Annotated in this window: 62 protein-coding genes (1 of these 62 running past the window's edge); 52 read left to right on the forward strand and 10 right to left on the reverse strand. The window is 64.0% G+C overall.

The genetic code is table 11. The features are described from left to right. The 5 genes from NTCA1_RS20195 to tuf form a co-directional block, all read left to right on the forward strand. Positions 1-889, forward strand: an 889-nt coding sequence (locus tag NTCA1_RS20195) for a hypothetical protein (protein ID WP_236549485.1), incomplete at its 5' end; no start/stop codon positions are given. A 658-nt stretch (positions 890-1,547) separates the two neighbouring features. Then, positions 1,548-1,919 (forward strand): 30S ribosomal protein S12, encoded by a 372-nt coding sequence (rpsL, locus tag NTCA1_RS20200; RefSeq protein ID WP_007011879.1) that lies wholly within the window; start codon positions 1,548-1,550, stop codon positions 1,917-1,919. A gap of 92 nt (positions 1,920-2,011) precedes the next feature. Then, complete coding sequence (gene rpsG, locus NTCA1_RS20205) at positions 2,012-2,482, forward strand: 30S ribosomal protein S7 (RefSeq protein ID WP_159831637.1); 471 nt, start codon at positions 2,012-2,014, stop codon at positions 2,480-2,482. Positions 2,483-2,628: 146 nt separating this feature from the next. Beyond that, the gene (gene fusA / locus NTCA1_RS20210; RefSeq protein WP_086490060.1) at positions 2,629-4,713 is read left to right on the forward strand and encodes an elongation factor G; all 2,085 of its coding nucleotides are present in this window, start codon (positions 2,629-2,631) and stop codon (positions 4,711-4,713) included. 90 nt (positions 4,714-4,803) lie between these two features. Next, positions 4,804-5,994, forward strand: a complete 1,191-nt coding sequence (gene tuf, locus NTCA1_RS20215; RefSeq protein ID WP_159831638.1) for an elongation factor Tu — start codon at positions 4,804-4,806, stop codon at positions 5,992-5,994. Positions 5,995-6,092: 98 nt separating this feature from the next. On the opposite strand, the gene NTCA1_RS20220 is transcribed toward tuf, so the two are convergent. Next, positions 6,093-6,581 carry a hypothetical protein gene (locus NTCA1_RS20220; protein ID WP_159831639.1) on the reverse strand — a complete coding sequence of 163 codons (489 nt, stop codon included), beginning with the start codon at positions 6,579-6,581 and terminating at the stop codon, positions 6,093-6,095. 213 nt (positions 6,582-6,794) lie between these two features. Here NTCA1_RS20220 and rpsJ point away from each other — a divergent pair, with 213 nt between their 5' ends. The 31 genes from rpsJ (at position 6,795) to NTCA1_RS20375 (ending at position 27,053) form a co-directional block, all read left to right on the forward strand. Continuing rightward, positions 6,795-7,106: a 30S ribosomal protein S10 gene (gene rpsJ / locus NTCA1_RS20225; protein WP_007011873.1), complete on the forward strand. Its 312-nt coding sequence runs from the start codon at positions 6,795-6,797 to the stop codon at positions 7,104-7,106. Between the two features lie 345 nt (positions 7,107-7,451). Then, positions 7,452-8,207, forward strand: a complete 756-nt coding sequence (gene rplC / locus NTCA1_RS20230) for a 50S ribosomal protein L3 (RefSeq protein ID WP_086490057.1) — start codon at positions 7,452-7,454, stop codon at positions 8,205-8,207. Positions 8,208-8,209: 2 nt separating this feature from the next. Further along, positions 8,210-8,836: a 50S ribosomal protein L4 gene (rplD, locus tag NTCA1_RS20235; RefSeq protein WP_086490056.1), complete on the forward strand. Its 627-nt coding sequence runs from the start codon at positions 8,210-8,212 to the stop codon at positions 8,834-8,836. Then, entirely contained in the window at positions 8,829-9,140 is a 312-nt protein-coding gene (locus NTCA1_RS20240; RefSeq protein ID WP_086490055.1) for a 50S ribosomal protein L23, read from the forward strand. Before rplD ends, NTCA1_RS20240 begins: the two co-directional genes overlap by 8 nt. A 5-nt stretch (positions 9,141-9,145) precedes the next feature. Next, positions 9,146-9,982 carry a 50S ribosomal protein L2 gene (gene rplB / locus NTCA1_RS20245; protein ID WP_086490054.1) on the forward strand — a complete coding sequence of 279 codons (837 nt, stop codon included), beginning with the start codon at positions 9,146-9,148 and terminating at the stop codon, positions 9,980-9,982. 6 nt (positions 9,983-9,988) lie between these two features. Further along, on the forward strand, positions 9,989-10,267 hold the full coding sequence (gene rpsS, locus NTCA1_RS20250; protein ID WP_086490053.1) for a 30S ribosomal protein S19: 279 nt from the start codon (positions 9,989-9,991) through the stop codon (positions 10,265-10,267). After that, a complete protein-coding gene (gene rplV, locus NTCA1_RS20255) occupies positions 10,267-10,644 on the forward strand; it encodes a 50S ribosomal protein L22 (protein ID WP_086490052.1) in 378 nt (125 codons plus the stop codon). Before rpsS ends, rplV begins: the two co-directional genes overlap by 1 nt. A 3-nt stretch (positions 10,645-10,647) precedes the next feature. Then, on the forward strand, positions 10,648-11,358 hold the full coding sequence (gene rpsC / locus NTCA1_RS20260; RefSeq protein WP_086490051.1) for a 30S ribosomal protein S3: 711 nt from the start codon (positions 10,648-10,650) through the stop codon (positions 11,356-11,358). A 5-nt stretch (positions 11,359-11,363) separates the two neighbouring features. Further along, the gene (gene rplP / locus NTCA1_RS20265) at positions 11,364-11,798 is read left to right on the forward strand and encodes a 50S ribosomal protein L16 (RefSeq protein ID WP_021233439.1); all 435 of its coding nucleotides are present in this window, start codon (positions 11,364-11,366) and stop codon (positions 11,796-11,798) included. Positions 11,799-11,810: 12 nt separating this feature from the next. Then, entirely contained in the window at positions 11,811-12,011 is a 201-nt protein-coding gene (gene rpmC / locus NTCA1_RS20270) for a 50S ribosomal protein L29 (RefSeq protein WP_021233438.1), read from the forward strand. Positions 12,012-12,023: 12 nt separating this feature from the next. Beyond that, entirely contained in the window at positions 12,024-12,293 is a 270-nt protein-coding gene (rpsQ, locus tag NTCA1_RS20275) for a 30S ribosomal protein S17 (RefSeq protein WP_054440320.1), read from the forward strand. A gap of 203 nt (positions 12,294-12,496) precedes the next feature. After that, the gene (rplN, locus tag NTCA1_RS20280; protein ID WP_086490050.1) at positions 12,497-12,865 is read left to right on the forward strand and encodes a 50S ribosomal protein L14; all 369 of its coding nucleotides are present in this window, start codon (positions 12,497-12,499) and stop codon (positions 12,863-12,865) included. Then, complete coding sequence (rplX, locus tag NTCA1_RS20285; protein ID WP_086490049.1) at positions 12,865-13,182, forward strand: 50S ribosomal protein L24; 318 nt, start codon at positions 12,865-12,867, stop codon at positions 13,180-13,182. The genes rplN and rplX overlap by 1 nt, the downstream gene beginning before the upstream one ends. After that, positions 13,175-13,756 carry a 50S ribosomal protein L5 gene (gene rplE / locus NTCA1_RS20290; RefSeq protein ID WP_086490048.1) on the forward strand — a complete coding sequence of 194 codons (582 nt, stop codon included), beginning with the start codon at positions 13,175-13,177 and terminating at the stop codon, positions 13,754-13,756. Before rplX ends, rplE begins: the two co-directional genes overlap by 8 nt. A gap of 26 nt (positions 13,757-13,782) precedes the next feature. Further along, on the forward strand, positions 13,783-14,088 hold the full coding sequence (gene rpsN / locus NTCA1_RS20295) for a 30S ribosomal protein S14 (RefSeq protein WP_086490047.1): 306 nt from the start codon (positions 13,783-13,785) through the stop codon (positions 14,086-14,088). A gap of 12 nt (positions 14,089-14,100) precedes the next feature. Beyond that, entirely contained in the window at positions 14,101-14,496 is a 396-nt protein-coding gene (gene rpsH, locus NTCA1_RS20300; RefSeq protein ID WP_021233432.1) for a 30S ribosomal protein S8, read from the forward strand. After that, a complete protein-coding gene (rplF, locus tag NTCA1_RS20305; protein ID WP_086490046.1) occupies positions 14,496-15,029 on the forward strand; it encodes a 50S ribosomal protein L6 in 534 nt (177 codons plus the stop codon). The genes rpsH and rplF overlap by 1 nt, the downstream gene beginning before the upstream one ends. Beyond that, entirely contained in the window at positions 15,029-15,367 is a 339-nt protein-coding gene (gene rplR / locus NTCA1_RS20310) for a 50S ribosomal protein L18 (protein WP_086490045.1), read from the forward strand. The genes rplF and rplR overlap by 1 nt, the downstream gene beginning before the upstream one ends. A 2-nt stretch (positions 15,368-15,369) precedes the next feature. After that, on the forward strand, positions 15,370-16,074 hold the full coding sequence (gene rpsE, locus NTCA1_RS20315; RefSeq protein WP_086490044.1) for a 30S ribosomal protein S5: 705 nt from the start codon (positions 15,370-15,372) through the stop codon (positions 16,072-16,074). A gap of 6 nt (positions 16,075-16,080) precedes the next feature. Then, a complete protein-coding gene (gene rpmD, locus NTCA1_RS20320; protein WP_021233428.1) occupies positions 16,081-16,257 on the forward strand; it encodes a 50S ribosomal protein L30 in 177 nt (58 codons plus the stop codon). A 172-nt stretch (positions 16,258-16,429) separates the two neighbouring features. Then, positions 16,430-17,722, forward strand: a complete 1,293-nt coding sequence (locus NTCA1_RS20325; protein ID WP_159831640.1) for a hypothetical protein — start codon at positions 16,430-16,432, stop codon at positions 17,720-17,722. A gap of 109 nt (positions 17,723-17,831) precedes the next feature. Then, positions 17,832-18,311, forward strand: a complete 480-nt coding sequence (rplO, locus tag NTCA1_RS20330) for a 50S ribosomal protein L15 (protein ID WP_086490042.1) — start codon at positions 17,832-17,834, stop codon at positions 18,309-18,311. Between the two features lie 207 nt (positions 18,312-18,518). Next, positions 18,519-19,886 carry a preprotein translocase subunit SecY gene (secY, locus tag NTCA1_RS20335; protein ID WP_159831641.1) on the forward strand — a complete coding sequence of 456 codons (1,368 nt, stop codon included), beginning with the start codon at positions 18,519-18,521 and terminating at the stop codon, positions 19,884-19,886. 32 nt (positions 19,887-19,918) lie between these two features. Further along, positions 19,919-20,566: an adenylate kinase gene (locus NTCA1_RS20340; RefSeq protein WP_086490040.1), complete on the forward strand. Its 648-nt coding sequence runs from the start codon at positions 19,919-19,921 to the stop codon at positions 20,564-20,566. A gap of 39 nt (positions 20,567-20,605) precedes the next feature. After that, positions 20,606-21,184, forward strand: coding sequence for an SRPBCC domain-containing protein (locus tag NTCA1_RS20345; protein WP_159831642.1), 579 nt, complete (start codon positions 20,606-20,608; stop codon positions 21,182-21,184). A gap of 328 nt (positions 21,185-21,512) precedes the next feature. After that, positions 21,513-21,881, forward strand: a complete 369-nt coding sequence (gene rpsM / locus NTCA1_RS20350; protein ID WP_086490038.1) for a 30S ribosomal protein S13 — start codon at positions 21,513-21,515, stop codon at positions 21,879-21,881. Between the two features lie 66 nt (positions 21,882-21,947). Further along, the gene (gene rpsK, locus NTCA1_RS20355) at positions 21,948-22,337 is read left to right on the forward strand and encodes a 30S ribosomal protein S11 (protein WP_007011846.1); all 390 of its coding nucleotides are present in this window, start codon (positions 21,948-21,950) and stop codon (positions 22,335-22,337) included. 105 nt (positions 22,338-22,442) lie between these two features. Then, positions 22,443-23,510 (forward strand): DNA-directed RNA polymerase subunit alpha, encoded by a 1,068-nt coding sequence (locus NTCA1_RS20360; protein ID WP_086490037.1) that lies wholly within the window; start codon positions 22,443-22,445, stop codon positions 23,508-23,510. A 311-nt stretch (positions 23,511-23,821) separates the two neighbouring features. After that, on the forward strand, positions 23,822-24,244 hold the full coding sequence (rplQ, locus tag NTCA1_RS20365) for a 50S ribosomal protein L17 (protein ID WP_086490253.1): 423 nt from the start codon (positions 23,822-23,824) through the stop codon (positions 24,242-24,244). A 158-nt stretch (positions 24,245-24,402) separates the two neighbouring features. Then, positions 24,403-26,553 carry a prolyl oligopeptidase family protein gene (locus NTCA1_RS20370; RefSeq protein ID WP_374705208.1) on the forward strand — a complete coding sequence of 717 codons (2,151 nt, stop codon included), beginning with the start codon at positions 24,403-24,405 and terminating at the stop codon, positions 26,551-26,553. Positions 26,554-26,657: 104 nt separating this feature from the next. Further along, positions 26,658-27,053 (forward strand): hypothetical protein, encoded by a 396-nt coding sequence (locus NTCA1_RS20375; RefSeq protein WP_159831644.1) that lies wholly within the window; start codon positions 26,658-26,660, stop codon positions 27,051-27,053. A 7-nt stretch (positions 27,054-27,060) separates the two neighbouring features. Here NTCA1_RS20375 and NTCA1_RS20380 read toward each other — a convergent pair whose 3' ends face one another. Next, positions 27,061-27,693, reverse strand: a complete 633-nt coding sequence (locus tag NTCA1_RS20380; RefSeq protein WP_086490034.1) for a trimeric intracellular cation channel family protein — start codon at positions 27,691-27,693, stop codon at positions 27,061-27,063. A 124-nt stretch (positions 27,694-27,817) separates the two neighbouring features. Here NTCA1_RS20380 and NTCA1_RS20385 point away from each other — a divergent pair, with 124 nt between their 5' ends. Together NTCA1_RS20385 and ligA are read left to right on the forward strand one after the other, a co-directional pair. Further along, positions 27,818-29,140 (forward strand): cytochrome P450, encoded by a 1,323-nt coding sequence (locus tag NTCA1_RS20385; RefSeq protein ID WP_236549487.1) that lies wholly within the window; start codon positions 27,818-27,820, stop codon positions 29,138-29,140. 66 nt (positions 29,141-29,206) lie between these two features. Further along, positions 29,207-31,342, forward strand: coding sequence for an NAD-dependent DNA ligase LigA (gene ligA, locus NTCA1_RS20390; RefSeq protein ID WP_159831646.1), 2,136 nt, complete (start codon positions 29,207-29,209; stop codon positions 31,340-31,342). A gap of 130 nt (positions 31,343-31,472) precedes the next feature. On the opposite strand, the gene NTCA1_RS20395 is transcribed toward ligA, so the two are convergent. The 3 genes from NTCA1_RS20395 to bla form a co-directional block, all read right to left on the reverse strand. Beyond that, positions 31,473-31,775: a DUF1153 domain-containing protein gene (locus NTCA1_RS20395; protein ID WP_086490031.1), complete on the reverse strand. Its 303-nt coding sequence runs from the start codon at positions 31,773-31,775 to the stop codon at positions 31,473-31,475. Between the two features lie 254 nt (positions 31,776-32,029). Further along, entirely contained in the window at positions 32,030-32,932 is a 903-nt protein-coding gene (locus NTCA1_RS20400) for a 50S ribosomal protein L11 methyltransferase (RefSeq protein WP_159831647.1), read from the reverse strand. Next, a complete protein-coding gene (gene bla, locus NTCA1_RS20405) occupies positions 32,929-33,894 on the reverse strand; it encodes a subclass B3 metallo-beta-lactamase (RefSeq protein ID WP_159831648.1) in 966 nt (321 codons plus the stop codon). The genes NTCA1_RS20400 and bla overlap by 4 nt, the downstream gene beginning before the upstream one ends. 222 nt (positions 33,895-34,116) lie before the next feature. Here bla and sdhC point away from each other — a divergent pair, with 222 nt between their 5' ends. The 6 genes from sdhC to NTCA1_RS20435 all read left to right on the forward strand — a co-directional run bounded on the left by sdhC (position 34,117) and on the right by NTCA1_RS20435 (position 39,656). Next, a complete protein-coding gene (gene sdhC / locus NTCA1_RS20410) occupies positions 34,117-34,512 on the forward strand; it encodes a succinate dehydrogenase, cytochrome b556 subunit (RefSeq protein WP_086490028.1) in 396 nt (131 codons plus the stop codon). 12 nt (positions 34,513-34,524) lie between these two features. Further along, on the forward strand, positions 34,525-34,908 hold the full coding sequence (gene sdhD / locus NTCA1_RS20415; RefSeq protein ID WP_086490027.1) for a succinate dehydrogenase, hydrophobic membrane anchor protein: 384 nt from the start codon (positions 34,525-34,527) through the stop codon (positions 34,906-34,908). Further along, positions 34,908-36,716, forward strand: a complete 1,809-nt coding sequence (gene sdhA / locus NTCA1_RS20420) for a succinate dehydrogenase flavoprotein subunit (protein WP_086490026.1) — start codon at positions 34,908-34,910, stop codon at positions 36,714-36,716. The genes sdhD and sdhA overlap by 1 nt, the downstream gene beginning before the upstream one ends. Before the next feature lie 164 nt (positions 36,717-36,880). Further along, positions 36,881-37,474, forward strand: a complete 594-nt coding sequence (locus NTCA1_RS20425; protein ID WP_086490025.1) for an HdeD family acid-resistance protein — start codon at positions 36,881-36,883, stop codon at positions 37,472-37,474. A 134-nt stretch (positions 37,475-37,608) separates the two neighbouring features. Next, entirely contained in the window at positions 37,609-37,965 is a 357-nt protein-coding gene (locus NTCA1_RS20430; RefSeq protein ID WP_255490557.1) for a BlaI/MecI/CopY family transcriptional regulator, read from the forward strand. Further along, the gene (locus tag NTCA1_RS20435; protein WP_159831649.1) at positions 37,962-39,656 is read left to right on the forward strand and encodes a M56 family metallopeptidase; all 1,695 of its coding nucleotides are present in this window, start codon (positions 37,962-37,964) and stop codon (positions 39,654-39,656) included. The genes NTCA1_RS20430 and NTCA1_RS20435 overlap by 4 nt, the downstream gene beginning before the upstream one ends. A gap of 87 nt (positions 39,657-39,743) precedes the next feature. On the opposite strand, the gene NTCA1_RS20440 is transcribed toward NTCA1_RS20435, so the two are convergent. After that, positions 39,744-40,406: a hypothetical protein gene (locus tag NTCA1_RS20440; RefSeq protein WP_236549488.1), complete on the reverse strand. Its 663-nt coding sequence runs from the start codon at positions 40,404-40,406 to the stop codon at positions 39,744-39,746. 71 nt (positions 40,407-40,477) lie between these two features. Continuing rightward, positions 40,478-41,341 (reverse strand): neutral zinc metallopeptidase, encoded by an 864-nt coding sequence (locus NTCA1_RS20445; RefSeq protein WP_159831650.1) that lies wholly within the window; start codon positions 41,339-41,341, stop codon positions 40,478-40,480. A gap of 203 nt (positions 41,342-41,544) precedes the next feature. Here NTCA1_RS20445 and NTCA1_RS20450 point away from each other — a divergent pair, with 203 nt between their 5' ends. The 4 genes from NTCA1_RS20450 to NTCA1_RS20465 all read left to right on the forward strand — a co-directional run bounded on the left by NTCA1_RS20450 (position 41,545) and on the right by NTCA1_RS20465 (position 46,431). Next, positions 41,545-43,104: a M28 family peptidase gene (locus tag NTCA1_RS20450; protein ID WP_159831651.1), complete on the forward strand. Its 1,560-nt coding sequence runs from the start codon at positions 41,545-41,547 to the stop codon at positions 43,102-43,104. A gap of 117 nt (positions 43,105-43,221) precedes the next feature. Continuing rightward, a complete protein-coding gene (gene guaB / locus NTCA1_RS20455) occupies positions 43,222-44,679 on the forward strand; it encodes an IMP dehydrogenase (protein ID WP_086493962.1) in 1,458 nt (485 codons plus the stop codon). 23 nt (positions 44,680-44,702) lie between these two features. Continuing rightward, positions 44,703-45,875 carry an RsmB/NOP family class I SAM-dependent RNA methyltransferase gene (locus NTCA1_RS20460; protein ID WP_159831652.1) on the forward strand — a complete coding sequence of 391 codons (1,173 nt, stop codon included), beginning with the start codon at positions 44,703-44,705 and terminating at the stop codon, positions 45,873-45,875. A gap of 13 nt (positions 45,876-45,888) precedes the next feature. Then, positions 45,889-46,431: a tetratricopeptide repeat protein gene (locus NTCA1_RS20465; RefSeq protein WP_086493961.1), complete on the forward strand. Its 543-nt coding sequence runs from the start codon at positions 45,889-45,891 to the stop codon at positions 46,429-46,431. A 122-nt stretch (positions 46,432-46,553) separates the two neighbouring features. Here the strand turns inward: NTCA1_RS20465 and NTCA1_RS20470 are convergent, their stop codons facing one another. Then, positions 46,554-47,036: an RNA pyrophosphohydrolase gene (locus NTCA1_RS20470; RefSeq protein WP_086493960.1), complete on the reverse strand. Its 483-nt coding sequence runs from the start codon at positions 47,034-47,036 to the stop codon at positions 46,554-46,556. A gap of 279 nt (positions 47,037-47,315) precedes the next feature. Between NTCA1_RS20470 and NTCA1_RS20475 the strand changes: the two genes are divergently transcribed. Continuing rightward, the gene (locus NTCA1_RS20475; protein ID WP_374705209.1) at positions 47,316-49,274 is read left to right on the forward strand and encodes a 2-oxoacid:acceptor oxidoreductase subunit alpha; all 1,959 of its coding nucleotides are present in this window, start codon (positions 47,316-47,318) and stop codon (positions 49,272-49,274) included. A gap of 22 nt (positions 49,275-49,296) precedes the next feature. Beyond that, entirely contained in the window at positions 49,297-50,310 is a 1,014-nt protein-coding gene (locus NTCA1_RS20480) for a 2-oxoacid:ferredoxin oxidoreductase subunit beta (protein WP_159831654.1), read from the forward strand. Between the two features lie 17 nt (positions 50,311-50,327). Here NTCA1_RS20480 and NTCA1_RS20485 read toward each other — a convergent pair whose 3' ends face one another. Beyond that, entirely contained in the window at positions 50,328-51,041 is a 714-nt protein-coding gene (locus NTCA1_RS20485; RefSeq protein ID WP_159831655.1) for a phosphatase PAP2 family protein, read from the reverse strand. A gap of 41 nt (positions 51,042-51,082) precedes the next feature. Between NTCA1_RS20485 and NTCA1_RS20490 the strand changes: the two genes are divergently transcribed. Both NTCA1_RS20490 and NTCA1_RS20495 read left to right on the forward strand, forming a co-directional pair. After that, positions 51,083-52,459, forward strand: a complete 1,377-nt coding sequence (locus NTCA1_RS20490; protein ID WP_159831683.1) for a deoxyribodipyrimidine photo-lyase — start codon at positions 51,083-51,085, stop codon at positions 52,457-52,459. 77 nt (positions 52,460-52,536) lie between these two features. After that, on the forward strand, positions 52,537-53,841 hold the full coding sequence (locus NTCA1_RS20495) for a cyclopropane-fatty-acyl-phospholipid synthase family protein (protein WP_086493951.1): 1,305 nt from the start codon (positions 52,537-52,539) through the stop codon (positions 53,839-53,841). Positions 53,842-53,857: 16 nt separating this feature from the next. On the opposite strand, the gene NTCA1_RS20500 is transcribed toward NTCA1_RS20495, so the two are convergent. Continuing rightward, positions 53,858-54,164, reverse strand: the 3' portion of a protein-coding gene (locus NTCA1_RS20500; RefSeq protein WP_159831656.1) for a PilZ domain-containing protein. 32 nt of this gene lie beyond the right edge of the window; only the last 307 of its 339 coding nucleotides appear in the window; its start codon lies off the right edge, out of view — the gene reads right to left on this strand; its stop codon occupies positions 53,858-53,860.

Below are 54,164 nucleotides of genomic sequence, written 5' to 3' on the forward strand. Positions count from 1 at the left end.
CGCAATCCTGGAATCAGCAATGCCTCTTCAGGGCAAGCTACTTTTTCCGCAGCCTGTTAAGGCCCAGGTTGCGCGCGAAGAGGCTGCGCTGAAGGCGGCTGTTAAGAGTTCTGATGGTGGAGGTGTGGAGGAAGTGGCATCTAGTGCAGGAGTGAGTGCAGCAAAGCCGACGATAGTTCCTGTGCCAAACCAAATCACTTCGTCTTCAGATTTGAGTGCTCTTACCAACGCTGTTGCATCCAATAACTCTCAGGTTAAAGTCACAGAGACTAAGGATGAAGCGGGGAAGCCGATGAAAATAACGGAGATTACTCCGGTATCGTTGGCTGAAAATAATTCAGGAAGGCAGAAATTCGGCGGGATAGATTTTGGTGTTGGAATGGCTTTCACTTATAATTTTGGTTACGATCGCCTAGAAGATGCATCGCTCGATGAAAATGGTGTCGTGAGGGTCAATAAGGAGTCGAACGCATCGGCTCGAATTTTCCTCGAGACACATTATCTCTTTACGCCTGATGGCGTTCCGTTAGGCGGGCTGCTTGGGGGTAACATCGAGAATATCCCAGATAAAAAGGATTTTTCAGGTCAAATATTGAGCGAGGGGCCAAAGCGATGGGGCTTCGGTCCATTCATAGCGGTGCAGCCAAGTTCTAATAACATAATTGATGCTATTGGAGCCGGTATTATGCTTGGACTACGTCGCCCAGTTAAAAGTAATCCAAGTAACGACAGTTTTAATATAGGTATTGGTGGATTGGTTGACATAAGTGCGAAAACGCTTGGAAATGGAATCAAAGAAGATCAGCTTCTCCCTGCTGGTGAAACGGCAATTAGGTATAAAACTCGTCCTATATTTAGTTTAATGTTACTTTCGTCTTATTCATTTTAAAATGAAGATAAATTTGCGTCGTGCCAGTCATTTGTAGCGGCGGGTGGCTCGATTGATCTTGATTTGGTTGAGCATGTGCTTGATGCGGTCTCTCGATAAACCCTGTTGGACTGATAGGGGTGAGGGACTTGTTGTCGACGTTCTCCGGCATTGTCTTGCGGCAGCGAGTTTGCGCAGCAATTCGGAAGCCGCATTTCTGCAGCCGACCGATGCCTCTCATTGCCGATTTCCTTGACCCCAACCCCCAAATCTCCTAAGAGCGCGCATCTCCTGCGGGTATTCCCGAAGGAAACGACATAGAGCTGAACATTGCCATGTCAGCATTTCCGGGCCTTTCGGAGCAGTCCTGCGGCGAAAGGCGGTGCCCCTTGCGAGTCGCATGAGGGTCCGTGACGGAAAGGGCGCATGGCAAAGTAATCCGGCATTTCGGCCGGGTGGAGTGTTTTTCGGCTCATGTGTGCGGCGGGCGTTGTGCTTCGCGGCCAGTGGTTCCGGTTTCGGCCGGGGTAACGGGCGCAGGCGGGCAGGCTCGGCGGCATGCATGACCTCTCACTCTCCCTTTCGAATGTGCCGGCCCGGAGGCCTCCGGGGTGCGACGGGTCGCTGCCGATCGTTTCGGCGCCGATCCATCGCACTCCCATTTGAAAGAAGAGTATAGATGCCCACTATCAACCAGCTGGTCCGCAAGGGCCGCGAGCCGCAGAAGGCCAAGTCGAAGGTTCCTGCCATGGAGCAGAACCCGCAGAAGCGCGGCGTCTGCACCCGCGTGTACACCACGACCCCGAAGAAGCCGAACTCGGCTCTCCGCAAGGTCGCCAAGGTGCGCCTGACCAACAGCCGCGAAGTCATTTCGTACATCCCGGGTGAAGGCCACAACCTGCAGGAGCACTCGGTCGTGCTCATCCGCGGCGGCCGCGTCCGCGACCTTCCCGGCGTGCGCTACCACATCCTGCGCGGCGTGCTCGACACGCAGGGCGTCAAGGACCGCAAGCAGTCGCGCTCGAAGTACGGCGCCAAGCGTCCGAAGTAAGCCGGCCCGCGGGGCCTCGCGCCTCGCACGGTACATGATTTACCGGCCGGTGATGCTCACGCTCCCGCCCGAAAGAACAAGGAATACCAACGATGTCACGTCGTCGTCGTCCCGAGAAGCGGGAAATCCTGCCTGATCCGAAGTTCGGTGATCAGGTCCTGTCGAAGTTCATGAACAACCTCATGCTCGACGGCAAGAAGTCGGTCGCCGAATCGATCGTCTACGGTGCCATGGAAACCATGGAAACCCGCGCCAAGTCGGACCCGGTCCAGCTGTTCCACGATGCCCTGAACAACGTGAAGCCGCAGATCGAAGTCCGCAGCCGCCGCGTCGGTGGTGCGACCTACCAGGTTCCGGTCGAAGTGCGCCCCGAGCGCGCCCAGGCCCTGGCCATCCGCTGGCTGATCGCCGCGGCCCGCAACCGTCCCGAGACCACCATGTCGGCGCGTCTCTCGGGCGAGTTGCTCGACGCTGCCAACAACCGCGGCAATGCCGTGAAGAAGCGCGAAGACACGCACCGCATGGCGGACGCGAACCGCGCCTTCTCGCACTACCGCTGGTAATGTGAGTGTGTGGGCCCGGAAGCCCGCTCACCCTGAGCTTGTCGAAGGGCCGGGCGGTCATCCGGGCGTCACACTTTTATTTCAGGGGGCGAGGTCTTATCTGAAGGCCGCCTCGCTCCCGAAACACTCCTGGTAAGGAAATCACCATGGCACGCAGCCATCCGCTCAATATGTACCGTAACATCGGTATCATGGCGCACATCGACGCCGGCAAGACCACCACGACCGAGCGTATCCTCTACTACACCGGCAAGTCCTACAAGATCGGCGAAGTCCACGACGGCGCTGCTACCATGGACTGGATGGAGCAGGAGCAGGAACGCGGCATCACCATCACCTCGGCTGCGACCACCTGCTTCTGGACGTCCGAGGGCCAGGAATACCGCATCAACATCATCGACACCCCCGGGCACGTCGACTTCACCATCGAAGTCGAACGCTCGCTGCGCGTGCTCGACGGTGCGGTCGCCTGCTTCGACGGCGTTGCCGGCGTTGAACCGCAGTCGGAAACCGTGTGGCGCCAGGCCGACAAGTACGGCGTTCCGCGCATGTGCTTCATCAACAAGCTCGACCGCACCGGCGCGAACTTCAAGTACTGCGTGCAGTCGATCATCGACCGCCTCGGTGCGACCCCTGCCGTGCTCTACATTCCGATCGGTCTCGAATCGGATCTGAAGGGTCTGGTCGACCTGGTTCACAACCGCGCGATCGTCTGGAAGGACGAATCGCTCGGCGCCGAATTCTTCTATGAAGAAATCCCGGCTGACCTGGCTGACGAAGCTGCCGAGTATCGTACCAAGCTCATCGAACTCGCCGTCGAACAGGACGACGAGGCGATGGAAGCCTACCTCGAAGGCAACGAGCCCGACGTCGCCACGCTGAAGAAGCTGATCCGCAAGGGTACGCTGGCTCATGCGTTCGTGCCGGTCGTCTGCGGTTCGGCGTTCAAGAACAAGGGCGTTCAGCCCCTGCTCGACGCCGTTGTCGACTACCTGCCTTCGCCGCTCGACATCGAAGACGTCCAGGGCGTCAAGGTCGACAGCGACGAGGCCGACAGCCGTCCGCCGGAAGACAGCGCGCCGTTCTCGGCTCTCGCGTTCAAGGTCATGAACGACCCGTTCGTCGGTTCGCTCACCTTCTGCCGCATCTACTCGGGTACGCTCTCGAAGGGCTCGTACCTGAACTCGGTGAAGGGCAAGAAGGAAAAGGTTGGCCGCATTCTCGAAATGCACGCCAACGACCGTAAGGACATCGAAGAAGCCTTCGCGGGCGACATCGTTGCTCTTGCCGGCATGAAGGAAACCACCACGGGCGACACGCTCTGCTCCGAAAAGGCGCCGATCGTTCTCGAACGCATGGAATTCCCCGAGCCGGTCATCGAACTGTCGGTGGAACCGAAGACCAAGGCCGACCAGGAGAAGATGGGCGTCGCGCTCAACCGTCTCTCGGCCGAGGATCCCTCGTTCCGCGTCTCGACCGACCACGAGTCGGGCCAGACGATCATCAAGGGCATGGGCGAACTTCACCTGGACATCATCGTCGACCGCATGCGTCGCGAGTTCAAGGTCGAAGCCAACGTCGGTGCTCCGCAGGTCGCCTATCGCGAATACCTCGCCAAGCCTGTCGATGTGGACTACACCCACAAGAAGCAGTCGGGCGGTACCGGTCAGTTCGGTCGCGTGAAGATCAAGGTCACGCCGGGCGAGCGCGGTGCGGGCATCACCTTCAAGGACGAGATCAAGGGCGGTAACATTCCGAAGGAATATATCCCCGCGATCGAAAAGGGCATGCGCGAAACCGCTGCCTCGGGCTCGCTGGTCGGCTTCCCGATCATCGACTTCGACATCGTCCTCTACGACGGTGCCTACCACGACGTCGACTCGTCGGCCCTGGCCTTCGAAATCGCCGGTCGCGGTGCCATGCGTGAAGTCGCGCAGAAGTCCGGCATCAAGCTGCTCGAGCCGATCATGAAGGTCGAAGTCGTCACCCCCGAGGAATACCTCGGCGACGTCATCGGCGACATGAACAGCCGTCGTGGCCAGATCCAGGGCACCGACAGCCGCGGCAATGCCCAGGTCGTCGAAGCCATGGTCCCGCTGGCGAACATGTTCGGCTACGTGAACCAGCTCCGCTCGTTCACCCAGGGTCGTGCAAACTACTCGATGTTCTTCTCCCACTATGACGAAGTCCCGGCGAACGTCGCGGCCGAGGTCAAGGAGAAGCTTGCCTAAACGGCAAGATCATTCTAGTGGCGGCGCCTGTTTCGGCGGGCGCTGCCTCACATTCCCGCAGATTACAATTCAAGCAAAGAAGGTTTGAAAATGGCGAAGGCAAAATTCGAGCGGAACAAGCCGCACTGCAACATCGGCACCATCGGTCACGTTGACCATGGCAAGACCACCCTTACGGCTGCCATCACCAAGGTCATGGCCGAGGCATTCGGCGGCGAAGCCGTTGACTTCTCGAACATCGACAAGGCTCCGGAAGAGCGCGAGCGCGGCATCACCATCTCGACCGCACACGTCGAGTACGAAACCGATGCCCGTCACTACGCGCACGTCGACTGCCCGGGTCACGCTGACTACGTGAAGAACATGATCACCGGTGCTGCCCAGATGGACGGCGCTATCCTGGTCGTGAACGCTGCTGACGGCCCGATGCCGCAGACCCGCGAACACATCCTGCTCGCTCGCCAGGTCGGTGTGCCGCAGCTGGTCGTGTACATGAACAAGGTCGACCAGGTCGACGACGCCGAGCTCCTCGAGCTCGTCGAACTCGAAGTTCGCGAACTGCTCTCGTCGTACGACTTCGACGGCGACAACATCCCCGTCGTCAAGGGTTCGGCTCTGGCCGCTCTTGAAGGCCGTGACGACGAAATCGGCAAGAACTCGATCCTCGAGCTCATGAAGGCCGTCGACGACTTCATCCCGCAGCCGCCGCGCCCGACCGACAAGTCGTTCCTGATGCCCGTCGAAGACGTGTTCTCGATCTCGGGTCGTGGTACGGTTGTGACCGGCCGCGTCGAAACCGGCATCATCAAGGTCGGTGAAGAAGTCGAAGTCGTCGGTATCCGCGACACCCAGAAGACCACCGTCACCGGCGTCGAAATGTTCCGCAAGCTGCTCGACCAGGGTGAAGCCGGCGACAACATCGGCGCGCTGGTTCGTGGCCTGAAGCGTGAAGACGTTGAGCGCGGCCAGGTTCTCGCCAAGCCGGGCACCGTGACCCCGCACACCGAGTTCTCGGCTGAAGTCTACGTCCTGTCGAAGGACGAAGGCGGCCGTCACACGCCGTTCTTCGCGAACTACCGTCCGCAGTTCTACTTCCGCACCACCGACGTGACCGGCGAAGTGATCCTCCCCGAGGGCACCGAGATGGTCATGCCGGGCGACAACGTTGCCCTGTCGGTCAAGCTGATCGCTCCGATCGCCATGGACGAAGGTCTCCGCTTCGCAATCCGCGAAGGCGGCCGCACCGTCGGTTCGGGCGTCGTTGCCAAGATCACGAAGTAATTCGTCGATCTTCAGCTTCGGCTAAGTGATTGGCCCGGCGTCTCGAAAGAGGCGCCGGGCTTTTCGCGTTAAAGGGCTTGAAGTTCTGGCGGTCGCCCTCAGCGCGCTCGTAACTCGCCCTGGCCGATCTTCCATGCATCCGAGCCCTTGGGGGCCTCGGGAATCGACTTGAGGTCGATGTAGTAGACCGGTTCCGGCACGCGCCCGAACGGTATAGTGATGCAGGGACCGAGGCAGCCGGGCAAATGTCCGACGTCGGGCGGGTATGCCGCGCCCGTACGCGTGCTTTCGTCCAAGGACTTCGATGCCGGGACGCGCGGGTTGTTGCCGTCGCCGCCGTGGTCGCAGAAGACGATCGTGCCGTCATTGCCGCCGTTGCTGGCGCGGGCGGCTTCACGGCAGGCGTCGTCCACGGTGCCGCCGGTGGTATCGGGCATGGCAGCGCGGGCGGTGAGCATGTCGCTGTCTTCGAGGTCGGTTGGGGTGCCCGTTCCGCCGGAGCCTTGGGCTGCAACGGCGACCGGAGTCAGGGATGCAAGGGTCAGCGCGGCAAGTGCGCGGGAAATTGTCGTGGTGATGGAGGGCATTGGAGCGGCTTCTGTTAGGCGTCGCCCTGTCAGCCTAGGATGCAGGCAAAGGGTAGGGAAGGGCAGATGCGACGAACGGCGTCCAGAGCCCTCGCAAAACCTGCCGGGCGGCGTGAAATCAGGGCTTGCCCGACTCGCCTTCACCGTGTAGGGGCGCGGTTCGAATTTGACGGGACTTCTGGTCCTATGGCTCTTTCTCATCGGTAGTAGGTAATGGAAGCTCAGAACATCCGTATCCGCCTCAAGGCGTTTGACCATCGCGTGCTCGACCAGGCCACTGGCGAAATCGCTGACACGGCCCGCCGCACCGGCGCTCTGATTCGTGGGCCCATTCCCCTGCCGACGAAGATCGAGAAGTTCACGGTCAACCGTGGTCCGCACATCGACAAGAAGTCGCGTGAGCAGTTCGAAGTCCGCACCTACAAGCGCCTGCTTGACATCGTGCAGCCGAACGCAGCTACCGTCGACGCTCTGATGAAGCTCGACCTGGCTGCCGGCGTGAACGTCGAGATCAAGCTGGCCTGAGCCGGTTTTCGGGGCTGCCATCGGCGGCCCCGGCAGTCTTTTGATCGGACTTAAAACGATCGGTGAAATTCGGATCCTCGGGTCCAAATTACCTTGTCGGCCAAGATGCCGGCTTTGCGAACGGAAGTTCGCAGAGACAGCGCCCCAAGCGGAGGACCGCAAGGGGACACAAGGGATACCTCCGCCGTTTCCTTCGGGATCGTCGGGAATGCGTCCCCCGTCTCGTTTCCGCAGTCCGTGCCGGACTTGCAGGGAACACCTGACCCGGACGGGGTTCGTATCATAACAGGGTTGGACACGCGTACGAGGGATGGTCCTGCGTACGCCTCTGTAAGGAGAAAGGTCATGCGTACAGGCGTGATCGCCAAGAAAGTCGGGATGACCCGCCTGTTCCAGGAGGACGGTCGCCACGTGCCCGTCACTGTCCTGGCACTTGAAGACTGTCAGGTGGTTTCGGTTCGTACTGCTGATCGTGACGGCTACGTCGCGGTTCAGCTCGGTGCGGGCGAAGCAAAGCAGAAGAACGTTGCCAAGCCGCAGCGCGAGCACTTCGCAAAGGCTCAGGTTCCCCTCAAGATGCGCGTCGCGGAATTCCGCGTCGCCGACGACGCCCTCCTCGAAGTCGGCGCCACGATCGCTGCCTCGCACTTCGTGCCCGGCCAGCTGGTCGACGTAGGCGGCCACACCCAGGGCAAGGGCTTCCAGGGCGCCATGAAGCGCTGGGGCTTCGGCGGTATGCGCGCCACCCACGGTGTTTCGATCTCGCACCGTGCGCACGGTTCGACGGGTAACCGTCAGGATCCGGGCAAGGTGTTCAAGAACAAGAAGATGGCCGGCCACATGGGCGACCGTCAGCGCACCCAGCAGAACCTCGAAGTCGTCCGCGTGGACGACGAGCGTGGCCTGATCTTCGTCAAGGGCTCGGTCCCCGGTTCGAAGAACGCCTGGCTCACCGTTTCGGACGCCGTCAAGGTCGCCCGTCACGCCGAGGCTCCGTACCCCGCCGGCATCAAGTCGGCCAGCAACACCAATGATACGGCCGCTGCCGTGACCCCGGCCGAAGCCGCGGCTCCCGAAGCGACCGAAGGCCAGGAGGGCTAATCATGAAGGTTCAGGTCCTCAACCTCGACGGCACTGCCGGCAAGGGCGACATCGAACTGTCTGACGACGTGTTCGGTCTCGAGCCGCGCGCCGACATCCTGCACCGCGTCGTTACCTGGCAGCTCGAAAACCGTCGCGGCATCGCCCGCGCGACCCGCGAGCGTTCGGACGTTGCCCGCACGGGCAAGAAGTTCGGTCGCCAGAAGGGCGGCGGTACGGCTCGTCACGGCGACCGCGCTGCACCCGTCTTCATCGGCGGTGGTAAGGCTCACGGTGCTCGTCGCCGCGAGTTCAACATCTCGCTGAACAAGAAGATCCGTGCGCTCGGCCTCAAGATGGCCCTGTCGTCGAAGGCCCAGAACGGCCTCGTCGTCGTCGACACCCTCGACGTCGCCGACGCCAAGACCAAGGCGCTCGTCGGCCAGCTCGCAAAGGCTGGTTTCGGCAAGAAGGTGCTCGTGGTCGATGGTGAGCAGGTCAACGAGGGCTTCGCCCGCGCTGCCCGCAACATCGTCGGCATCAACGTGCTCCCCGCTGTCGGCGCCAACGTTTACGACATCCTGAAGCACGACACGCTGGTGCTCACCCGCGCCGCTGTCGAAAAGCTGGAGGCACGTTTCAATGGCTAAGAGCAACGTGGACATCCGTCACTACGACGTGATCCTCTCGCCGCACATCACCGAGAAGTCGACCCTGCTTTCCGAGCAGAACGCCGTCGTCTTCAAGGTTGCTGACAAGGCGACCAAGCCCGAGATCAAGGCCGCCGTCGAAGCTCTCTTCGACGTCAAGGTCACCGGCGTGAACACGCTGGTCGTCAAGGGCAAGACCAAGCGCTGGCGCGGTAAGGCTTACCGCCGCAGCGACGTGAAGAAGGCGATCGTCACGCTGGCCGAAGGCCAGTCGATTGACATCACCGAAGGCGTGCGGGGTTAATTCCGATGGCACTTAAGAGCTACAACCCGACCAGCCCCGCTCGCCGCGGCCTGGTCCTTGTCGACAAGTCGTCGCTGTGGAAGGGCAAGCCGGTCAAGGCGCTTACCGAAGGTAAGAACAAGACCGGTGGCCGCAACAACAAGGGTCATGTCACCTCGCGTGGCATCGCCGGTGGTCACAAGCAGAAGTACCGCTTCATCGACTTCAAGCGTCGTAAGTGGGACATGGAAGCGACCGTGGAGCGGATCGAATACGATCCCAACCGCACCGCCTTCATCGCGCTCGTGAAGTACACCGACGGTGAACTGACCTACATCATCGCGCCGCAGCGCCTCGCCGTCGGCGACGTCGTTGTCGCCGGCGAAAAGACCGACGTGAAGCCGGGCAACGCCATGCTTCTGTCGCAGATGCCGGTCGGCACGATCTGCCACAACGTCGAGATGAAGCCCGGCAAGGGCGGCCAGATCGCCCGTTCGGCAGGCACCTACGTGCAGGTCGTCGGTCGTGACCGCGGCATGGTCATCGTTCGCCTCAACTCGGGCGAGCAGCGTTACCTGCGTGGCGACTGCATGGGCACCGTTGGCGCCGTGTCGAACCCCGACAACGCCAACCAGACCCTCGCCAAGGCCGGTCGCGGCCGTTGGCTGGGCCGTCGCCCGCTGACCCGCGGTGTTGCCAAGAACCCGGTCGACCACCCGCACGGTGGTGGTGAAGGCCGTACCTCGGGCGGCCGTCACCCGGTTACCCCGTGGGGCAAGCCGACCAAGGGCGCTCGTACCCGCAACAACAAGCAGACGGACAAGATGATCATCCGTTCGCGCCACGCCAAGAAGAAGAGGTAAGACACGATGGCACGTTCCGTCTGGAAAGGCCCCTTCGTCGACCTGTACCTTCTCAAGAAGGCCGAGGTCGCGCAGGATGCCGGTGCAAAGGCTGCCCCGATCAAGACCTGGTCGCGTCGGTCCACCATCCTTCCGCAGTTCGTTGGCCTGACCTTCCAGGTCTACAACGGACACAAGTTCATCCCCGTCTCGGTCAACGAGGACATGGTCGGCCACAAGCTCGGTGAATTCGCGCCCACGCGCACCTTCCCGGGTCACGCTGCCGACAAGAAGGGCAAGCGCTAATGAGCAAGCAGGCAGCACCCCGCCGCGTTGGCGAGAAGGAAGCTCTTGCGGTCGGCACCACCATTCGTGGTTCCGCCCAGAAGCTCAACCTCGTCGCCGCCCTGATCCGTGGCCGCAAGGCCGAGGACGCGATGAACATCCTGGCCTTCTCCAAGAAGGCGATGGCTCAGGACGCTCGCAAGATCCTCGCTTCGGCGATCGCGAACGCGGAAAACAACCACAATCTCGACGTCGACGCTCTCGTCGTCGCCGAGGCGTCGGTTGGCAAGTCGATCACCATGAAGCGTTTCCACGCCCGTGGTCGCGGCAAGTCCACCCGTATCCTCAAGCCGTTTTCGCGCCTGCGGATCGTCGTTCGCGAAGTCGAGGAGGCCTGATCCATGGGTCATAAGAGCAATCCGATCGGTCTGCGTCTGCAGATCAACCGTACCTGGGACAGCCGCTGGTTCGCGGAAGGCCGGGACTACGGCAAGCTTCTTGAGGAAGACCTCAAGATCCGCAAGTTCATCATCGAGACCGTGCCCCAGGCTGCGATCTCGAAGGTGGTGATCGAGCGTCCGGCCAAGCTGTGCCGCATCTCGATCTACGCAGCCCGCCCCGGTGTGATCATCGGCAAGAAGGGCGCGGACATCGAGAAGCTGCGCAAGCAGCTTGCAGCGATGACCTCGAGCGAAGTGAAGCTGAACATCGTCGAAATCCGCAAGCCGGAAATCGACTCGAAGCTCGTCGCCCAGGGCATCGCCGACCAGCTCGTCCGCCGCGTTGCGTTCCGCCGTGCGATGAAGCGCGCCGTTCAGTCGGCCCTTCGTCTCGGCGCCGAAGGCATCAAGATCACTTGCGGTGGTCGCCTCGGCGGTGCGGAAATCGCGCGTACCGAATGGTACCGTGAAGGCCGCGTGCCGCTTCACACCCTGCGTGCCAACATCGACTATGCCGAAGCCGAGGCGCTGACCGCCTATGGCATCATCGGCATCAAGGTCTGGATCTTCAAGGGCGAAATCCTTGGCCACGACCCGATGGCGCAGGACCGCCTGATGATGGAGGCCCAGACCTCCGGCGTGCGTCCGGCACGCGATGACCGCAGGAACTAAGAGTCATGCTGCAACCGAAGAAGACCAAGTTCCGCAAGGCCTTCAAGGGCCGGATCAAGGGTGATGCCAAGGGCGGCACCGACCTGAACTTCGGCTCGTACGGCCTCAAGGCCCTCGAGCCTGAGCGGATCACCGCCCGCCAGATCGAAGCGGCTCGCCGCGCGATCACGCGTCACATCAAGCGCCAGGGCCGTCTCTGGATCCGCGTTTTCCCCGACGTGCCGGTTTCGAAGAAGCCTGCTGAAGTCCGTCAGGGTAAGGGCAAGGGTTCGGTCGAATACTGGGCAGCTCGCGTCAAGCCGGGCCGCATCCTGTTCGAGCTGGACGGCGTCGCTGGCCCCCTCGCAGCCGAGGCTTTCAGCCGCGCTGCGATGAAGCTGCCGATCAAGACCAAGGTCGTGGCTCGCCTCGGCGACACCTCGCACCTTGGCGGCGAGTAAGGAAGTCGAATCATGGCTAACAAGATCGAAGACCTTCGCGCCAAGACCGACGACCAGCTCACCGCTGATCTCGTCGAGCTGAAGCGCGAGCAGTTCAACCTGCGGTTCCAGGCCGCGACCAGCCAGCTTGAGGCGCCCGCGCGCATCAAGCAGGTGCGTCGTGACATCGCCCGCATCAAGACGCTCCAGGCCGAGCGTGCGGCGCAGGCCTAAGGAGGAAACACGATGCCCAAGCGTATTCTGATCGGGACCGTCGTTTCCGACAAGACCGACAAGACCGTGACCGTGCTGGTCGAGCGCAAGGTGAAGCACCCGCTTTACGGGAAGATCATCCGTCGCTCGAAGAAGTATCACGCTCACGACGAAGACAACGCCTTCAAGACCGGCGAACGCGTCCGGATCGAGGAGACGAAGCCCTACTCGAAGACCAAGACCTGGAAGGTTCTTGACCGTCTTCAGGCGAGCAAGGGTACGGCGCTCGAAGCCGAGGTATAAGAATCTCACCGGCCATGTCCTTGAGGATATGGCCGGTTTGATCTGCCTCGGCCTCAGGGCCGGACAAGAGTGTTGACCTGGACGGGTGAATGCGGCAAATGGCCGCACTTCGCCCGTCGGGGCGACTCGGGCCCCTCGTGGGCCTGTCTTTTTAGGAACTGCCGGACTTGTTCCGGCAAGCCAGTTGAGAAGGACTCGGATCGATGATCCAGATGCAATCCAATCTCGACGTCGCGGACAACAGCGGCGCAAAGCGCGTCCAGTGCATCAAGGTGCTGGGTGGCTCTAAGCGTCGTTTCGCCGGCGTCGGCGACATCATCGTGGTGTCGGTTAAGGAGGCGCAGCCCCGCGCTCGCGTCAAGAAGGGCGACGTTCACCGCGCGGTGATCGTGCGTACCCGCAAGGACGTCCGTCGTACCGACGGCAGCGTCATCCGCTTCGACAGCAATGCAGCGGTGCTCATCAACAAGAACGAGGAGCCGATCGGCACCCGTATCTTTGGCCCCGTCGTGCGCGAGCTTCGCGGCAAGGGCTTCATGAAGATCATCTCGCTTGCTCCGGAGGTGCTGTAATGGCTGCCGCGAAGATCAAGAAGGGTGACTCCGTCGTCGTCCTGTCCGGCAAGGACAAGGGCCGCACCGGCACCGTGCTTCAGGTTCTCCCGAAGGACGCCAAGGTCGTGGTCGAGGGCGTGAACGTCGCGACCAAGCACCGCAAGCCGACCCAGCAGAACCCGCAGGGCGGCATCGAGCGCACTCCGGCCCCGATGGCGATCAGCAAGGTTGCCGTGGCCGACAAGGACGGCAAGCCGACCCGCGTTCGCTTCGAAACCAAGGACGGCAAGAAGGTCCGCGTGGCCGTGAAGTCCGGGGAGACCATCGATGGCTGATCAGTACACTCCGCGTCTGCGCTCGAAGTACGACGCTGAAATCGCGAAGGCGATGACCGAGAAGTTCGGTTACAAGAACGTGATGGAAGTGCCGAAGATCGAGAAGATCACGCTCAACATGGGCGTCGGCGAGGCGAGCCAGGACAAGAAGAAGGTCCAGACCGCTGCTGCCGAGATGGAAGCCATCGCCGGTCAGAAGCCCGTCATCACCAAGGCCCGCAAGTCGATCGCGCAGTTCAAGCTGCGTGAAGGCATGCCGATCGGCTGCAAGGTGACGCTCCGCCGCGAGCGCATGTACGAGTTCCTCGATCGTCTCGTCACCATCGCGATGCCCCGCATCCGCGACTTCCGTGGCCTGAACCCCAAGTCGTTCGACGGTCGCGGCAACTACGCGATGGGTCTCAAGGAGCAGATCATCTTCCCGGAGATCAGCTACGACAAGATCGAGAAGGTGCGTGGCATGGACATCATCGTCACCACCACCGCGAAGACCGACGAGGAAGCGCGCGAGTTGCTCCGTCTGTTCGGTTTCCCGTTCCCGGCTGAAGAGTCGGAACAGAAGGAAGCGGCGTGAGCCGCTGATAGAGAGAGCTTAAGTCCATGGCGAAACTGAGTTCCGTGAACAAGAACGAGCGTCGCAAGAAGCTCGTCAAGAAGTATGCAGGCAAGTACGAGCGCCTCAAGGCGGTCGCTGCTGATGAATCGCTCGATGAAACCGAGCGTCTCATTGCTCGCCTGAAGCTGGCCGAGATCCCGCGCAACGGCAACCCGACCCGGGTTCGCAATCGTTGCGCCACGACCGGCCGTCCGCGCGGTTATTACCGCAAGTTCGGCCTGTGCCGCGTCGAGCTGCGTGATCTTGCCAACAAGGGCATGATCCCCGGCGTGACCAAGTCGAGCTGGTAAGGGTTAGAAGCAATGGCATTGACCGATCCCCTGGGTGATATGCTCACCCGCATCCGCAACGGCCAGCAGGCGAAGAAGGACACCGTCCTTTCTCCCGCCAGCAAGCTGCGTGCGCGCGTGCTCGAAGTTCTGCAGCGTGAAGGTTACATCCGTGGTTTCAGCGATGACGCCACCGGTGCCCACCCTCAGCTGCGCATCGAGCTGAAGTATTTCGAAGGCGAGCCTGCTATCAAGCACATCGCCCGCGTCTCCAAGCCTGGCCGCCGCGTCTACTCGGGTTCGAAGGAACTCCCGGTTGTGCGCAACGGTCTCGGCATCACCATCGTCTCGACGCCGCGCGGCGTGCTCTCGGATGCCGAAGCACGTTCGCAGAACGTCGGCGGCGAAGTGCTGGCGGAGGTGTTCTAATGAGCCGCATCGGCAAGAAGCCGGTTGTGATCCCTGGCGGGGTCACTGCCGCCATCGATAACGGCACCCTCTCGGTGAAGGGCCCCAAGGGCACCCTGACCATGGGTCTGTCGGACCTCGTGACTTACGAAGTCGAAGAAGGTGCGATCGCCGTTCAGCCTGCCAACCAGACCAAGGCTGCCCGCAGCCACTGGGGCATGCAGCGCACCCTCGTCTCGAACCTCGTTGAAGGCGTTACCAGCGGCTTCACCAAGGTCCTCGAGATCAAGGGCGTCGGCTACCGCGCCGCGGCTCAGGGCAAGAACCTGAAGCTGCAGCTCGGTTACTCGCACGACGTCGACATCGCCGTGCCGGAAGGCATCGAGGTCAAGACCCCGGATAACACCACGGTCGAGATCTCGGGTATCGACAAGCAGAAGGTCGGCCAGCTCGCGGCCGAGATCCGTCGCTGGCGCAAGCCCGAGCCTTACAAGGGCAAGGGCATCAAGTACCGCGGCGAATTCATCTTCCGCAAGGAAGGGAAGAAGAAGTAATGGCCAAGCTTTCCCTTTTCGAGCGCCGTCGCCGGCGCGTCCGCACCGCCCTCAAGGCCCGTGCGGGTGGTCGTCCCCGTCTGTCGGTACACCGTACCGGCCGTCACATCTATGCGCAGATCATCGACGATGCGCAGGGCCACACCGTAGCTGCCGCCAACACGCTTGGCGCCAAGGGCACCGACACCGATGCCGCAGTGCGCGTTGGCAAGGAACTCGCCGAGGCCGCCAAGAAGGCGGGCATCACCTCGGTCGTGTTCGACCGTGGCGGTTTCCTCTTCCATGGCCGCGTCAAGGCGCTGGCCGAAGCCGCCCGTGAAGGCGGGCTGGAGTTCTGATCATGGCTGACGAAAACACCGAAATCCAGACCGACGTCCCGGCTGCTGAAGGCCAGGAAGTCCGTGAAGGTCGCGGTCGCGGTCGCGGCCGTGGCGAACGCGGCGAGCGTGGCGGCCGTGGCCGTCGCGACGACCGCCGTGGCGGTCGTGGCAACAACGAGGAAGAACAGGGCGAGGAGCTCATCGAGAAGCTCGTCCACATCAACCGCGTTTCGAAGACCGTGAAGGGCGGCAAGCGCTTCGGTTTCGCAGCTCTCGTCGTCGTTGGCGACGGCAAGGGCCGCGTCGGCTTCGGCCACGCCAAGGCTCGCGAAGTTCCCGAGGCGATCACCAAGGCCACTGCTTCTGCAAAGAAGAAGATGGTCCGCGTGCCGCTCAAGGAAGGTCGCACCCTTCACCACGACGGCCGTGGCCACTTCGGCGCCGGCAAGGTGAACGTCCGCACGGCTCCGGCCGGTACGGGCATCATCGCCGGTGGTCCGATGCGTGCCGTGTTCGAAAGCCTCGGCGTCGCTGACGTCGTGACCAAGTCGGTCGGCACCTCGAACCCGTACAACATGATCCGCGCCACCTTCGATGCGCTGACCAACCAGACTTCGCCGAAGTCGGTTGCCCAGCGTCGTGGCAAGAAGGTCGCCGACCTTCTGGGTCGTGGCGGCGCCAGCGAGGCAGAGGCGGAAGCCGCTGCCGAAGCCATCGCGGAGTAATCAGTCATGGCGAAGATCAAGATCAAGCAGATCGGTTCGCCGATCCGTCGCCCCGAGAGCCAGAAGAAGATCCTCATCGGTCTTGGCCTCGGCAAGATGCACAAGGTCGTCGAGCGCGAAGACACCCCGGAAGTCCGCGGTGCGATCGCCAAGCTGCCGCACATGGTTGCGGTGATCGACTGATCGACCTGCTTCAGGCACGATAACAAGGAAGGCCCTGGCGGAAACGCCGGGGCCTTTCTGGTTTGGGCTCAAAATCTGTGCGTGGCTGCGCCTCCGACTTTCCATCTGCCCATGACTTGTGCCCATGACTTATGCTAGGTGCGGCCGGATCTGGATTTCCCTGGGGGATACATTGCTTCGCAGGACCATCGCGGCCTCTACCATGTGCCTGGCCGCCCTCGCTGTCTCCGGCTGTGACGGCAGCGAGCCAAGCGACAACGGCGAAACTTATGTGCAGGAGAGCCCGGCAGCCGAGCCGGCCTGCAACGATCCGCTGGCGGATCCCGCCACGCTCGAACGCGATCGTCTGGCGGACAAGGCGCTCAAGGCGCTGCTGGCGGCCGGTCAGGCCGATCCCGTCGCGGAGGCCCGCAAGGCCGCCGCTGCCGGTGATTTCCGCCTCGTGGCCGCCGTAACGCTGGATGGCATCGATACCAGCGAATTTGGCGCGCAATGTGTGCTGCGCGGTGGACTGTCGCCGCGCATGGCCCGCGTCGTCACCTATTTCGGCGAAGAACCGTCGCCCACGCCGACGCCCGAAGCAACCGGAACGGAAGCCGCCGGTGAGAGCGAAGACAAGCTCGGTGATTTCGCGCGGACCTTCAACGAGACACTGATTGCCGATCCGGCCTATCCCTATCGTGACGTCTGCCGTGCCGTCGCGGGTGAGAAGCTGGAGGACAAGGAAGGTGCGAAAGAGGGCAAGGCGGTCCTCACGCCTGCTCCGAAGGCTACCGGTCGCTCCTATGGCTACGCCGATCTCGGCCCCTTGCCGGAGAATGCGACGTTGGCCGATGCCGCGCGGCGGGGCAATGTCGCGGCGCTGCGGAGGCTCATCGAAGAGACACCGTCAGCGGACGCGACGGGAGACGCCCTCGATGCGCCCACCACCATCGATTCGCCCGACTTGTTCGGGATGACGCCGCTGGCCTGGGCCATCGCCTATCACCGGGACGCGGCGGCCAGGTACTTGCTGTCGCAGCATGCGAGCCCGTCCGGTGCGCAATGCCAGGCGCTGGTCGATCGCGATTCGCCGATGCAGATCGCCCGCGCGCGTTCCTGGATCGCCATGGTCCTGCGGATGAAGGCCTTGGTGCCGGAGCAGGACTACGCCGCCCTGGCCGAAGATCCTGCGCTTCCCGATGGCAACAAGGCCGCATTCAATGGCGAGCTGCGGAAGCTGGGCGAGCGCTATGGCGACATATTCAACAAGGATTCGATGACGCGGCACGAGTTGAAGTTCTCGCTGGATCCCAAAGGACAGATAAAGCACTGCGCGTTCGAGCCGAAAACCGTTTCCGCAGAGTTCGATAAGGACATCTGCAAGCTGGGGCAGGAGCAGCTCAAGTGGAATCCGGCGCGGGATCCCGAAGGGCGCACGGTTTCCGGCGAGGCGAAACTCGTCATCCGTCTCCGGGGAAGCTGAGGCTCCGGCGCGAAAACCGGGTGCGGATTCAGGGGTGACATCGCCCCGTCCTTCCCCTATGGGCGCCCATTCCTATTAGCGCGACTAAAAGCGAAAGCGAGTGCAGACTATGAAACTGAATGATATCCGCGACAACGCTGGCGCCCGTCACCGTCGTATCCGCGTCGGCCGTGGCATCGGCTCGGGCAAGGGCAAGACTGCCGGCCGCGGCCAGAAGGGTGCCAAGGCACGTTCGGGCGTTTCGATCAACGGCTTCGAAGGCGGCCAGATGCCGCTTCACATGCGTCTTCCGAAGCGCGGCTTCTCGAACAAGAAGTTCGCCAAGGACTACGCAGAAGTGAATCTGGGCATGATCCAGAAGGCGATCGAAACCGGCAAGCTCGACATCTCGGGCGTCGTCGATCACGCTGTTCTCCAGGCCGCCGGCCTGGCCCGTGGCGGCAAGGATGGCGTTCGCCTCCTCGCCAAGGGTGAACTGACCGAAAAGGTCGAGTTCAACGTCGCCGGTGCTTCGAAGAGCGCCGTTGCCGCGGTCGAAAAGGCCGGTGGTTCGGTGATTCTTCCCGCCAAGGAAGCAGCCGAGGCCTGAGGCATCGCAACCGCGATAAGCTCATAAGGAGAGGGCGGGCGCCATGCGCTTCGCCCTCTCTTCATTCGGACTGCATGCAGGCGGCAGGTCTTCCAGACGCGGCGTGAATGTCTATATGAGCGGACCGACCAGAACCGGGGTTCGACAAGCCTGAACGCAGTCGCTAAGGCTGGACCCGAACCGACTATCGAGGCTTTACAAATCGTCATGGCTTCACGCGCCGACAATATCGCCAGCACCCTGAGTCTGGCCAATTTCTCGAAGGCGACCGAGCTCAAGAACCGAATCTGGTTCACGATCGGCGCGCTGATCGTTTTCCGATTCCTGAGCTTCGTTCCGCTGCCCGGCGTCAATCCGCTGATTCTCTCGCAGCTTTACAGCAAGACCCAGGGCGGCATTCTCGACCTGTTCAACACCTTCTCCGGTGGATCGCTGTCGCGCATGAGCCTGATCGCGCTCGGCGTGATGCCTTACATCACCAGCTCGATCGTGGTGCAGCTGGCCGCTTCCCTTCACCCGGCGCTGGTGGCGCTTAAGAAGGAAGGCGAAGCCGGACGCAAGAAGCTGAACCAGTACACGCGCTACGGCGCCGTGCTGCTTTGCGCGATCCAGGGCTGGTTCCTGGCGGTAAGCCTCGAGGCTTACGGTGCGTCCAGCGGTCTTCAGGCCGTGGTCGATCCGGGCCTGGTGTTCCGCATCGGCGCCGTGATCTCGCTGGTGGGCGGCACGATGTTCCTGCTGTGGCTGGGTGAGCAGATCACCTCGCGCGGTATCGGCAACGGCGTATCGCTGATCATCATGGCGGGTATCGTCGCGCAGATGCCGACTTTCGCCAGCAACGTCGGCCAGGCCTATAGCGCCGGTGACACGGGATCGCTGCTGATCATCTTCCTGATCGTGCTGATCGTGGCGATGATCCTTATGATCTGCTTCGCCGAGCGTGCGCAGCGCCGCCTGCTGATCCAGTATCCCAAGCGCGCGACCCAGCGCGGCATGATGCAGGCCGATCGCAGCCACCTGCCGCTCAAGATCAACACGGCGGGCGTCATCCCGCCGATCTTCGCCAGCTCGCTGCTGCTGCTGCCGCTGACCATCACGCAGTTTGCCGGCAAGTCGCTGAACCCGGAAACCACCGGCGGCAAGATCGTGATCGCGCTCAACCAGTACCTTGGGCATGGCAAGCCGCTCTACATGCTGCTCTACGCAGCCGGCATCATCTTCTTCTCGTTCTTCTACACCGCTGTCGTCTTCAATCCCGAAGAGACCGCCGAGAACCTGAAGAAGAACGGCGGCTTCATTCCCGGTATCCGTCCGGGCAAGAACACCGCGAACTATCTCGATTACGTGTTGACCCGCGTGACCGTGATCGGCGCGATCTACCTGACCATCGTCTGCACCGTTCCCGAGTACTTCCTCTCGATGACCGGTCTGCCGCTGTTGTTCATGGGTGGGACCAGCCTGCTGATCGTCGTCAACGTCACCGTCGACACGATTACCCAGATCCAGTCGCACCTGCTGGCGCATCAGTATGGCGACCTGATCAAGAAGGCGAAGTTGAAGGGACGTATGCGCTGAGGGCGCATTCAGGGACAGATGAGGGGTAAGGCGTGAATATCATCCTGTTGGGCCCGCCGGGGGCGGGCAAGGGTACCCAGGCGCAGCGTCTGGTCGACAAGCACGGCATGCGCCAGCTTTCGACCGGCGACATGCTGCGCGCCGCCGTTAAGGCGGGAACCCCTACGGGGCTGGAAGCCAAAGCGGTGATGGAGCGTGGCGAGCTGGTGTCGGACGCCATCGTTTCCGCGCTTATCGGTGACGAACTCGATGCCATGGGCGCGGATGTCGGCGCGATCTTCGACGGCTATCCGCGCACGGCAGCGCAGGCGGAATCGCTGGACGGCATTCTGTCGGCTCGCGGTCGCAAGCTCGATCATGTGATCGAACTCGAAGTCGACGAAGAAGCGCTGGTGGAACGCATCACCGGTCGTTTCACTTGTGCGACTTGCGGCAAGGGCTACCACGACACGTTCGAAAAGCCCAAAGTGGCGGGCGTCTGCGACAAGTGCGGCGGGACGGAATTCAAGCGCCGTCCTGACGACAATGCGGAAACCGTCCGTACCCGCCTGGCAGAATATCGCGCCAAGACCGCGCCGATCCTGCCGATCTACGAGGCGCGGGGAATCGTCGCCAAAGTGGACGGCATGGCGGAGATGGACGAAGTCTCCACAGCGATTGAAGCCATTCTCAAGTCCTGACATACTCGGCCGTGACGCGGCCGGTATCAGGGGCTTGGGATGAGAGGGGATGCATCGTTTCGCCTGGCCGCTTTAACGGCGGCAGGCATCCTGGCATGGCTGACGTCATGTGGCTTCGCGCAGGCGCGTGTCGCCGAAGTTTCGGATCAGGGCGCCGTGCTGCGTTATGTCGCCGCGGTGCCCGGTCCTCCCGACAAGGCCTGGCAGGTTCTGATCGTCCCCGCATCCTGGTGGGAAGGTGCGCACAGCTATTCCGGCAGTGCCGCCAACCTGGCGCTCGATCCGCGCCCGGGCGGCTGCTTTTGCGAGGCGCTTCCCGGGAAGGGCGGCGTCGAGCACATGCGCGTGATCCATTCGGACAGAGGCAGGCTGCTTCGCATGAGCGGCGCCCTCGGGCCGCTTCAGGCCGAAGCGATCCAGGGTACGTTGACGTTCAGTTTGGAGGCGGAGCAGGGCGGCACCCGGATCGTCGCCGAATATGTCCTTGCCGGATACATGAGGGGCGGCGCAGGGGGCGGGCTGGGCCGAATCGCACCGGCCGTCGATGCCGTGCTGGAGTCCCAGGTCGAACGATTGGCCGCCAGGCTGGGTGGCAGGCTCGTGCAGGATGCGAACTAACGCTTTGGGCGCCTCGGTGCGCGCATGGTCTTGCAACAACAGTCGTTTCTTTGACTAAACTTTTCGGATGCGGTAAACGGTTCGCGTGCGACCGCTCTCCCAGGCTTGGACAGCAGGCCGGGATGGAGCGATACGAACTCGCAGGCGTTGACATGCCTTGCGAATCGTTTTATGCGCGCCCTTCACTCAAAAGGTTTCGGCTGTGACCGGAAGGCGTTGGCATCGTGTGTGCTGCCTGCCCGGTCTTTGTCATTTACGCCTGGCGGGTGAATAAGCGTTGAGATAGGGGTCGTCCCTAGGGCGCTCCCTGTGGAGCATGGAGAATTAAGTGGCTCGTATTGCCGGGGTAAACCTCCCCACCAACAAGCGCGTTATCATCGCGCTCACCTACATCCATGGTATCGGTCGTACCAAGGCTCTCGAAATCGCCGACAAGCTCGGCATCGATCACAGCCGTCGTATCCAGGACCTGTCGGACGCCGAAGTCCTGCAGATCCGCGAAACCATCGACGCCGATCACACGGTTGAAGGTGACCTCCGTCGCGAAACCGCGATGAACATCAAGCGTCTCATGGACCTCGCTTGCTACCGTGGCCTGCGTCACCGCAAGGGCCTGCCGGTTCGTGGCCAGCGCACGCATACCAATGCGCGCACCCGCAAGGGCAAGGCCAAGCCGATCGCCGGCAAGAAGAAGTAAGCCGTCTGGGCCGAGCAATCGGCCCAATCGGTTTCCCCCAGCGATTTTTCGACAGGATATACGGATATGGCACGCGAACCCCAGCGCATTAAGCGCCGCGAGCGCAAGAACATCACGAGCGGCATCGCGCACGTGAATGCAAGCTTCAACAACACCATGGTGACCATCACCGACGCCCAGGGCAACGCGATCTCGTGGTCCTCGGCCGGCATGATGGGCTTCAAGGGCAGCCGCAAGTCGACTCCCTACGCCGCGCAGGTCGCCGCTGACGACGCCGGCAAGAAGGCCGCCGAGCACGGCGTCCGCACCCTCGAAGTCGAAGTCAAGGGTCCGGGTTCGGGCCGTGAGAGCGCCCTGCGCGCCCTCCAGGCTGTCGGCTTCACCATTACCTCGATCCGCGATGTGACGCCGATCCCGCACAACGGCGTGCGTCCTTCCAAGCGTCGCCGCGTCTGATCGAGCTAATCCGGGCGGCGAACCGGTCGCTGTCCGGCTTCGGAACGTCCCAGGCCCCTCCACCGGGCCTCGGGGCGTAACCGCCATCACTCCCAGGGGAAGTCCATGACTGTCAACATCAAGAACTGGCAGGAACTCAAGAAGCCGAACAGCCTTGAGATCAAGCCGGGACCCGACCCCAAACTGAAGGCGACCTTCATCGCCGAACCGCTGGAGCGTGGCTTCGGTCTGACGCTCGGCAACGCGCTGCGCCGCGTGCTGCTCTCCTCGCTTCAGGGCGCCGCGATCACCTCGATCAAGATCGAGAACGTGCTGCACGAATTCTCGTCGCTTGCCGGTGTGCGCGAGGACGTCACGGACATCGTCCTGAACGTCAAGCAGATCGCTCTCAAGATGCAGGGCGAAGGCCCGAAGCGTCTCCAGCTCTCGGCCACGGGTCCGGCGGCTGTGAAGGCTGGCGACATCGCCGTCTCGGGTGACATCGAGGTCATGAACAAGGACCTCGTGATCTGCCACCTCGACGAAGGTGCGACGCTCAACATGGAACTGACCGCCGACACCGGCAAGGGCTACGTCCCGGCCGTGTCGAACCGTCCGGTCGACGCGCCGATCGGCTTGATCCCGGTCGACTCGCTCTACTCGCCGGTTCGCCAGGTCAGCTACAAGGTCGAGAACGCCCGTATCGGCCAGGAGCTCGACTACGACAAGCTGAGCCTCACCGTCGAGACCGACGGCACCGTTGCGCCTGAAGATGCCGTCGCCTATGCCGCGCGTATCCTCCAGGACCAGCTGGCGCTGTTCGTCCACTTCGAGGACATCGCTCCGGTCGGTCAGTCGCCGATGATCGGCATGGCTGCCGGCGGTGCTGCGGCTTCGGAAGAGAGCGACACCAACCAGCTCAACCGCTACCTTCTCAAGAAGGTGGACGAGCTGGAACTGTCGGTCCGTTCGGCCAACTGCCTCAAGAACGACAACATCATCTATATCGGCGACCTGGTCCAGAAGACCGAAGCCGAGATGCTGCGCACGCCGAACTTCGGCCGCAAGTCGCTCAACGAGATCAAGGAAGTCCTTTCGTCGATGGGCCTGCGCCTCGGCATGGACATCCCGGGCTGGCCGCCCGAGAACATCGAAGAGATGGCCAAGAAGCTCGAGCAGGAACTGCTCGGCTGATCGGCTCTCCCGATACCGAATTGAAGAGGGCTTCGCGGGAAACCGCGGGGCCTTTTTCTTTGTGCTGGCGGGAGTGGCGAGGGGCTTCGACAAGCTCAGCCCGAGCGGGAGGTGATGGACTTTTTTGGCCGAGCTGCACTTGCGCTGAACCCTTAGCGTATCCGCGTCGGTGTCAGATCTCTTGACTCTTTCGCCGTTTTCGGGTTGAGGGCGCGCTTCACACGCAAGTGAACCGGCTTTGGGCGGTGGCCGCACCACATCGCCCGGCAGGCAGTACCTTGAACGGCTGCCTGACGAACGGAGAAGAAGACATGCGTCACAAACATGGCCAGCGCAAGCTGCAGCGTACCTCGGGCCACCGCGCCGCCCTGCTGCGCAACATGGCTGCCGCGCTCATCAAGCACGAGCAGATCCAGACCACCACGCCCAAGGCGAAGGAACTGCGCCCCTACATCGAAAAGCTGATCACGCTCGCGAAGCATGGTGGCCTTTCGAACCGTCGTCTGGCGCACGCCCGCCTGATGGACGAGGCTCAGGAACAGAAGCTCTTCGAAGTGCTCGCCGAGCGCTATGCAGGCCGCAATGGCGGTTACACCCGCATCATCAAGGCCGGCATCCGCGCTTCGGACGCCGCTCCGATCGCGATCATCGAATTCGTTGATCGCGACGTTTCGGAAAAGGGCAAGGACTCGGGTCCGGTCCTGACCGAAGAAACCGAATACGCCGAAGCCTGATAGGCTGAGGTAGGCCGCTTTCCACAGGAGAGCGGACCGAAGATTGCAAGAGCGGTCGCGAGTGCTAGGCTCGCGGCCGCTTTTGTTTTTTGTTTCAGGGGAATGGAATGCCTCGGATGGGCAGGCTCGTTAGAGCCCGAAGTGCAGTGACGTGTGCGATGACTTTTGGCTTGCTTTCGGGCGGCCTGCTTTCAGCCAATTTGCTTCTAGCTTCGCCGCTGTCGGCGCAAACGGGGACCACGATGAACTATCCCGAAACCCCGCGCGGCGATGTGGTCGAGACGCTGTTTGGTGAGAAGATCGCCGATCCATATCGCTGGCTGGAAGCCGACGTCCGGCATGACAAGACGGTGGCCGACTGGGTCGATCGCGAATCGCGCTACACCGAAGCCTATCTGGCAGGCCTGCCGCAGCGAACCTGGTTCAAGCAGCGCATCAGCGCGCTGATGAATTTCGAGCGTTTCGGGCTGCCGGTAAAGGCGGGCAAGCGCTATTTCTATACCCGCAACACAGGCTTGCAGAATCAGTCGCAGCTGTTCGTGCGCGAAGGGCTTCACGGCACACCGCGGCTGCTGATCGACCCCAACAGCTGGGCGAAGGACGGCGCCACCGCGCTCGATGGCTGGGAGCCTTCGCAGCAGGGCCGCTATCTTCTCTACAGCGTGCAGGATGGCGGCAGCGACTGGCGTGTTATCCATGTCATGGATGCAGGCAGCGGAAAGGTGCTCGAAGACGAACTGCGCTGGGTGAAGTTCAGTTCGCTGGCCTGGATCGGTGAGGAGGGCTTCCTCTATTCGCGCTTCCCGGCGCCCAAGGAAGGGGCGGCCTTCCAGAGCCTGAACTACGATCAGGCCGTCTATTTCCACAAGCTGGGCACGCCCCAGAGCGCCGACGAACTGGTCTATTCCACGCCCGACCATCCCGACTACGGCCATACCGCCGAAGTGACGCAGGACGGCCGCCTTGCGGTGATCACGTCGCACATCGGCACCGATTCCCGCTACGACGTCCGCGTCGTCGACCTGACCAGGAAGGGCAAGGATCGCTGGACCGCCAGACCGATCGTCACCGGCTTCAAGGACGATTGGCGTCTGGTCGAGGGCGCGGGGCAGAAGCTCTGGTTCGTGACCAACGAGAACGCGCCGCGCTACCGCCTCGTCAGCATCGATCTGGCGGCGGGCTCGCCGTCGTTCACCGAAGTGGTGCCGCAGCGCGAGGACATTCTGGAGAAGGCGGGGATCGTCGGTCACCAGCTCGTGCTGAACTACATGCGCGATGCCGCCAGCCATGCCGAGATCGTTGGGCTCGACGGCAAGGCGGGCAAGGCGCTGGCCCTGAACGGCATCGGCACGGCTTCCGGTTTCCGCGGGAAGCCTGGTGACCCGGAAACCTTCTACTCGTTCACCAGCTTCAATCGCCCTGCGTCGATCTTCCGTCTCAACCTCGACACCGGCGCGACCGAGCCCTTCGCGGAACCGGCGATGGATTTCGATCCGGCCCAGATCGCGGTCGAGCAGCGGTTCTACACGTCGAAGGACGGCACGCGGGTGCCGATGTTCCTGGTCCGGCGCAAGGACGTGGCGCAGGCGGGCAAGCCGGTTCCGACCCTGCTCTACGGGTACGGCGGCTTCGACATTTCGCTCACGCCGGGCTTCTCGGCAAGCCGGATGGCCTGGGTGCAGGCGGGCGGCGCTTTCGCGATGGCCAATCTGCGCGGAGGCGGTGAATATGGCCGCGCCTGGCATGATGCCGGACGGCGGGCGAACAAGCAGAATGTCTTCGACGACTTTATCGCGGCGGGCGAATATCTGAAGGCTGAAGGCATCGCCGCCAAGGACGGCCTGGCGATCCAGGGCGGTTCGAACGGCGGTCTGCTGGTCGGTGCCGTGCTCAACCAGCGCCCCGATCTCTTCGCGGCCGGTGTACCGCAAGTGGGCGTGATGGACATGCTCCGCTTCGACCGCTTCACGGCGGGTCGCTACTGGGTGGACGATTACGGCTACCCCGATCGCGAGGCGGATTTCCGCGTGCTGCGCGCTTATTCGCCCTATCACAACATCAAGGCCGATACGCCTTATCCGGCGATCCTGGTGACCACTGCCGATACCGACGACCGCGTGGTCCCGGGGCACTCGTTCAAGTACGCCGCCGCGCTCCAGGCCGCGCAGCTGGGTGACAAGCCGCATCTCATCCGCATCGAAACCCGCGCGGGTCATGGGTCCGGCAAGCCTACCGACAAGGTGATCGAAGAGAGCGCGGATGTGCTGTCCTTCGTGGCGCAATGGACGGGACTGAAAGTCGCGGAGTAACGCGGCAGCTGACAGCGGAAGGTTGCGTTCGGCGGCGAAAGCCGGACAATGGCATGGTTCGAAGGGGTGCTCTGGAGCGCCCGACCGAAAGGGAGCCTCGAACCATGCCCAGACGTCCTGCTCTATCCTTCCGTTCGGCGCTGATTGCCGGGGCCGTCGCGATGGCGGTTCCGGCATTGGCGCAGGCAGACCGCTTCGCAGCCGATCCCAGGCTCGACAACAAGGCGGACAGCTACGGCGTCAGTTCGCGGCAGGCGGCGCACAAGTGCGTGGCCGCCGCCGAGGATGCCGCAAAGACGGCCCGTTTCACTGGCGTCGAAGTGATCGGCATCAAGACCGTCGAGCGCAAGTCGGACGGCTATGAAATCGAAGGGTGGATCCGCGTGAGCGGGGGTGGCCCCGAATGGCGCGACAATGCACCGGCGCGGGGATCGTTCGAATGCGAGATTTCGCGCGGGAAGATCGTCGATCTCGATTTCGACGAGATCTCGGGGCTTTAAGCGACCTTCAATCCGCGCCCTCGTGTGCGGGCAGGCCCAGCGACCAGTGTATCGCCGCGCCGCGCAATGCGAAGCCTGCGCTGGCGGCGATCGCCCAGGTCAGAGTAGGCGGAAAGCCCATCGCCAGCCCGGCCGCCGCGACGGCCGCCGCTAGCGCTCCGGCGGTGACGTAGAGTTCGGGGCGCATCAGGATGGAAGGCTGACCGGCCACCACGTCGCGCACAATCCCTCCGACGCAGCCCGTCACGACGCCCATGACCATGGCCGGCACGGGCGGAACGCCCCAGGCCATCGCCTTGATCGTGCCGAAACCGGAATAGACGGCAAGGCCCGAGGCGTCGGCCCATTCCAACAGTCGGCCCTGCCACCAGCGCACCGGCGTGAACCAGGCGATCACCGCCACGACAAGGCAGACCGGCACCACGAAGGGATCGCGCACCCAGAACACCGGCGCGCCGATCAGCAGATCGCGCAGGGTGCCGCCGCCCACCCCGGTCATCAGGGCGAAGAAGGCCACCGTCACGAAAGTCTGGCGCATCTGCGCGGCCGAGAGCGCGCCGGTCAGCGCGAAGACGGCAATGCCCAGGATGTCGAATGCTGCGGGCAGGGCCGGAGCGTCTGGTGGAATGATGGTCGGCATTGCTGCTTCATAGCGGGATCGCAGAAAAAGCGGCAGCGGAAAGCTGCCCCCACGCCGAGGCGCTTCATTGACCCTGCGCGCATATATGATACACATAGGATCATATATAAGGGAGAGCGAAGCCTTGGCCTATCCAGCGTCCTATGAAACTGCCGACTGGTACACCGACGTCGCGCTGGTGGATGATCCCCACGCCTATTTCGATTTCCTTCGCGCCAAGGGGCCTGTCGTTCGTCTGCCCTATCGCAATGCAGTGGCCGTGACGGGGTATGAGGAAACCGTCCAGGTAATGCTCGATACGGAGCACTTCTCCTCCATCAACGCCGTTACCGGTCCCGTCGCAGAGCTGCCTTTCTCGCCGCGAGGGGACGATATCGCCGCGGAACTGGAGGCGCATCGCGGGCAGATCGCCTTTGCCGACCAGATCGTCACGGAAAGTGGAAGCCGGCACGCGGATCTGCGCTCGATCATCGCCCGTCTGTTCACCCCCAGTCGTCTGAAGGAATTGCAACCCAAGCTGCTGGCAACGGCGGAAGGGTTGATCGACGAGTTTTACCGCGACGGGAAAGTGGACATCGTGCGCCAGTATGGCGGGCCTTACGGCGCGCTGGTGATCTCCGACCTTCTCGGGCTTTCCGAAAGGACGCGGACAAAATTCCGTGCCTTGCTGGAAGGCGCGATCCCGGTGCCGATGGATGCCGACGAAGAGGAAATGCTGAAGAACCCGCTGGTGGGGGTAGGCAAGGACCTGTTCAAGCTGATCGCCCGGCGGCGGCTCTCGGCCCATCCTCTGATGCGCCCGCTCCATGCGCTTCTGGCGCAGGAGGACATCCTCAATGAACTGGCGCAGGCGCGCTTTCCCGATGGCAGCCGCCCTTCGCTGGTGGATCTGACCAGTCTGGCGGCCTTTCTGTTCGGGGCGGGGCAGGACACGACCAATCGCCTGCTGGCCAATGCCTTCCGTATTATCGCCACCCGTCCCGACGTGCAGCAGCAATTGCGCGACGATCCCGCTCGTATTCCCGTATTCATCGAGGAAGTCCTGCGTTTCGACGGCTCGGTGAAGAGCGGCGGTCGGATGTGTCAGAAAACCACCGTGCTGGGGGGCGTGGAGATCAAGGCGGGAACGGCGATCCTTCTCTCGCACATGGCGGCGAACCGCGACCCCGCTCGATTTCCCGAACCGGACAAGTTCGACATGGACCGCCCGAAGCTCAAGGAACATCTGGCGTTCGGACGCGGCGCGCACACCTGCTTCGGCGCACCGCTCGCCCGGCGGGAAGTGGCCGTCAGTATCGAGCGCCTGCTCGCGCGCATGGGCAACATTCGCCTTGCGGAGATACACCGGCGGCCGGACGGCGGTCTGCGCTTCGATTACGAACCGACCTATATCCTGCGGGCACTTGCCAGCCTTCACCTCGAATTCGATCCGATAGAAGGGAACTGAGCGGCGAAGGGGATTAAGCGGGGTGGGGGAATTCCAACGCGCGCCGGTCTGTCCTATTACGCGGGCATGACCACGCCAGAGACCAAAGAAGCCGAAGCCGCCAACGAATTGATGCGCCTGGCGCGGCAGATCAACCGCGCCAATCGGCTCTACCATGCGGAAGATGCGCCCGAGATATCGGATGCCGAATACGATGCCCTGGTGCGCCGCAACGCCGAACTGGAGGCGGCTTTCCCGCATCTCGTCCGCCCCGACAGCCCCACCAACAAGGTCGGTCACGAAGTGGCAGCCTCGCCGCTGTCGAAAGTGACGCACGAGGTTCGCATGATGAGCCTCGACAACGCCTTCACCGATGAGGAAGTGGCCGATTTCGTCGGGCGAGTGCGGCGCTTCCTGTCGCTCTCCGCCGATGAGCCGGTGCTGGTGACGGCGGAAGACAAGATCGACGGACTGTCCTGCTCCTTGCGGTACGAGAAGGGTAGGCTGGTGCGCGCGGCCACGCGCGGCGATGGACAGGTCGGGGAGGATGTTACCGCCAATGTCGCCCATATCGCGGACGTGGTGCAGGAACTGAAAGGCGACGACGTTCCCGAGGTCTTCGAGGTTCGCGGCGAAGTCTACATGGAGAAAGGCGCGTTCCTTGCCCTCAACGAGACCTTGATGGCCGAAGCGCGCGCCCAGGCCGAAGCGAAGGGCGAGGCCTTCGACGAGGGCAAGGTGCGCCAGTTCGCCAACCCCCGCAATGCCGCCGCCGGATCGCTGCGCCAGAAGGACGCGAGCGTCACGGCCCGGCGTCCGCTGCGGTTCTGGGCCCATGGCTGGGGCGCAGCGAGCCGGGTTCCCGGCACCAGTCAGCACGAGGTGATCCGCAGGATCGAATCCTGGGGACTGCCGGTCTCGCCGCAGTTCCGGCTCTGCCATTCGGTGGAGGACATGCTGGCCGCCTATCGCGCCATCCGCGATGGCCGCGCCGCCTTGCCGTTCGAGATCGACGGCGTCGTCTACAAGATCGACCGGCTCGACTGGCAGCAGCGGCTCGGCTTCGTTGCCAAGGCGCCGCGCTGGGGGCTGGCGCACAAGTTCCCCGCCGAGCGCGCCGAAACCACGCTGGAAACGATCGATATCCAGGTGGGACGCACCGGCAAGCTTACGCCGGTCGGCCGGCTGAAGCCGGTGCTGGTCGGGGGCGTCACCGTCACCAATGTCACGCTTCACAACCGGGACGAGATCGCCCGTCTCGGCGTCCGCCCCGGCGACCGGATCGTGCTGCAACGCGCGGGCGACGTGATCCCGCAAGTGGTGGACAACCTGACGCGCGAGGAAGACAGGCCGGCCTTTGCGTTCCCCGACCATTGCCCGCAGTGCGGCAGCGAGGCCGTGGCCGAGGAGGGCGAAGTGGACGTGCGCTGCACCGGCGGACTGATCTGCCCGGCACAGCGGACCGAACGCCTCAAGCACTTCGTCAGCCGCGCCGCGCTCGACATCGAGGGGCTGGGCGAGAAGACGATCGACGAGTTCTTTGCGAAAGGCTGGCTGGAAAGCCCCGCCGACATCTTCCGCCTGCGCAGGCGCCGGGAGGACATCCTTGCCCTCGGTGGGTGGAAGGACAAGTCTGTGGACAACCTGTTGGCGGCTGTGGAAAGCAAGCGCAAGCCCGATGCGGCGCGGCTGCTGTTCGGCCTTGGTATCAGGCACATAGGCGCGGTTACCGCGCGTGACCTGATGAAGCGCTTCGAAACCCTGCCGCAGCTGCGCGCCGTCGCGGAAGCCATTCAGGTGCGTGAAGGCGAGGAGGCCGCCGCGGCCGGGAGCGATGCCTATTCCGAACTGGTTTCCATCGACGGTATCGGCCCTGCGGTGGTCGAAGCGCTCGGCGATTTCTTCCACGAAGAGCACAATCGCGCGGTATGGGACGACTTGCTTTCGGAGGTTTCGCCGCCGCCTTACGTGGTGGAAACGGTCGATAGCGAAGTCGCGGGCAAGACCGTGGTCTTCACCGGCAAGCTGGAAACCATGAGCCGCGACGAGGCCAAGTCCCAGGCGGAACGGCTCGGCGCCAAGGCGGCAGGCTCGATTTCCGCGAAGACGGACCTGCTGGTGGCGGGGCCGGGCGCCGGTTCCAAGCTGAAGAAGGCCGCCGATCTCGGCATCCGGGTGATCGACGAGGCCGAGTGGGCGCGGATCGTTCAGGCGGCGGGCTGATCGGCGGACAGGTCCTTGCCGGTCCATCCGGTGGAGAAACGAAGCGGGCGGGTGAAGGCGATGTGCCTTCACCCGCCCGCGTCATGACCGGCCTTCGATCAGGCCGGTTCTTGATCAGGCCGACTCCTGATCAGGAATGGCGAGCCTGCCGTTCGTGCAGGTGCCGATAGTGCTGAACCCGGGTTGCACGCAGCCCTGCCATGCCCTCGCGCTCTACAGCGCGTTGCCAGGACGCCAGTTCCTCAAGCGTGAGGTCGTAGCGGTCGCATGCCTCGGCAATCGTCAGCAGGCCTCCGTTCACGGCCGCCACGACTTCCGCCTTGCGGCGGACGACCCAGCGTGACGTATTGCGCGGCGGCAGGCTGCTCTTGTCGAGAGCTTCACCCAGGGGTCCGACGACGGCACGCGGCCGATCGAGATCAGATTGAAGCATGTTGGCCTCTTGAGCTGTTGTTACCAGCCCCCCTTGGCCTTAATTCTTGGTGGAAACCCTTAATTCGACGTAACCGATAATGGTTAACGCGATAGCGTGGTCCTATCTCTAACATAATGAAATAAATAGATAAGACCGAATTGGACGCCTTCAGGTCCTCTTAATTGCCGATTTACGTTTCTTAATCGCCGTGCTCCATCCATCGGGACCTGCGACGGCGCTCCGATGGATGGAATTGTACGTGCGGTCAGCTGTTATCGGCGGCGCGCGCGCATCCACAGGATCGACCAGTCGCCGTTCACGAGTCGCCCGGCGAGTCGCAATCCGGCGCGGCGGCAGGCGCGGCGCACGGCGTCTTCCTGGGTTTCGAGCAGGCCGGCCAGAACCAGGCTGCCGCCGGGTGCCAGCGAGCGCGCGAAGTCCGGCGCGAGCGAAACCAGCGGTCCGGCGAGGATATTGGCCATGATCAGATCGTAAGGCCCGCGCGCGGCGATCAGCGGATGGTCCATGCCGTCCGCGATCGTCATGACCAGTTCGCCCCCGCGATGTCCCATCTTCACGCCGTTGGCCGCCGCGTTGTCCTCGACGACGCCGACGCAGACCTGGTCGATGTCGCTGGCAGTGGCGAGGGCGCGCGGCCAGAGCGCCATGGCCGCGAAGGCGAGCAGGCCGGTTCCCGTGCCGATGTCGGCATGGTTGCGGAAGATCAGGCCCTGGGCCTTCATGTGGGTGAGCATGGCAAGACAGCCTGCGGTCGTCGCATGCTGGCCGGTGCCGAAAGCCTGGCTGGCGGGGATGGTGAAATCGATCACGCCGGGCTCGTTGCTGGCCGGGTGGTCGGGGGTGTGGACGTGGAAGCGCCCGGCGCGAATCGGTTCGAGGCCCTGCTGACTGGTCACGAGCCAGTCGGTTTCCGGCAGCTCCTCGATGATGAACTCGGGTGTCTCGCCCAGGAACAGCGCCGCAATGGCATTCTTCTCGGCGTCACCCGGTTCGTGCGCGAGCCAGGCTTCCAATTGCCAGTCGTCGGGCTTGTCCTCGGCGATTTCACTGCCGGACAGGACGATGTCCGGGTCCCAGTCGAACGCGTCCTCGTGCGCGACGAGAGCGCCTTCGATGACCGAGCGGGGGGCGTAGGCGGTGATCTTCCAACTCACGAACGGGTCTCCTTCGCCTCTTCGGCCGCCTCGTCTGAAAGGCGCTGGTCGAAGCGGGCAGTGGCGGTGGCCGCATAGCTGCGGCAGGCGGCGGGGTCGATCAGCGGCGCTGCGCCGGAAAGCCGGGCGAACAGGTCGCTCGCACCGGGATGCGGCGTGACCAGCAGGTCGCAGGGCAGGGCGGCGATCCGTTCGAGGCCCTTGCGGACCCCGGCGATACGCGCGGGATGATCGGTAAAACGGTAGCCTTTTGCCGAGATGGCGCTGGCGCTGTCGGCATAGGCGATGTTCAGGCACTTCCCACGGTCGTCGCAGGCGCGCCAGGTCCAGCTCGTCGATCCGGCGGCATGGGTCGGGGTGGCGTGTGCCGTCAGGTCGAGGTCGCCCAGTGTGACATGCGCGCCGCTGGTCACGTGCTTGTCTACGGGAACCGGCGGAAACGGATCGAGCTGGCCGAATTGCGGGTCTTCGGCCGTTGCCCGGCCCGATTCGAGCACTTCGGCGGCATCGGACAGGGCCGCGACGCGGGCGCCTGTGGCGTGCTTGAGCGCTGCCAGGGCGCCCGCATGGTCGAAATGCTCGTGGCTGGAGAGGATCCAGCGCACGTCTTCCGGCTTGAAACCGGCGGCAGCGATATTGGCGAGAACCAGCGGTGCCGCCTCCGGCAGGCCGCCGTCGATGAGGACGTGGCCCTGCTTGCCGGTGACGAGTATGGCGGAGATCCCGCAAGTCCCTACGTACCAGGTATTGCCGAAAAGCCTTGCGGGCGGCGCCGCGTCGGCCCAGCCATCGCGGCCCTTGCAGGCCTCTGCGAGCTGGAGGGCGCCGGGATTCGGGGTTTCTGCAGGGGCAACGGCTTCGCTTCCGGTCGCTGCGCCGCTTGGTGCCGCCGAAGTGGCGGGCGACGCGGTGCAGGCGGCGAGCAGCAGGGTGCAGGCGAGGGCTGTCGGCAGGTTCTTCATGGTTTGCGGGCTTTAGAGCGGAGATGCTGCCAAGACCAGTGGCGGCGCTTCCAGAGGGCGCGATGGCGCGCCGAGGTGAAGCGCCGCGCGAAATTGCGCTTGTGCGGGATGCATCCGCTATGTGCTTCGCGGAACTTGCACCAAGCGGCGATTTGTCTAAGGGGACTTTCGACAGGGGCAGCCTCAAGCTGCCAAATAAGGCAAAAGGGATTCGAAAGAGCCATGGCCAAAGACGGCACCAGGAACCGTCCGCTTTCGCCCCATCTCCAGATCTGGCGTTGGGGTCCTCACATGTTCGTCTCCATTCTGCACCGCGTGACCGGTGACGGAATGGCATTCGCCGGTCTCGGCGTATTGCTGTGGTGGCTCGGCGCCCTCGCGGGCGGGCCGGCTTCCTACGAGACGTTCAGCTGGGCCATGACGACGCCGATCGGCTATATCGTGCTCGTCGGCATCTCCTGGGCATTCTTCACCCACATGATGAGCGGCCTGCGCCACTTCGTGCTCGACGTGGGCGGCGGCTTCGAACTCAAGACGAACAAGACCTGGTCGATCGTTTCGCCGATCCTGGGCGTGCTCGCCACCGTCGCCTTCTGGGCGATCCTGCTGCTTCGCTGAGGAACGGGAAACATGGGTAACGGAACTTCCATCGGCCGCGTTCGCGGCCTCGGCTCGGCGAAGACCGGCGTTCATCACTGGCTGCTGCAGCGCTTCACAGCGATCGGCAACCTGCTTTCGGTGCTGTTTCTGGCGGTATCGATCCTTCTCCTTCCCGACCTGACGTACGCGTCGGTGGCGGAATGGATGGCGCGTCCGGTTCCGGCAGTGATGATGATCCTGCTGGTCGTCACCACCTTCTGGCATGCGCGCATCGGCCTTCAGGTCCTGGTTGAGGACTATGTCCATGACCACGCCAACAAGTTCGCCTGCATCGCCGCGCTCAACCTTGCTGCCTGCGGCGGCATTGCCTTCGGCGCCTTCTGCGTCATCCGTCTCGCGCTGGGAGCCCACTGATGTCCGCGCCTGCTTATAAAATCATCGACCACGTCTATGACACCGTCGTCGTCGGCGCCGGTGGTTCGGGCCTGCGCGCCACCATGGGCTCGGCCGAAGCCGGCCTGAAGACCGCGTGCATCACCAAGGTCTTCCCCACCCGCTCGCACACCGTCGCGGCGCAGGGCGGCATCGCCGCCTCGCTCCAGAACAATACGCCGGACCACTGGACCTGGCACATGTACGACACCGTCAAGGGGTCGGACTGGCTGGGCGACCAGGACGCCATCGAATACATGGTGCGCGAAGCCCCGGCTGCGGTCTACGAACTGGAGCACGCCGGCGTGCCCTTCAGCCGCAATGCCGACGGCACGATCTACCAGCGCCCGTTCGGCGGCCACATGCAGAACATGGGCGAAGGCCCGCCGGTGCAGCGCACTTGCGCCGCCGCCGACCGTACCGGCCACGCCATGCTGCACGCGCTCTACCAGCAGTCGCTGAAGTACGACGCGGACTTCTTCATCGAATACTTCGCCATCGACCTGATCATGGACGGCGGCAAGTGCGTCGGCGTGATCGCGCTCTGCATGGATGACGGTTCGATCCACCGCTTCCGTTCGCAGGCCGTCGTTCTCGCGACCGGCGGCTATGGCCGCAGCTACTTTACCGCTACGTCGGCCCATACCTGCACCGGCGACGGCGGCGGCATGGTCCTGCGCGCGGGCCTGCCGCTGCAGGACATGGAATTCGTGCAGTTCCACCCTACCGGCATCTACGGCGCGGGCGTGCTGATCACCGAAGGCGCGCGCGGCGAGGGCGGCTACCTCACCAACTCCGAGGGCGAGCGCTTCATGGAGCGTTACGCGCCTTCCGCGAAGGACCTCGCCTCGCGCGACGTCGTCTCGCGCTCGATGGCGATGGAAATCCGCGAAGGCCGCGGTGTCGGCCCGCACAAGGACCATATCTACCTGCACCTCGATCACATCGATCCCAAGGTGCTGGCGGAGCGTCTGCCGGGCATCACCGAAAGCGGCAAGATCTTCGCGGGCGTGGACCTTACCCGTCAGCCGCTGCCGGTCGTGCCGACCGTCCACTACAACATGGGCGGCATTCCCTGTAACTATCACGGCGAAGTCGTCACCATCGGTGCCGACGGCAACCCGGATACGGTCGTCCCCGGCCTCTTCGCCGTGGGCGAGGCTGCCTGCGTTTCGGTCCATGGCGCCAACCGCCTGGGTTCGAACTCGCTGATCGACCTCGTGGTGTTCGGCCGTGCCACCGGCCATCGCCTCAAGGAAATCGTCAAGCCCGGCGCTGCGCAGCAGGAACTGCCCAAGGACTCGGCGGATCTGGCGCTCACCCGTCTCGATCACTTCCGCAATGCCAACGGCGGTTCGTCGACGGCGGAAGTCCGTACCGAGATGCAGCGCACGATGTCGGGCCACGCCGCGGTGTTCCGCACCGACGAACTGATGGTCGAAGGCAAGGGCAAGCTCGCCGCGACCTATCAGCGCATGAACGACATCAAGGTCACCGACCGCGGCCTGATCTGGAACTCGGATCTGGTGGAAACGCTGGAGCTGGACAACCTGATCTCGCAGGCCTCGGTCACGCTTCACGGCGCCCAGGCGCGCAAGGAAAGCCGCGGCGCCCACGCGCACGAGGACTTCCCGAACCGCGACGATGCGAACTGGATGAAGCACACCGTGGGCTGGTTCAACGGCTGGGGCGGCAAGGGCGGTGAAATTCGTCTCGATTACCGTCCGGTCCACGAATACACGCTCACCGACGACGTGCAGTACATCAAGCCCAAGGCGCGCGTGTACTGATCCGTTTCGCAGCGCGGACAAGCAAAGGGCGGCGTACCGGAAGGTGCGCTGCCCTTTTGCATTCACGGGCCTTTTGCGTTCACGATTACACATTGGCGCTGCAACTGAAGCAGCTTTCATGTATTTTCCGGTGAGACTTGTCTGAAAACGCCGGAGGCATTGGCATGACCCGTACCGAGATGGACCCCTTGCTTGAGCCGCATGTCGAGAACGATCCGCTGGTCAGTTCCCTGGCGCAGGCCTCGGGCAAGGCCTGGGGATGGGTGCTCGCCTATGGCATCCTGCTGCTTCTGATCGCGCTGATCGTGATCGCCAATCCCCTTGTGGCCGGCGTGGCGACGGGGCTGCTGATCGGTGTCGTCCTGGTGATCTACGGGATTGCCGCCGTAGCCTCGGGCTGGACCTCGCTGTCGCAGCGCGCGCGCTGGGTTGAAGTCCTGCTGGGCCTGCTGGCCATCGTCGCCGGGATATTCGCCGTCCTCAATCCCGTTGCGGGCGCCCTTTCGCTGGTCTGGGCGATCGGGGCCTGGCTGACGGTTTCGGGCGGGTTCCAGATTGCCTTCGCGCTCAAGTCCCGTCACGACAAGGGCTGGCGCCTGTTCCTGGGCGTGCTCGATGTCGTGCTCGGCCTGATCCTGCTGTTCTCCAATCCCGCGACGGGGCTGGCATTCCTGGCCGTGATCATCATGATCAGCCTGGTCGTGCGCGGTGTCTTCCTGATCATGCTGGCGCTCTCGCTCCGCAAGCTGGCGCGCTGACCGGTTCATCTGGCGTTCATGTTTACAAACGTAGTCGATTACGCATGTAAACGATGGAGGCCAGATTGCCTGCCGATTCCTCGTCCGCTCCCTTAGCCGCCGCTCCGGCAGCCTCGAGCGATCAGCCCGAGCGCATCTCGGATGCCGAACATGCCGTGATGGAAGTCCTCTGGCAGCGCAGCCCGCTGACCGCGGCAGAAGTCTGCGAACAGGTCTGCGAGCCGCGCGGCTGGAGCCTTGCCACCGTAAAGACCCTGCTGTCCCGCCTGGTGACGAAGCAGGCGCTTGCCACCGAACCGGACGGCAAGCGCTTCCTCTATTCTCCCCGTGTCGCCCGTGAGGCCTATGTCGGCAGCGAAAGCCGCCGCCTGGTCGATCGCCTGTTTGGCGGTCGCGCCGCGCCGCTGTTCGCGCATCTTGCCGAATCCGACGCATTGACCGAAGATGACATTGCCGAGATCGAAGCCCTCCTGAAGGAGCTGAAGTCATGATCGAATGGCTTACCGATACGCTCGTGATGACCGGCGTGCTCATGGCGCTGGTGCTTCTTGTTCGCCGCCCGGTGTCGCGCTGGTTCGGTCCGGCGGCGGCCTATGCGCTCTGGGCCCTGCCGGTCCTTCGCCTGATCCTGCCGCCGCTGGCATTGCCGCGCGGTATTTTCGCAAGGCCCGAGATCTCCGTGCAGCCGATCACGGCTGCCGCGCAATCGCAACTGCATGTCGCCCAGACAGGGGAAGCCGCCTCTGCCGCGCTGCCGAACATCGCCGCGCCCGCTTCGCCGGTGCTTCATGCCGAACCTGGGCTTCTCGCCCAAATTCCCTGGTTCGAACTGATCGTTGCCGTCTGGTTGATCGGCGCAGCGCTGTTTCTGGTCTCCCGCTTCCGCAATTACCGGCGGATGCGCAGGGAACTGCTGCAAGGGTCCTATCAGGTGGCGCGCGCGGGAGAGATCCGCATCATCGAAACGCCCGGAGCCGATGCGCCGCTGGCATTCGGTGTGAAGGACCGGGTCGTGGCTCTGCCTTGCGGCTTTCTGGCCACGGTCGATTCCGAGAGTTCGGATTTCGCCATCGCCCACGAGCTTGAGCATCACGCCGGTAACGACCTGCTGGCGCTTATGGTCCTGCAACCGCTCTTCGCGCTTCACTGGTTCAATCCGCTGGGCTGGGCCGCCTGGCGTGCCTTGCGCGCCGATCAGGAAGCGGCCTGCGATGCGCGGGTCATGGCGGGCTGCAACCGCGAGACGCGGGCCCGCTACGGCCGCGTGATCGCCTCTTTCGCGGCGGGCACGCGGCTGACCCTGGCCGCGCCGATTGCCGGGGCCCTGGCCGGGGAGAAGCCGATCATCCAGCGTTTGAAGGCGCTGGCTACCCTGGACGTTTCGCCGCTGCGCCGGGTGATGGCGCGCAGCCTGTTCGCGGCGGCTGTGGTGGCGGTTCCCTGCACGGCAACGGTCACTTACGCGGCCATGGAAGAGGAGGACGACGAATCGGAGGCCTGGGACAGCCAGTCGTTCTACGAAGACGATGCGCAGGCCGAGGTGCCCGTAGTCCCTGCGGTTGCGCCGGTCGCCTTACCGGCTGCGCCGCAAGCGCCTGCTGCGCCGATAACTGCCGACGCCGCGCCGCAAGTGGACGAGGAAGCGCCCGTTGCGCCGGTACCCCCGGCTCCCCCAGCGCCCGCGCCGTGGAGCAGTGCCGCGGTTCCCGTGCCTCCCGCACCGCCAGCTCCGCCGCCGCCTCCCTCGCTTTTCGCCCGCGAACGTCTTGCGGCCGAGCGCCGGGCAGCAGCGGAAGATTACCGGGCCACCGTCGCAAGGGCCATGCGCACCATGCCGCGGGTGGAACAATCGACTTCGGCAAACGGCAAGGTCCAAACCATCAGGATCGTCCGCAAGGACGACGGCGGACGCCGCCGGATCGAAAAGACGATCACGATCGACAGCACCTGTCCGGCGGATCGCCAGCGGTCGTCCTCCAGGGAGGAAGGATCGTCGAGCACGTATGTCTGCACCGGCGCGCCGCGTCAGGCGATGAATGCCGCGCTTCAGGCGATCAGTTCGGCCCGCGCCTCGGTGGCTGCAAACACAGCGCTCGATGCCGGAACCCGGGATGAGATCGTCGCGGAACTCGACAGGGAACTTGCCGACACCCGTGCCGAGATGCTGCGAGAGGCGAACTGATCGTCAGAGATCGGAAAATGCGAAAGGGCGCGCGGTCGTAAGGCAGCGCGCCCTTTTTCGTTGTCCTTTGCCGCCGGCTTATCTGATTCAGGGCACCTTCTGGACGACCGGCTGCGAGGTGTACGAGACGTTGCCGCCAGTGCTTGTGCTGGTGCTCTTGCGCTCGTCGGTCGCCTTGGAATCGGCCTTGGCATCGGTCTTTTCGGCTTCCTTCGCGGCGTTGTGCTGCTGGAGTTCCTTGGCCTGGATCACGGCAGGTGTGGCGGGCGAGGCCGGATACTTGCAACCGCGCTGCGCGCCCACGCCCTTGAGGAAGCCGCGGCGGGCAACGCCCGCCTGAACGGCTGAAAGCACGGCCCGCTCCTGCGCATTGGCGCCGGAAATCTCGCGGATCAGTCCCCGGAAGGGGATGAAGGAATTGACCACCCATTTGGCCACCCTGCCGGTGCTGACGCGGTCGCGCGCTTCCTGCGGCAGATCGATGTCATCGCCCAGGATTCCGTCCAGCTCGGTCACGGCCGCACCGATCTGCTGGCAACTGCGCAGGGAACCGAGGTCGTAGGGCTTCTTGATCGCCGCTATCAGAACGGGCGGGATTTCCTGCTTGTCGATATTGAGGTCGGTAACCGGCGTCTTGGCGATGTCGACCGCATCGGGTTCCCGGTTGGTGAGGGGCTTGTCCTGACGCGCTTCGGCCGCGCTGGCCGCGAATGTACCTGCCATTGCAGCCATGATCAGGAAATGTCGCATCTATTCCTCCTGTTATCCCGGCGGCGCGGTCGCACCCACGGGAAAGGAGGGAAGCGCCAACCTCTGGTCGATTACTGCTGGTTGAACGTGTCGCAGGCGTCCTCGTTCCCTGTTTCCAGGCCGCGCCGCAGCCACTCCATGCGCTGCGCGCTGGAGCCATGGGTGAAGCTCTCCGGGCTCACCCGCTGACCGGCGTTCTTCATCAGGGTATCGTCGCCGATGGCGCTGGCGGCGGTAAGGCCTTCCTCCATGTCGCCCGGCTCGATGCGCTCCTTGTTCCGCCCGGCCCAGACCCCGGCATAGCAATCGGCCTGAAGCTCCATGCGGACCTGCAGTGCATTGGCCTGCTGCGGGTTCTGGCGCTGCGCGCGGCGGACCTGGGTGTCGATCCCCAGGAGGTGCTGGATATGGTGACCATATTCATGGGCGACTACATAGTAGCGGGCGAAGTCCCCCTTCGCGCCCATCTGGCGTTCGAGTTCGTCGTAGAAGCTGGTATCTATGTAGATGCCCTGGTCGGCGGGGCAGTAGAACGGCCCCATCGCGCTCTGTGCCGCGCCGCAGCCGGATTGGTCGGAGCCGTTGTAGAAGCGCAGGTTGGGCTGTTCGAAGGCGATGTTCGCCTTTTCGAACAGGGGCTGCCAGGTCCGGTTGAGCGAGGACAGGGCGTTGCAGGATTCGAGCGAATAGGCGTTCTGCCGACAGATCGAGGCGGTATCCTTCGGCTGGCCCTGCTCGACCTGGGTAGGCGCCTGCTGTTGCTGGACGTTTTCGAGCGTGCCGAGCATCTGGCCGGGATCGACCCCGAAGACGAGCGCGCCGATCAGGACGACGACCAGCGACCCGCAGCCCAATTTTCCGCCCGACCCGCCGGGAAAACTGCGCCCGCCCTGGCTGACCCGGATATTGTCGGGGTCGAAATCGTCAAGCCGCATCGCTTGTTGTCCTTTCGAAAGGCCGGAGGGCTGGCATTTTCAAGACCGGCCCGAAGATTAGCCATAGCGCAGAGGCCTGTTCAATCGAATTTGCAGGCAAGAGGTTCCAGCGTTGCCCTGGAGCCACAAGCAAGGCTTGCTCTTTGAACGCCTGCGAGAAATTGTAACAGCAAGGCGAAATCCATCGTATAGGCGTCCATGCGATGAACAGGGGAAATGACAGGCGTTACGGGGCAGGGTTGGCCCGTGCGACGGGCGCGTTGGCGCTCGGCGCCCTGTTGGTGAGCGGTTCGCCCTTGCTTTCCGCCATTTCCCGCGTCGATCAGGAACTCGCCGCGCGCCTGCGCGGGCATATCGAGATTCTCGCCAGCGACGATTTCGACGGCCGTGAGCCTGGCACCGATGGTGAGGCGAAGACGCTGCGCTACCTTGGCAAGCAGTGGTTCGACATCGGTCTCGTCTCGGGCACCAACGATCCCGGCCACGAATGGTTCGCGCCGGTCACGCTCGTCGCGCGGGAGCCCGATTCGTCCGCTGCCCGTTTCCTGCGCAAGGGCGCGCGCACCACGGTGTCGCCGCCGGGCGTGCTCGTCCTGACCTCCGGCAAGCGCAGCCTGGTGCGCAATGTGCCGATGCTGTTCCTCGGCAAGGCGCGGGGCCGCGACTTCACACGCACCGAACTGGCGGGCCGCGTCGCGGTCGTGCTGGACGGCGATACGCCCGACGGAGAGCGGCAGAACGATCTGCTGGCGCTGGGCGCCTCGGCGGTGCTGACCGTGCTCGACGGCGATCGCAGTCTCGATCAGGTGGCCGCCCGTCGCAAGCGGACGGGCTATGCCCTCTCGGACGATGCGCTGGGCGGCGATCTGGAGGCCTTCATTACCCGCGAGGCGATGGCATCGCTGCTCAAGGGCACTTCGCGCTCGCTCGACGGACTGGAGGAGGCCGCCGCGAAAGCGGACTTCGTGCCCGTCACGCTGGACATCACGGCCTCGCTCGAGGCGACGACCCGCGAAACCACGATCCGCACGCACAATCTCATCGGCAAGCTGCCCGGCAAGCGGTCCGAATCCGGCGCAGTGCTGTTCCTGGCGCATTGGGACCATTTCGGCGAATGCGGCGAAGCCCCGGCAGAGGACGTGATTTGCAACGGTGCGATCGACAATGCCAGCGGCGTCGCAGCGCTGACCGAAGTGGCGCGGCGCCTGGCGCGCGGCCAGCAGCTTGATCGCGACATCTATTTCCTGGCGACGACCGGCGAGGAGCTTGGCCTGCTGGGGGCGCACGCCTTTGCCGAGAACCCGCCTCTGCCGCCAGGGCAGATCGTGGCCGCCTTCAACATCGACTCCATCGCCATCGCGCCGCGCGGTACGCCTTTCGCCATCGTCGGGCGCGGGATGACGGCGCTGGACGGGGAGATCGCCAAAGTCGCCAAGGCCGAGCGGTTCAAGCTGCGCGCCAACGACGATGCCAACGAATATGTCCGCAGGCAGGATGGCTGGGCCTTGATCCAGCACGATATTCCCGCCGTGATGGTGACGACGGCCTATGGCGACATGGATCGGATGCGGACTTTCTTCGAGGGCGATTACCACCGCCCCAGCGACGATCTTGCGCATATGGCGCGTCCGCTGGAACTGGGCGGCGCGGTGGATGACGTGAAGATGCTGACCGCGCTGGGGCGCTGGTTCGGGGACTTGCGCCGGGTGCCCACAAATCCGGTCGAACCGGTGGTTCCAGCTCCGGAAAGGAAGCGCAAGTAGGGCGTTTCCCCCAGGAATTGAAATGGCCGGGAGTCTTGAAAAGGCTCTAGCCCTGACGCCCCCCTTTGATTACATGGGCCGCCACGATTCTCCCCGGTAAAGGTTATGGTGGCGCACATGGATATCCAGCTCGGACTAACTTTCGACGACGTACTGCTTCGTCCCGCGAAGTCCGACATCGTCCCCACCCAGGCCGATACCCGCAGCCGCCTCACGCGCGAGATCGCGCTGAACATCCCGGTCATCTCCTCCGCGATGGACACCGTGACCGAGGCCGACATGGCCATCGTCATGGCGCAGCTGGGGGGCATCGGCGTACTGCACCGCAACCTCACGATCGAGGAACAGTGCGCCGCCGTGCGCGCCGTGAAGCGGTTCGAGAGCGGCATGGTCGTCAATCCGATCACGATCTCGCCCGATGCCACGCTTGGGGAAGCGCAGGCCATCATGCTCGCCAACCGGATCAGCGGCATTCCGGTGGTCGAAAGCTCGGGGAAGCTGGTCGGCATTCTCACCAACCGCGACGTGCGCTTCGCCGCCAACCCGGCGCAGCCGGTGCGCGAACTGATGACGCACGAGAATCTCGCCACGGTGAAGCTGGGCGTCGACCAGGACGAGGCACGGCGCCTGCTGCACGCCCGCCGCATCGAGAAGCTGCTGGTGGTCGATAACGATTTCCGCTGCGTCGGCCTGATCACCGTCAAGGACATCGAGAAAGCCGTCACTTACCCCGACGCCACCAAGGATCCGGCCGGCCGCCTGCGCGTCGCCGCCGCGACCACCGTGGGCGACAAGGGCTTCGCCCGCACCGAGGCGCTGCTGGCTGCCGAGTGCGACGTCGTCGTCATCGATACTGCCCACGGCCATAACAAGGACGTGGCGCTGGCGGTCGAGCGCGTGAAGAAGCTGTCGAACTCCGCACAAGTCATCGCCGGCAACATCGCCACCGCCGAAGCAGCGCGCGCGCTGATCGATGCCGGTGCGGACTGCGTGAAGGTAGGCATCGGGCCGGGCTCGATCTGCACCACGCGCATCGTCGCGGGTGTCGGCGTGCCGCAGCTCACCGCCATCATGGATGCCGCCGAAGAGGCCGACAAGTCGGGCGTGCCGGTGATCGCCGACGGCGGTCTGCGCACTTCGGGTGACGCCGCCAAGGCGCTCGCCGCCGGTGCCTCGACCATCATGGTCGGCTCGATGCTGGCAGGCACCGAGGAAGCGCCGGGCGAGACCTTCCTGTACCAGGGCCGCGCCTACAAGTCGTATCGCGGCATGGGTTCGGTGGGCGCGATGGGCCGGGGTTCGGCCGATCGCTACTTCCAGGGCGACATCAAGGACCAGATGAAGCTGGTTCCCGAAGGCATCGAAGGCCAGGTGGCCTACAAGGGCCCGGCCAAGGACGTCATCCACCAGCTCGTCGGCGGCGTGAAGGCGGCCATGGGCTACACCGGCTCGGCCACGATCGAGGATCTGCGCAAGGGCGCGCAGTTCGTGCGCATCACCAATGCCGGCCTGCGCGAGAGCCATGTCCACGACGTGACCATCACGCGCGAGGCGCCGAACTACCCTTCGCGCTGATCGCATAGGGCTGGGGCAGGGGCATGACGCCGGGCGCGCGCGTAGAGGCAGCGATCGAGGTTCTGGACCTGGTAATCGCGGCGGCGCGCGCCAATGGTGCGCCTGCCGACCGGCTGATTTCCGACTGGTTCCGCACGCGCCGTTTCGCGGGCAGCAAGGACCGGCGCGCGGTTCGCGAGTTGACTTACCGCGCGATCCGGGCCTGCGGCGAAATACCCGAGACGGGCCGCGCGGCCATGCTGCGCGTGGCGGCGGAAGATCCGCAAGTCGCGGCGCTGTTCGACGGCATCGGCCATTCGCCCGCGCAGATCGTGCCCGGCGAGCCGGTGGCCGAGGCGGGTCTGGCGCCGCGCTGGTTGGTCGATCGCCTCGCCGCCAGCGACGTCTCCGAAACCGATGCCATGGCGCTGCTGGACCGCGCGCCGCTCGACATTCGGTTCAACACCTTGCGCGCGGGCGCGCTGGACTTACCGGAAGGCGGCGAGCGTTCGGTGGCCGCCCATGGCTGGCGCTATCCGCCCGAAACCCGCATCGAACAGTCCGACGCCTATCTTCGCGGCGCCATCGAGGTGCAGGATACCGGCTCGCAGCTGACTTGCGAGGCCGTGGCGGCGCGGCCGGGCGAAACGGTGATCGATCTTTGCGCCGGGGCGGGGGGCAAGACGCTCACGCTGGCGGCGGCGATGGAAAACGCTGGTACGCTGGTGGCCAGCGATGCCGATCGCACGCGGCTATCACGGCTCGCACCGCGTGCCGAACGCGCCGGAGCGACGGGTATCGAGACTGTCCTGCTCGATCCGGGCAAGGAAATGCAGGCGCTTCAGCGTTTTGCCGATGCCACCGATGCGGTGCTGGTCGATGCGCCGTGCTCCGGCACCGGCACATGGCGCCGCAATCCCGAGGCACGGTGGCGGCTTACCGAGGCCCAGCTCGCCCGCTACGCCGCCACGCAGGCGCGTCTGCTCGACGTGGCGGCAGGACTGGTCAAGCCGGGCGGAAGGCTGATCTTCGTGACCTGCTCGCTGCTCGACGAGGAAGGCATGCGTCAGGCGGATGGCTTTCTTGCGCGCCATTCCGGCTGGCGGGCGGCCGTGCCGGATCTGCCTGCAGGAACCGTACGCGGGGCGGGGCTCAGGCTATCCCCGTGGCAGGACGGGACCGATGGCTTTTTCGTCGCGCGCTTCGAGCGGCTGTGATAGCGTCGGCGCCATGATGAGGACGAAGCCCTCGGCCAAGGACATTTTGATGCGTTATACGCCCGTTGCGATTGCTCTATCCCTTGTAGCTGCCGTTTCCTCCAGCGCCATCCTTTCCGAGCCCGCTGCGGCGCTCGATCCCCGCGCTGCGAATCTGCTGGCCGAGGGGCGCACCGCAATTGATTCAGGCAATGTGAACGGCGCCATCGATGCCTATGAAGCCGCGCTGACGGTGGAACCGGGCAGCGTTACCGTGTTGCTCGCACTGGCCGACGCCACCCGCAAGCAAGGCCTTCAGGGCAAGGCGCTGCACTATTACCGCGTCGCCCTGACCAGCGATCCCCGCAATATCGCCGCTTTGGCAGGCGAAGGCATGGCGCTGGCGGAAAAGGGCGCGACCGACAAGGCCAACCGCAATCTCGCGCGGTTGCAGACGCTCTGCGGCAAGGATTGCGCCGAGACGGAGAAGCTTGCTGCCGTCATCGCCAGGACGCCTGCCACGCGCGTGATGACGGCGGAAGCCGCGGCGCCGAAGCCGGTCGTGTCGGAAAACTGAGTTTTGGGGCTTCGACAGGCTCAGCCTGAGCGGGGTTTGGGTTTATCCTGACCCGCCCAAGTGAGCCGTCGAAGGGTTCATCCTGAGCCTGTCGAAGGGTTTATCCTGAGCTTGTCGAAGGGTCAGATCAGCGCGCGGAATTCTTCCAGAACGGCGCGGTAGACGCGCTTCTTGAAGGGGACGATCAGTTCCGGGAGCAGTTCCGGCTCGATCCATTTCCACTCGCAGAATTCGGCCGGCTTGTGGGCCTCAAGATCGATGTCGGCGTCCTTGCCGTCGAACCGGGCGAGGAACCAGGTCTGGCGCTGGCCGCGATACTTGCCCTTCCAGAGCTTGCCGATCAGCTCGTCCGGCAGGTCGTAGAGCAGTTCTTCCCGCGTCTGCGTGAGGAGGGTGACGTTCCGTTCGGTCGCGCCCGTCTCTTCCCAGAGTTCGCGCAAGGCTGCGGCCTTCAGGTCTTCACCATCATCGACGCCGCCTTGCGGCATCTGCCACCAGTCGCCTTCCTTGGTGTCGATCCGCTTGCCGACGAAAACCTTGCCGTCGGAATTGACGAGCATGACGCCGACGCAGGGGCGGTAGGGCAGGGACGCGAAGTCTTTCATCGGTGAACGGGATTCCATGATCGTTTGGAGAAAGCTGTTTCGGGAAATCGGCGAAGGATTACCGGAGCACATGCCCGTAGAATGGCCCAAGCCCATGCGCAATGCCAGCGCCATTTATGGTTCCATGTCCGGTAACCGATGACAGGCAGGAGGTGCCGGGACAGCGGAATTTCCAGCGCGGGCAGTTTTTCTGTTTTGCTCCGATAGTAAGCCAGCATAGTCTGGGCACAGGGAAATAGCGCGCCGGCATCAGACCGGCATTCCCGGGAGAAAGCGATGATGGCGACAATCTCATCGGTTGAAAGCGGGCCTCGGCATTTTGACCCCGGCGACGGAGCGGTCGAGGCGGTCGTGGTGCGCTTTGCGGGCGACTCGGGCGACGGCATGCAGTTGACCGGAGGGCAGTTCACGCTCTCCACCGCCCTGGCCGGAAACGATCTGGCGACGTTCCCTGATTTTCCGGCGGAGATCCGCGCGCCTCAGGGCACATTGTTCGGCGTATCGGCCTTCCAGATCAATTTCGGTTCGAGCGAAATCACCACGGCCGGGGATGCCCCGGACGTGCTGGTGGCAATGAACCCGGCTGCGCTGAAGACCAATATCCATGCCCTCAAGCCGGGCGGTCTGGTCATCGTGGACAGCGGAGAGTTCGGCAAGCGCAACCTGGAAAAGGCGAAATACGCCCAGGATCCGCTGGAGGATGGCAGCCTTGCGCGCTGGCAGGTCCTGGCCTTCGATATCTCCGCGCTGACGCTGGAGGCGGTGAAGCCTTTCGGCCTCGGCAACAAGGAGGCGCTGCGCTGCAAGAACATGTGGACGCTGGGCCTGGCGCTCTGGATGTTCGATCGCGCGCGACAACCGCTGGTCGACTGGCTGAAGGCCAAGTTCGCCGGGAATCCGGTCTTGGCCGAGGCGAATATCGCCGCGCTCAATGCCGGGCATGCCTATGGCGAGACGGCGGAACTGACCGGGCCGCTGCGCCGCCTGCACATCGATCCGGTGCCGAGCGAACCGGGGCTCTACAGGACGGTGACCGGCGCGGAGGCGATTTCGCTGGGGCTGGTCACGGGATGCCGACTGGCCGGATTGCCGATGTTCTTCGGCGGCTATCCCATCACCCCCGCCTCGGCAATCCTGCACCACCTCGTGCGGATGAAGGAGTTCGGCGTCACCACCTTCCAGGCCGAGGACGAGATCGCCGCGATCTGCGCCGCGATCGGCGCCAGCTATGCCGGGCAGCTTGGCGTCACGTCCTCTTCGGGGCCGGGTATCGCGCTCAAGGGCGAGGCGATGGGGCTGGCGGTAATGACGGAGCTTCCACTGGTGATCGTCAATTCCCAGCGCGGCGGGCCTTCCACCGGCCTGCCGACCAAGACCGAGCAGTCGGACCTCTATCAGGCCGTCTACGGTCGCAACGGCGACGCTGCACTGCCGGTGATCGCCGCCCGCTCTCCCACCGATGCTTTCGCCTGTGCGATCGAGGCCTGCCGCATTGCCGTGCAGTACATGACGCCGGTGATCCTGCTGACCGACGGCTATATCGCCAATGCCTCGGAACCCTGGAAAGTGCCCGATCCGGCGGCCTTCGCGCCCTTTCCCGTCAGTTTCCTCGAAAAGCCGAACGGCGCGGACGGGGTACTTCCCTACAAGCGCGACGCGCGCGGTGTGCAGCCCTGGATCCGGCCCGGTACGCCCGGCCTGATGCACCGCATCGGCGGGATCGAGAAGGCGCTGGATACCGGCAACATCGATTACGCGCCCGACGTCCACCAGACGCAGACCGATGCGCGAAAGGCCAGGATCGACGGTATTGCCGCCGCCATTCCGGCGCAGGACCTGTGCCTGGGCGAGCCGACCGGAAAACTGCTGGTGGTCGGCTGGGGTTCTACTTACGGGCCCATCCACCAGGCGGTAAGGCGCGCACGCAAGCGGGGGCTGGCGGTCAGCCATGCGCATGTCCGGCATATCTGGCCGCTTCCGGCCAATCTGGGCGACGTGCTGGCGGGCTTCGATCATGTGCTTGTGCCGGAGATGAACACGGGCCAGTTCAAGACCGTGCTGCGCGACCGGTTCCTGGTGGACGCGGTGTCGCTGACCAAGACCAGCGGACAGCCCTTTGCCATCGCCGAACTGGACGAGGCAATCGCGCGCTTCTTCGACGATGTTCCCGGAAACGAAGGCGGCGAGGTGGAAGTGAACGAAACCCAGCTTCCTGGGCCGGAAATCGAGCAACCCTGAGGCACCGCGCGGAGACGCCAGCATGAACGACATGACCTCGATTGAGACCACGCTGAAGGACTGGGAAACGGACCAGGAAGTGCGCTGGTGCCCGGGCTGCGGCGACTATGCGATCCTCAAGGCGGTCCAGCGGACCCTGCCGCTGCTCGGGGCCGATCCGAAGAACACCGTGTTCGTCTCCGGCATCGGCTGTTCGAGCCGGTTTCCCTATTACGTGGAGAGCTACGGCTTCCACTCGATCCACGGGCGCGCCCCGGCCGTGGCGACGGGCATCAAGCTGGCCAATCCGCATCTCGATGTCTGGCTGGTCACTGGCGACGGCGATGGCATGTCGATCGGCGGTAATCACACCATGCATGTGCTGCGGCGCAATCTCGATTGCCAGATCATGCTGTTCAACAACGAGATCTACGGCCTTACCAAAGGGCAGTATTCGCCGACGAGCCGCACGGGCACGCCTTCGCCGAGTTCACCGGCAGGGTCAGTGGATCGCCCCGCCAGCCCCTGCGCCTTTGCGCTCGGCGCGGGCGCCCGCTTCGTGGCGCGCAGCTACGATGTCTCGAAAGACCTGCCCGAAGTGCTCCAGGCCGCCTATCGGCACAAGGGCGCGGCTTTCATCGAGATCTTCCAGAATTGCATCGTCTACAACAAGGACCGCTTCGACGATTTCACCGACAAGTCCGTGGCGGCGGACAGGCAGGTCCATTGCCGTGACGGGGAGCCGCTGCTCTTTGCCAAGGGAACGAAGGGCCTGGCGCTCGACTTGGAGACGCTGTCGCTGAAGGTCGTCGATGTCGCCGGGGAGGACTGGCGCGGGGCGGGGGTGCTGGTCCACAACGTGCGCAACCGGGGGCTGGCCCATATGCTGGTGGAAATGCCCTTCGGCCCTTGCCCCATGGCGCTGGGCGTGATCCACGACGATCCCGCGCCGACTTTCGAGAGCGCGGTCCTGGCCGAGCGGGAGAGTGTGATCGCGGGCAAGGCCGCCGATCTCGGCAAGTTGCTGGCGCGGGGGCAGACTTGGACGGTTACCTGACGCTCAGTTCGCCAGTATTAGTTCGGGGGCATCAGTTCATCGGCGGCATGAACGGCGGTTTCGGCTGGGCGATAGAGCAGGGCGCTGGCGAGGAAAGCCCAGCCCGCGCCGCCCAGCCATCCGGCCATGACGTCGCTTGGCCAGTGGACGCCGAGCCAGACGCGGCTTCCCGCGATGGCCAGGCTGAGGAACATGGCGCCGATGACAAGGGTATGGCGAACCGAAGCGCGCGGGCTCAGCGCGGCAAAGGCCAGGGCGAGCGCGATGTAGGTGGAGGCGGCATTGAAGCTGTGCCCGCTCGGAAAACTGGCGCCGCCCGCCTCGGTAAGGTGCGGCACGATCTCCGGGCGGGGGCGGCCGAACAGGGCCTTGAAGGCGACGTTCACCAGGCTGGCGCTCAGCACGGTCAGGGCCAGCAGCATGCCTTCCCGGCGGCAGCGCAGCCAGAACAGCGCCACCACCGCGAAGATTGTGTAGAGCTTCAGTTGCAGGAAACCGCCCATGGCGGTGAGATCGCGCACCCATTCGAGCAGCCAGGGCGGGCCAAGCGGGCGCAAGTCTTGGGCGCGCCAGAACAGCAGGCCAAGCCTGTCGAACTGCGCGGTGCGGCCTGCGGGCATGGCCCAGGCAAAGAACGCAAATGCCGTCCAGCAGGTCGCGGCGGCGATCAGGGCTTTTCGCGGATCGATGCGATGACGCGGCGCGATAGCTCTTTGGGAAGGCGATGACATCGGCTTAGGGAACGCAGATGACCGACAAGCGTTCCGGCACCATGAATCCCCCTGTCATCGTCTGGCTGCGGCGCGACCTGCGCCTCTCGGACCAGCCTGCCATTGCCGAAGCCGCGCGCCAAGGCCCGATCGTTCCCGTCTATGTACTGGATGACGAGACGCCCAGGCATCGCCGCATGGGAGGCGCCTCGCGCTGGTGGTTGCATCATTCGCTGGAGAGCCTGGATGCCGCGCTGCGGGACAAGGGTTCGCGGCTGATCCTGCGCAAGGGGCGCAGCGAGGACGTGCTGCAGGCGGTCGCGCAGGAGATCGGCGCGCGCTCTGTCCATGCGCTCCATCACTACGAACCGTGGTGGCGCAACGCGGAGAAGGCCGTCGGCAAAGTGCTGGATCTGCACCTGCATCACGGCAACTACCTTGCCCCGCCGGGTTCGGTCACCAATGGCGCGGGGCGGCCCTACAAGATCTACACCCCGTTCTGGCGCGCGCTTCACGAGCGTCTGCCGCCGGTTGCGCCGCATCGCCGTCCTGCCGAAATCGAGGCGCCTGCAAGATGGCCGCGTTCCGATCGTCTGGCGGACTGGCAGCTCCTGCCCACCAAGCCGGACTGGGCCGGCGGCATGCGCGAGATGTGGGAGCCGGGGGAAAAGGGCGCGAAGAAGCGCCTCCGGGCCTTTGCGGAAGAAGCATCGGACTATGAGGCGCAGCGGAACCTGCCGTCGGTGGAGGGCACCTCGTTCCTTTCGCCCCATCTCCATTTCGGGGAAATCTCGCCGGGGCAGGTCTGGCATGCCGTGGCCGATGCGGGCGGTTCGGTGAATACCTTCCTTGGCGAGCTGGGCTGGCGCGATTATGCGCAGAACGTGATCCTCCAACTCCCCGAATACGGCAGCCGTTCGGCCAAGGAGGATTTCGCGCATCTGCACTGGCGGACGGGCCAGCAGGCCGAATCGGACCTTCGCGCCTGGCAGCAGGGCAAGACCGGTTATCCCATCGTCGATGCCGGGATGCGGCAGCTCTGGCACACCGGCTGGATGCACAACCGGGTGCGCATGATCGTCGCCAGCTTCCTGATCAAGCATCTGCTGATCGACTGGCGGGAAGGCGAACAGTGGTTCTGGGATACGCTTGTCGATGCCGACTACGGTTCCAACGCGGTGAACTGGCAGTGGAGCGCGGGATCGGGCGTGGATGCGCAGATGTTCGTGCGGATCATGGCGCCGCTTACGCAGTCGGAGAAGTTCGAGGCGGCCGCCTATATCCGCGAATGGGTTCCCGAACTCGCCGACCTGGATGACGCGGAGATCCATGATCCGAGCGCCGCGAAGCGGCCGCGCGGCTATCCGCCGAAGCTGGTCGAGCATCGCGCCGGGCGGGAAAGGGCACTGGCGGCCTGGGGCCATGCCAAAGGCAGATGAGAAGCCGATGAGCGGCGATTTTTCCGAATAATTTCTAGGTAATTGCCCATGGCCGTTTTCTGGATAGTATCGTGCTCATGAACGCACAGGCGCCAGGCAGGGGAGAAGAGCTGGTCGAGGGCGGTCGCTCCATCGGCATCGGCCCGCAGTGGCTGGCGCGGTTGTGGTCCGGCGGCGTTTCGAGCGTGCTCGACAGGATCGACCGAGGCCTTGAAAGCGGCGCGATCGAGGCGACCCTTCCCAACGGCGACGTGCGGGTACTTGGCGGAAGGACGCCGGGCTACGAGGCCGTCGTCGCGATCCATAGCTGGCGCGCGCTCCTGCGTCTGGCCACGTCCGGTTCGGTCGGCTGGTATCAGGCTTGGGAAGAAGGCGAATGGGAAAGCCCCGATCCCGTGCCGATCTTCGCCCTGTTCATGCAGAATGCGGAAAGTCTCGGCAATGTCGGCCGGGCACGGGGGCCATGGCGTGCGGCGGCGCGGCTGCTGCACTGGCTCCATCGCAATACCCGCTCGGGGGCGCTGCGAAACATCCATGCCCACTACGACCTTGGCAACGATTTCTACGAGCAGTGGCTGGGCGAGACGATGCTCTATTCCAGCGGCATCTTTCCCCGCCCCGGAAGCGGCCCCAATGCGCTGAGCCAATTCGTCACCGAGCTGGATCTGGCGCAATCGAACAAGGTCGGCGCGATCGCGCATCGGCTCGAACTGCCGGAGGGTGGGCGAGTGCTGGAAATCGGATGCGGCTGGGGCACGCTTTCGGCCTTTCTCGCGGAGACAGAAGGCGCTGCGGTCGATGCGATCAGCCTGTCTGACGAGCAGCTTGCCTATGCCCGCCAACGCTGGACCGGCAAAGTGGAAGGGCGGGGCGGGCGCGTCGATTTCATCAAGCAGGACTACCGCGATGTCTCGGGGGCCTACGACGCGATCGTCTCGGTCGAGATGGTAGAGGCGGTCGGACGCCGGTTCTGGCCCGATTTTCTCGATTGCATCGCCCGAAACCTCAAGCCGGGCGGCCGGGCCGCGATCCAGTATATCGCGATCCGCGATGAGATCTTCGACGCTTATGCCAGCAGCGCGGACTTCATCCAGACTTTCATCTTTCCCGGCGGCATGCTGATCAACGAGCCGGAATTCCGCCGCCTTGCCGAAGAGCGCGGGCTCTCCTGGCAGGACCGTCAGGGCTTCGGGCTGGACTATGCGCGCACGCTCTACGAATGGCGGCGCAATTTCGATGCGGTAGTATCGGAAGGCCGTCTGCCCGCCGGCTTCGACGAGCGCTTCGTGCGGCTCTGGCGTTTCTACCTGATGTATTGCGAAGGCGGATTCATGGGCGGCGGCATCGACGTCGCGCAAGTAACCCTGGTAAAGCCCGCCTGAAGTTAAGCGGATCGGCTCAGTTGCCCTGGCCCCGCCAACGGGTCAGCACGGTGTCGAGAACGAGCGGGTTCATGAGCTGCTCGAACGCGCAGCCGACAAGTCCGTCCTCCCACCAGATCACGCGCGCCGGCAGGGCTTCCATGCCGGGAAGCGTCAGCCAGCAGCAGGTGCCGGGAGGTATGCGGCTGATCGCCGTGGCCGAGAAACCGGAGAGCGAGAGATCGCGAACCGCCGTCTGGAATGCCTTGGTGCCCGACGCCCTGAAACCGGCAGGTATCGAGATGCGCAGGCGAATCGCGCTGCGATCTTCCTGGGCGGCGAGT

Origin of the sequence: Novosphingobium sp. TCA1 (genome assembly GCF_009811895.1) — a bacterium.
GTDB lineage: Bacteria > Pseudomonadota > Alphaproteobacteria > Sphingomonadales > Sphingomonadaceae > Novosphingobium > Novosphingobium panipatense_A.

Excerpts from the sequence above, each read along its gene's own strand:
- sdhA (WP_086490026.1), top strand. The coding sequence starts at position 34,908 with ATGTCCGCGCCTGCTTATAAAATCATCGACCACGTCTATGACACCGTC.
- rplR (WP_086490045.1), top strand. The coding sequence starts at position 15,029 with ATGGCCAAGCTTTCCCTTTTCGAGCGCCGTCGCCGGCGCGTCCGCACC.
- NTCA1_RS20220 (WP_159831639.1), bottom strand. The coding sequence starts at position 6,581 with ATGCCCTCCATCACCACGACAATTTCCCGCGCACTTGCCGCGCTGACC.
- rpsH (WP_021233432.1), top strand. The coding sequence starts at position 14,101 with ATGGCATTGACCGATCCCCTGGGTGATATGCTCACCCGCATCCGCAAC.
- NTCA1_RS20485 (WP_159831655.1), bottom strand. The coding sequence starts at position 51,041 with ATGTCATCGCCTTCCCAAAGAGCTATCGCGCCGCGTCATCGCATCGAT.
- rpsS (WP_086490053.1), top strand. The coding sequence starts at position 9,989 with ATGGCACGTTCCGTCTGGAAAGGCCCCTTCGTCGACCTGTACCTTCTC.
- rpsG (WP_159831637.1), top strand. The coding sequence starts at position 2,012 with ATGTCACGTCGTCGTCGTCCCGAGAAGCGGGAAATCCTGCCTGATCCG.
- NTCA1_RS20375 (WP_159831644.1), top strand. The coding sequence starts at position 26,658 with ATGCCCAGACGTCCTGCTCTATCCTTCCGTTCGGCGCTGATTGCCGGG.
- rpsN (WP_086490047.1), top strand. The coding sequence starts at position 13,783 with ATGGCGAAACTGAGTTCCGTGAACAAGAACGAGCGTCGCAAGAAGCTC.
- NTCA1_RS20470 (WP_086493960.1), bottom strand. The coding sequence starts at position 47,036 with ATGAAAGACTTCGCGTCCCTGCCCTACCGCCCCTGCGTCGGCGTCATG.
- rplN (WP_086490050.1), top strand. The coding sequence starts at position 12,497 with ATGATCCAGATGCAATCCAATCTCGACGTCGCGGACAACAGCGGCGCA.
- rpsC (WP_086490051.1), top strand. The coding sequence starts at position 10,648 with ATGGGTCATAAGAGCAATCCGATCGGTCTGCGTCTGCAGATCAACCGT.
- sdhC (WP_086490028.1), top strand. The coding sequence starts at position 34,117 with ATGGCCAAAGACGGCACCAGGAACCGTCCGCTTTCGCCCCATCTCCAG.
- rplE (WP_086490048.1), top strand. The coding sequence starts at position 13,175 with ATGGCTGATCAGTACACTCCGCGTCTGCGCTCGAAGTACGACGCTGAA.
- rpsE (WP_086490044.1), top strand. The coding sequence starts at position 15,370 with ATGGCTGACGAAAACACCGAAATCCAGACCGACGTCCCGGCTGCTGAA.
- rpsJ (WP_007011873.1), top strand. The coding sequence starts at position 6,795 with ATGGAAGCTCAGAACATCCGTATCCGCCTCAAGGCGTTTGACCATCGC.
- NTCA1_RS20495 (WP_086493951.1), top strand. The coding sequence starts at position 52,537 with ATGAACGCACAGGCGCCAGGCAGGGGAGAAGAGCTGGTCGAGGGCGGT.
- NTCA1_RS20240 (WP_086490055.1), top strand. The coding sequence starts at position 8,829 with ATGGCTAAGAGCAACGTGGACATCCGTCACTACGACGTGATCCTCTCG.
- NTCA1_RS20395 (WP_086490031.1), bottom strand. The coding sequence starts at position 31,775 with ATGCTTCAATCTGATCTCGATCGGCCGCGTGCCGTCGTCGGACCCCTG.
- rpmC (WP_021233438.1), top strand. The coding sequence starts at position 11,811 with ATGGCTAACAAGATCGAAGACCTTCGCGCCAAGACCGACGACCAGCTC.
- rplB (WP_086490054.1), top strand. The coding sequence starts at position 9,146 with ATGGCACTTAAGAGCTACAACCCGACCAGCCCCGCTCGCCGCGGCCTG.
- rplD (WP_086490056.1), top strand. The coding sequence starts at position 8,210 with ATGAAGGTTCAGGTCCTCAACCTCGACGGCACTGCCGGCAAGGGCGAC.
- fusA (WP_086490060.1), top strand. The coding sequence starts at position 2,629 with ATGGCACGCAGCCATCCGCTCAATATGTACCGTAACATCGGTATCATG.
- sdhD (WP_086490027.1), top strand. The coding sequence starts at position 34,525 with ATGGGTAACGGAACTTCCATCGGCCGCGTTCGCGGCCTCGGCTCGGCG.
- ligA (WP_159831646.1), top strand. The coding sequence starts at position 29,207 with ATGACCACGCCAGAGACCAAAGAAGCCGAAGCCGCCAACGAATTGATG.
- rpsQ (WP_054440320.1), top strand. The coding sequence starts at position 12,024 with ATGCCCAAGCGTATTCTGATCGGGACCGTCGTTTCCGACAAGACCGAC.
- rplV (WP_086490052.1), top strand. The coding sequence starts at position 10,267 with ATGAGCAAGCAGGCAGCACCCCGCCGCGTTGGCGAGAAGGAAGCTCTT.
- secY (WP_159831641.1), top strand. The coding sequence starts at position 18,519 with ATGGCTTCACGCGCCGACAATATCGCCAGCACCCTGAGTCTGGCCAAT.
- NTCA1_RS20440 (WP_236549488.1), bottom strand. The coding sequence starts at position 40,406 with ATGCGACATTTCCTGATCATGGCTGCAATGGCAGGTACATTCGCGGCC.
- NTCA1_RS20345 (WP_159831642.1), top strand. The coding sequence starts at position 20,606 with ATGAGAGGGGATGCATCGTTTCGCCTGGCCGCTTTAACGGCGGCAGGC.
- NTCA1_RS20465 (WP_086493961.1), top strand. The coding sequence starts at position 45,889 with ATGATGAGGACGAAGCCCTCGGCCAAGGACATTTTGATGCGTTATACG.
- rplQ (WP_086490253.1), top strand. The coding sequence starts at position 23,822 with ATGCGTCACAAACATGGCCAGCGCAAGCTGCAGCGTACCTCGGGCCAC.
- rplP (WP_021233439.1), top strand. The coding sequence starts at position 11,364 with ATGCTGCAACCGAAGAAGACCAAGTTCCGCAAGGCCTTCAAGGGCCGG.
- NTCA1_RS20480 (WP_159831654.1), top strand. The coding sequence starts at position 49,297 with ATGAACGACATGACCTCGATTGAGACCACGCTGAAGGACTGGGAAACG.
- NTCA1_RS20380 (WP_086490034.1), bottom strand. The coding sequence starts at position 27,693 with ATGCCGACCATCATTCCACCAGACGCTCCGGCCCTGCCCGCAGCATTC.
- NTCA1_RS20490 (WP_159831683.1), top strand. The coding sequence starts at position 51,083 with ATGAATCCCCCTGTCATCGTCTGGCTGCGGCGCGACCTGCGCCTCTCG.
- rplC (WP_086490057.1), top strand. The coding sequence starts at position 7,452 with ATGCGTACAGGCGTGATCGCCAAGAAAGTCGGGATGACCCGCCTGTTC.
- rpmD (WP_021233428.1), top strand. The coding sequence starts at position 16,081 with ATGGCGAAGATCAAGATCAAGCAGATCGGTTCGCCGATCCGTCGCCCC.
- rplF (WP_086490046.1), top strand. The coding sequence starts at position 14,496 with ATGAGCCGCATCGGCAAGAAGCCGGTTGTGATCCCTGGCGGGGTCACT.
- NTCA1_RS20450 (WP_159831651.1), top strand. The coding sequence starts at position 41,545 with ATGAACAGGGGAAATGACAGGCGTTACGGGGCAGGGTTGGCCCGTGCG.
- tuf (WP_159831638.1), top strand. The coding sequence starts at position 4,804 with ATGGCGAAGGCAAAATTCGAGCGGAACAAGCCGCACTGCAACATCGGC.
- rplX (WP_086490049.1), top strand. The coding sequence starts at position 12,865 with ATGGCTGCCGCGAAGATCAAGAAGGGTGACTCCGTCGTCGTCCTGTCC.
- NTCA1_RS20445 (WP_159831650.1), bottom strand. The coding sequence starts at position 41,341 with ATGCGGCTTGACGATTTCGACCCCGACAATATCCGGGTCAGCCAGGGC.
- NTCA1_RS20435 (WP_159831649.1), top strand. The coding sequence starts at position 37,962 with ATGATCGAATGGCTTACCGATACGCTCGTGATGACCGGCGTGCTCATG.
- rpsL (WP_007011879.1), top strand. The coding sequence starts at position 1,548 with ATGCCCACTATCAACCAGCTGGTCCGCAAGGGCCGCGAGCCGCAGAAG.
- NTCA1_RS20460 (WP_159831652.1), top strand. The coding sequence starts at position 44,703 with ATGACGCCGGGCGCGCGCGTAGAGGCAGCGATCGAGGTTCTGGACCTG.
- bla (WP_159831648.1), bottom strand. The coding sequence starts at position 33,894 with ATGAAGAACCTGCCGACAGCCCTCGCCTGCACCCTGCTGCTCGCCGCC.
- rplO (WP_086490042.1), top strand. The coding sequence starts at position 17,832 with ATGAAACTGAATGATATCCGCGACAACGCTGGCGCCCGTCACCGTCGT.
- NTCA1_RS20425 (WP_086490025.1), top strand. The coding sequence starts at position 36,881 with ATGACCCGTACCGAGATGGACCCCTTGCTTGAGCCGCATGTCGAGAAC.
- rpsK (WP_007011846.1), top strand. The coding sequence starts at position 21,948 with ATGGCACGCGAACCCCAGCGCATTAAGCGCCGCGAGCGCAAGAACATC.
- NTCA1_RS20370 (WP_374705208.1), top strand. The coding sequence starts at position 24,403 with ATGACTTTTGGCTTGCTTTCGGGCGGCCTGCTTTCAGCCAATTTGCTT.
- guaB (WP_086493962.1), top strand. The coding sequence starts at position 43,222 with ATGGATATCCAGCTCGGACTAACTTTCGACGACGTACTGCTTCGTCCC.
- NTCA1_RS20360 (WP_086490037.1), top strand. The coding sequence starts at position 22,443 with ATGACTGTCAACATCAAGAACTGGCAGGAACTCAAGAAGCCGAACAGC.
- NTCA1_RS20475 (WP_374705209.1), top strand. The coding sequence starts at position 47,316 with ATGGCGACAATCTCATCGGTTGAAAGCGGGCCTCGGCATTTTGACCCC.